At 73.5% G+C, this 56775-nt stretch carries 49 protein-coding genes and 1 pseudogene (2 of these 50 only partly in view); 18 read left to right on the top strand and 32 right to left on the bottom strand.

Going from position 1 to position 56775, the window contains the following annotated elements:
* The 4 genes from ACIQVT_RS15130 to ACIQVT_RS15115 form a co-directional block, all read right to left on the bottom strand.
* Positions 1 to 164: the 5' portion of a hypothetical protein gene (locus ACIQVT_RS15130; RefSeq protein ID WP_403752333.1), read on the bottom strand. It extends 22 nt beyond the left edge of the window; only the first 164 of its 186 coding nucleotides appear in the window; the start codon lies at positions 162 to 164; its stop codon lies off the left edge, out of view.
* Positions 161 to 784: a class I SAM-dependent methyltransferase gene (locus ACIQVT_RS15125; protein WP_403752330.1), complete on the bottom strand. Its 624-nt coding sequence runs from the start codon at positions 782 to 784 to the stop codon at positions 161 to 163. The genes ACIQVT_RS15130 and ACIQVT_RS15125 overlap by 4 nt, the downstream gene beginning before the upstream one ends.
* Positions 785 to 841: 57 nt before the next feature.
* Positions 842 to 1735, bottom strand: coding sequence for an alpha/beta fold hydrolase (locus ACIQVT_RS15120; protein ID WP_403752327.1), 894 nt, complete (start codon positions 1733 to 1735; stop codon positions 842 to 844).
* A 276-nt stretch (positions 1736 to 2011) separates the two neighbouring features.
* Entirely contained in the window at positions 2012 to 2704 is a 693-nt protein-coding gene (locus ACIQVT_RS15115) for a metal-dependent transcriptional regulator (protein WP_392198919.1), read from the bottom strand.
* 214 nt (positions 2705 to 2918) lie between these two features.
* On the opposite strand from ACIQVT_RS15115, the gene ACIQVT_RS15110 reads away from it, so the two are divergent.
* Positions 2919 to 3674 (top strand): SIS domain-containing protein, encoded by a 756-nt coding sequence (locus ACIQVT_RS15110; protein ID WP_403752323.1) that lies wholly within the window; start codon positions 2919 to 2921, stop codon positions 3672 to 3674.
* On the opposite strand, the gene ACIQVT_RS15105 is transcribed toward ACIQVT_RS15110, so the two are convergent.
* From ACIQVT_RS15105 to pdxH, 3 genes are all read right to left on the bottom strand, one after another.
* Positions 3662 to 5101, bottom strand: coding sequence for a PAS domain-containing protein (locus tag ACIQVT_RS15105; RefSeq protein ID WP_403752320.1), 1440 nt, complete (start codon positions 5099 to 5101; stop codon positions 3662 to 3664). The two genes, ACIQVT_RS15110 and ACIQVT_RS15105, sit on opposite strands and share 13 nt — an antisense overlap.
* Before the next feature lie 113 nt (positions 5102 to 5214).
* Positions 5215 to 5673: a GNAT family N-acetyltransferase gene (locus tag ACIQVT_RS15100; protein ID WP_403752317.1), complete on the bottom strand. Its 459-nt coding sequence runs from the start codon at positions 5671 to 5673 to the stop codon at positions 5215 to 5217.
* A gap of 380 nt (positions 5674 to 6053) precedes the next feature.
* Positions 6054 to 6740 (bottom strand): pyridoxamine 5'-phosphate oxidase, encoded by a 687-nt coding sequence (pdxH, locus tag ACIQVT_RS15095; protein WP_403752314.1) that lies wholly within the window; start codon positions 6738 to 6740, stop codon positions 6054 to 6056.
* Between the two features lie 176 nt (positions 6741 to 6916).
* Between pdxH and ACIQVT_RS15090 the strand changes: the two genes are divergently transcribed.
* Positions 6917 to 8053, top strand: coding sequence for a citrate synthase 2 (locus tag ACIQVT_RS15090; RefSeq protein WP_403752311.1), 1137 nt, complete (start codon positions 6917 to 6919; stop codon positions 8051 to 8053).
* Positions 8054 to 8104: 51 nt separating this feature from the next.
* Here the strand turns inward: ACIQVT_RS15090 and ACIQVT_RS15085 are convergent, their stop codons facing one another.
* The 8 genes from ACIQVT_RS15085 to ACIQVT_RS15050 form a co-directional block, all read right to left on the bottom strand.
* A complete protein-coding gene (locus ACIQVT_RS15085; RefSeq protein ID WP_403752308.1) occupies positions 8105 to 9151 on the bottom strand; it encodes an isopenicillin N synthase family dioxygenase in 1047 nt (348 codons plus the stop codon).
* Positions 9152 to 9370: 219 nt separating this feature from the next.
* Positions 9371 to 9988: a TetR/AcrR family transcriptional regulator gene (locus tag ACIQVT_RS15080; protein WP_403752305.1), complete on the bottom strand. Its 618-nt coding sequence runs from the start codon at positions 9986 to 9988 to the stop codon at positions 9371 to 9373.
* Positions 9976 to 10713, bottom strand: coding sequence for an enoyl-CoA hydratase family protein (locus ACIQVT_RS15075; protein WP_403752303.1), 738 nt, complete (start codon positions 10711 to 10713; stop codon positions 9976 to 9978). Before ACIQVT_RS15075 ends, ACIQVT_RS15080 begins: the two co-directional genes overlap by 13 nt.
* A 93-nt stretch (positions 10714 to 10806) precedes the next feature.
* A complete protein-coding gene (locus ACIQVT_RS15070; RefSeq protein WP_403752300.1) occupies positions 10807 to 11967 on the bottom strand; it encodes an acyl-CoA dehydrogenase family protein in 1161 nt (386 codons plus the stop codon).
* A 7-nt stretch (positions 11968 to 11974) separates the two neighbouring features.
* Positions 11975 to 13837, bottom strand: a complete 1863-nt coding sequence (locus tag ACIQVT_RS15065; RefSeq protein WP_403752297.1) for an acetyl/propionyl/methylcrotonyl-CoA carboxylase subunit alpha — start codon at positions 13835 to 13837, stop codon at positions 11975 to 11977.
* Between the two features lie 12 nt (positions 13838 to 13849).
* Positions 13850 to 15448, bottom strand: coding sequence for an acyl-CoA carboxylase subunit beta (locus tag ACIQVT_RS15060; protein WP_403752294.1), 1599 nt, complete (start codon positions 15446 to 15448; stop codon positions 13850 to 13852).
* On the bottom strand, positions 15445 to 17214 hold the full coding sequence (locus ACIQVT_RS15055) for an acyclic terpene utilization AtuA family protein (RefSeq protein WP_403752291.1): 1770 nt from the start codon (positions 17212 to 17214) through the stop codon (positions 15445 to 15447). Before ACIQVT_RS15055 ends, ACIQVT_RS15060 begins: the two co-directional genes overlap by 4 nt.
* Positions 17211 to 18035, bottom strand: a complete 825-nt coding sequence (locus tag ACIQVT_RS15050; protein ID WP_403752288.1) for a TIGR03084 family metal-binding protein — start codon at positions 18033 to 18035, stop codon at positions 17211 to 17213. Before ACIQVT_RS15050 ends, ACIQVT_RS15055 begins: the two co-directional genes overlap by 4 nt.
* A 175-nt stretch (positions 18036 to 18210) precedes the next feature.
* On the opposite strand from ACIQVT_RS15050, the gene ACIQVT_RS15045 reads away from it, so the two are divergent.
* The 5 genes and pseudogenes from ACIQVT_RS15045 to cpt all read left to right on the top strand — a co-directional run bounded on the left by ACIQVT_RS15045 (position 18211) and on the right by cpt (position 21857).
* Positions 18211 to 19332: a lipid II:glycine glycyltransferase FemX gene (locus ACIQVT_RS15045; RefSeq protein WP_403752285.1), complete on the top strand. Its 1122-nt coding sequence runs from the start codon at positions 18211 to 18213 to the stop codon at positions 19330 to 19332.
* Between the two features lie 5 nt (positions 19333 to 19337).
* Positions 19338 to 19817, top strand: a pseudogene (locus tag ACIQVT_RS15040) (hypothetical protein); the annotation flags it as partial.
* Between the two features lie 54 nt (positions 19818 to 19871).
* On the top strand, positions 19872 to 20804 hold the full coding sequence (locus ACIQVT_RS15035) for an EamA family transporter (protein WP_403752283.1): 933 nt from the start codon (positions 19872 to 19874) through the stop codon (positions 20802 to 20804).
* A 170-nt stretch (positions 20805 to 20974) separates the two neighbouring features.
* Complete coding sequence (locus ACIQVT_RS15030) at positions 20975 to 21262, top strand: malic enzyme-like NAD(P)-binding protein (RefSeq protein ID WP_403752983.1); 288 nt, start codon at positions 20975 to 20977, stop codon at positions 21260 to 21262.
* Positions 21263 to 21323: 61 nt separating this feature from the next.
* Positions 21324 to 21857 (top strand): chloramphenicol phosphotransferase CPT, encoded by a 534-nt coding sequence (gene cpt / locus ACIQVT_RS15025; RefSeq protein ID WP_403752280.1) that lies wholly within the window; start codon positions 21324 to 21326, stop codon positions 21855 to 21857.
* Between the two features lie 677 nt (positions 21858 to 22534).
* Here cpt and ACIQVT_RS15020 read toward each other — a convergent pair.
* Positions 22535 to 25405, bottom strand: coding sequence for an FAD-binding and (Fe-S)-binding domain-containing protein (locus ACIQVT_RS15020; RefSeq protein WP_403752276.1), 2871 nt, complete (start codon positions 25403 to 25405; stop codon positions 22535 to 22537).
* A gap of 156 nt (positions 25406 to 25561) precedes the next feature.
* On the opposite strand from ACIQVT_RS15020, the gene serC reads away from it, so the two are divergent.
* A complete protein-coding gene (gene serC, locus ACIQVT_RS15015; protein ID WP_403752272.1) occupies positions 25562 to 26680 on the top strand; it encodes a phosphoserine transaminase in 1119 nt (372 codons plus the stop codon).
* A 91-nt stretch (positions 26681 to 26771) separates the two neighbouring features.
* Here serC and ACIQVT_RS15010 read toward each other — a convergent pair whose 3' ends face one another.
* Entirely contained in the window at positions 26772 to 27185 is a 414-nt protein-coding gene (locus tag ACIQVT_RS15010) for a MarR family winged helix-turn-helix transcriptional regulator (RefSeq protein WP_403752269.1), read from the bottom strand.
* Between the two features lie 49 nt (positions 27186 to 27234).
* On the opposite strand from ACIQVT_RS15010, the gene ACIQVT_RS15005 reads away from it, so the two are divergent.
* On the top strand, positions 27235 to 28011 hold the full coding sequence (locus tag ACIQVT_RS15005) for an alpha/beta fold hydrolase (protein WP_403752266.1): 777 nt from the start codon (positions 27235 to 27237) through the stop codon (positions 28009 to 28011).
* Positions 28012 to 28096: 85 nt separating this feature from the next.
* On the opposite strand, the gene ACIQVT_RS15000 is transcribed toward ACIQVT_RS15005, so the two are convergent.
* The 3 genes from ACIQVT_RS15000 to ACIQVT_RS14990 form a co-directional block, all read right to left on the bottom strand.
* Positions 28097 to 28225, bottom strand: coding sequence for a hypothetical protein (locus tag ACIQVT_RS15000; protein WP_403752263.1), 129 nt, complete (start codon positions 28223 to 28225; stop codon positions 28097 to 28099).
* 356 nt (positions 28226 to 28581) lie between these two features.
* Positions 28582 to 29430 carry a helix-turn-helix domain-containing protein gene (locus ACIQVT_RS14995; protein ID WP_403752261.1) on the bottom strand — a complete coding sequence of 283 codons (849 nt, stop codon included), beginning with the start codon at positions 29428 to 29430 and terminating at the stop codon, positions 28582 to 28584.
* Between the two features lie 18 nt (positions 29431 to 29448).
* Positions 29449 to 30216, bottom strand: coding sequence for a DUF6879 family protein (locus ACIQVT_RS14990; protein WP_403752258.1), 768 nt, complete (start codon positions 30214 to 30216; stop codon positions 29449 to 29451).
* Positions 30217 to 30399: 183 nt separating this feature from the next.
* Here ACIQVT_RS14990 and ACIQVT_RS14985 point away from each other — a divergent pair, with 183 nt between their 5' ends.
* Complete coding sequence (locus ACIQVT_RS14985) at positions 30400 to 30633, top strand: DUF397 domain-containing protein (protein ID WP_403752255.1); 234 nt, start codon at positions 30400 to 30402, stop codon at positions 30631 to 30633.
* A 75-nt stretch (positions 30634 to 30708) separates the two neighbouring features.
* Positions 30709 to 31179, top strand: a complete 471-nt coding sequence (locus ACIQVT_RS14980; protein WP_403752252.1) for a hypothetical protein — start codon at positions 30709 to 30711, stop codon at positions 31177 to 31179.
* Positions 31180 to 31228: 49 nt separating this feature from the next.
* Here the strand turns inward: ACIQVT_RS14980 and ACIQVT_RS14975 are convergent, their stop codons facing one another.
* Both ACIQVT_RS14975 and ACIQVT_RS14970 read right to left on the bottom strand, forming a co-directional pair.
* Positions 31229 to 32833, bottom strand: coding sequence for an alpha/beta hydrolase (locus tag ACIQVT_RS14975; protein ID WP_403752249.1), 1605 nt, complete (start codon positions 32831 to 32833; stop codon positions 31229 to 31231).
* A gap of 188 nt (positions 32834 to 33021) precedes the next feature.
* Positions 33022 to 33990, bottom strand: coding sequence for a WD40 repeat domain-containing protein (locus ACIQVT_RS14970; RefSeq protein WP_403752247.1), 969 nt, complete (start codon positions 33988 to 33990; stop codon positions 33022 to 33024).
* Between the two features lie 99 nt (positions 33991 to 34089).
* Here ACIQVT_RS14970 and ACIQVT_RS14965 point away from each other — a divergent pair, with 99 nt between their 5' ends.
* Together ACIQVT_RS14965 and ACIQVT_RS14960 are read left to right on the top strand one after the other, a co-directional pair.
* Positions 34090 to 34773: a GDSL-type esterase/lipase family protein gene (locus tag ACIQVT_RS14965; RefSeq protein WP_403752244.1), complete on the top strand. Its 684-nt coding sequence runs from the start codon at positions 34090 to 34092 to the stop codon at positions 34771 to 34773.
* An 87-nt stretch (positions 34774 to 34860) separates the two neighbouring features.
* A complete protein-coding gene (locus tag ACIQVT_RS14960; RefSeq protein WP_403752241.1) occupies positions 34861 to 35856 on the top strand; it encodes an aldo/keto reductase in 996 nt (331 codons plus the stop codon).
* A gap of 1358 nt (positions 35857 to 37214) precedes the next feature.
* On the opposite strand, the gene thpR is transcribed toward ACIQVT_RS14960, so the two are convergent.
* The 3 genes from thpR to ACIQVT_RS14945 form a co-directional block, all read right to left on the bottom strand.
* On the bottom strand, positions 37215 to 37787 hold the full coding sequence (gene thpR, locus ACIQVT_RS14955) for an RNA 2',3'-cyclic phosphodiesterase (protein WP_403752238.1): 573 nt from the start codon (positions 37785 to 37787) through the stop codon (positions 37215 to 37217).
* A 246-nt stretch (positions 37788 to 38033) separates the two neighbouring features.
* Positions 38034 to 39380, bottom strand: coding sequence for an MFS transporter (locus tag ACIQVT_RS14950; RefSeq protein ID WP_403752235.1), 1347 nt, complete (start codon positions 39378 to 39380; stop codon positions 38034 to 38036).
* A gap of 27 nt (positions 39381 to 39407) precedes the next feature.
* Positions 39408 to 39845 (bottom strand): MarR family winged helix-turn-helix transcriptional regulator, encoded by a 438-nt coding sequence (locus tag ACIQVT_RS14945; protein WP_403752232.1) that lies wholly within the window; start codon positions 39843 to 39845, stop codon positions 39408 to 39410.
* A 152-nt stretch (positions 39846 to 39997) separates the two neighbouring features.
* Here ACIQVT_RS14945 and ACIQVT_RS14940 point away from each other — a divergent pair, with 152 nt between their 5' ends.
* Positions 39998 to 40180, top strand: a complete 183-nt coding sequence (locus tag ACIQVT_RS14940) for a ribbon-helix-helix protein, CopG family (protein ID WP_403752230.1) — start codon at positions 39998 to 40000, stop codon at positions 40178 to 40180.
* Positions 40181 to 40216: 36 nt separating this feature from the next.
* Here ACIQVT_RS14940 and ACIQVT_RS14935 read toward each other — a convergent pair whose 3' ends face one another.
* Positions 40217 to 41668 (bottom strand): NCS2 family permease, encoded by a 1452-nt coding sequence (locus ACIQVT_RS14935; protein ID WP_403752227.1) that lies wholly within the window; start codon positions 41666 to 41668, stop codon positions 40217 to 40219.
* Between the two features lie 162 nt (positions 41669 to 41830).
* Here ACIQVT_RS14935 and ACIQVT_RS14930 point away from each other — a divergent pair, with 162 nt between their 5' ends.
* Both ACIQVT_RS14930 and ACIQVT_RS14925 read left to right on the top strand, forming a co-directional pair.
* Positions 41831 to 42097 carry a DUF2530 domain-containing protein gene (locus ACIQVT_RS14930; protein ID WP_403752224.1) on the top strand — a complete coding sequence of 89 codons (267 nt, stop codon included), beginning with the start codon at positions 41831 to 41833 and terminating at the stop codon, positions 42095 to 42097.
* 84 nt (positions 42098 to 42181) lie between these two features.
* Entirely contained in the window at positions 42182 to 44611 is a 2430-nt protein-coding gene (locus ACIQVT_RS14925) for an HAD-IC family P-type ATPase (RefSeq protein WP_403752222.1), read from the top strand.
* On the opposite strand, the gene ACIQVT_RS14920 is transcribed toward ACIQVT_RS14925, so the two are convergent.
* From ACIQVT_RS14920 to ppk2, 5 genes are all read right to left on the bottom strand, one after another.
* Positions 44593 to 45423 (bottom strand): hypothetical protein, encoded by an 831-nt coding sequence (locus ACIQVT_RS14920; RefSeq protein WP_403752219.1) that lies wholly within the window; start codon positions 45421 to 45423, stop codon positions 44593 to 44595. The two genes, ACIQVT_RS14925 and ACIQVT_RS14920, sit on opposite strands and share 19 nt — an antisense overlap.
* Before the next feature lie 196 nt (positions 45424 to 45619).
* Complete coding sequence (locus tag ACIQVT_RS14915) at positions 45620 to 46378, bottom strand: calcium-binding protein (RefSeq protein ID WP_403752216.1); 759 nt, start codon at positions 46376 to 46378, stop codon at positions 45620 to 45622.
* Between the two features lie 127 nt (positions 46379 to 46505).
* On the bottom strand, positions 46506 to 49634 hold the full coding sequence (locus tag ACIQVT_RS14910) for a sacsin N-terminal ATP-binding-like domain-containing protein (RefSeq protein WP_403752213.1): 3129 nt from the start codon (positions 49632 to 49634) through the stop codon (positions 46506 to 46508).
* Positions 49635 to 49771: 137 nt separating this feature from the next.
* Positions 49772 to 50734 carry a YihY/virulence factor BrkB family protein gene (locus ACIQVT_RS14905; RefSeq protein ID WP_403752210.1) on the bottom strand — a complete coding sequence of 321 codons (963 nt, stop codon included), beginning with the start codon at positions 50732 to 50734 and terminating at the stop codon, positions 49772 to 49774.
* A 36-nt stretch (positions 50735 to 50770) separates the two neighbouring features.
* Positions 50771 to 51766, bottom strand: a complete 996-nt coding sequence (ppk2, locus tag ACIQVT_RS14900) for a polyphosphate kinase 2 (RefSeq protein WP_403752207.1) — start codon at positions 51764 to 51766, stop codon at positions 50771 to 50773.
* Positions 51767 to 51961: 195 nt separating this feature from the next.
* Between ppk2 and ACIQVT_RS14895 the strand changes: the two genes are divergently transcribed.
* Positions 51962 to 53590, top strand: coding sequence for an alkaline phosphatase D family protein (locus ACIQVT_RS14895; RefSeq protein WP_403752204.1), 1629 nt, complete (start codon positions 51962 to 51964; stop codon positions 53588 to 53590).
* Positions 53591 to 54236: 646 nt separating this feature from the next.
* Here the strand turns inward: ACIQVT_RS14895 and ACIQVT_RS14890 are convergent.
* Positions 54237 to 55160 (bottom strand): DUF3027 domain-containing protein, encoded by a 924-nt coding sequence (locus ACIQVT_RS14890; protein WP_403752201.1) that lies wholly within the window; start codon positions 55158 to 55160, stop codon positions 54237 to 54239.
* Between the two features lie 313 nt (positions 55161 to 55473).
* Here ACIQVT_RS14890 and ACIQVT_RS14885 point away from each other — a divergent pair, with 313 nt between their 5' ends.
* Positions 55474 to 56775: the 5' portion of an MFS transporter gene (locus ACIQVT_RS14885; protein WP_403752198.1), read on the top strand. It continues 99 nt past the right edge of the window; 1302 of the gene's 1401 nt are visible here — the first part of the coding sequence; the start codon lies at positions 55474 to 55476; its stop codon lies beyond the right edge, outside the window.

The raw sequence follows: 56775 nt of genomic DNA, 5'->3' as shown, positions 1-56775 counted from the left end.
ACGCGTAGCCGGAAGTGGCAGTCCAGGTGTGCGCCAGTGGGGGCGCGGGTGAGGAAGGACCGCTCCAGCGCGGCCAGCGCCTCCGCGTCCAGCGCGGCGAGGTCGTACATGCCGGACAGTGCCCGCCAGACCCGCTCGGGCGGCCCGCCCAGGTCGACCGTCACCGTCTCCCACTGGGGCTCGCCGGTGAAGCCGGCCGTGGTGAGCAGCGCTCCCAGCGACTCGGGTCGCGGGCCCGGCGGTCGCCCAGCGCCGGCATCCTGCGGTCGGCGGGCGCCCCGTCGACCGCAGGATGCAGCAGCTCGGTGAACAGCTCGTACGCCGTCCCACCACCGCCGGCGCCGATGGCGCAGGTCAGCAGGGCGCCCGGGGCCAGCACCCGGGACAGTTCGGCGAGGACCTGGTCCAGGTCGGCCATCAGCATCAGCGCCATGTGCGAGACGCAGGCGTCGAACGCGCCGGTACGGAACGGGAGCCGCTGCGCCCGGGCCTCCACCAGCGCCGTCCCGGACAGCGCCGGCCGGCGGCGGGCCAGGGACAGCGACCGGTGCGAGAGGTCGGCCCCGGCGAGCTCGCGGCCCGGGGCGCCGGCCAGCAGCTCCAGCAGCAGGCCGTCACCGCAGCCGAGGTCCAGGACCCGCCGGCGGCCGGTGACACGGTCCCGCAGGGCCTCGTAGCCGGTGCGGGCGCCGGCGGCGCGGGCCGCGGCGAACACCTCGGTGGTCACCGCCGGCCGTTCGGCGTGGAACGCCCTGAGGAAGTCCTCCTGGGTCCGGGTGCTCATGCGGGATCCTCACTGTGGGGACGGGCGGGCGGCCGCCCGGGGACGAGAGGTGACCGGTCAGCCGGTGAGGACGCGGCCGAGGAAGGGTTCGACCGCGGCGCGCCAGGATTCCGGGTGGTCGTAGTGGGCGAGGTGGCCGGCGTCGGGCACCTCGGCGTAGACACCGCGGGGCAGGACCCGGACCATCTCCTGGGCCTCGGCGCGGCCGAGTTCGCCGTCGAGGCCGCGGACGACGAGCGCGGGGCACCGGACCTGGGCCAGTTCCTCCCAGTGGGCGTCGTACACCCAGGCCTCGCGGGAGCTGAGCATCTGCTCCGGCTCGAAGACCGGCCGCCAGCCGTCCTCGCACTCACGCATCACCTCGGCGTAGAACGCCCCGCGCGCGGGGTTCGGCCGCTCCACCCAGGGGTCGTGCTCGCCGAACCAGGCCCGGACGTCGGCGAGGCTGGCGAAAGGCAGGGGCCAGGACCGGAACCATTCGGTCCATTCGCGTTGGGAGGCGGCGCCGAGCGCGGAGGCCCGCATGTCGCAGATGATCAGCCCGCGCACCAGGTCGGGGCGTTTGGCGGCGAGCTGCCAGGCGGTGAGGGCGCCCATGGCGTGGCCGACGAGGAGGACCGGGCCGAGACCGAGCTGTTCGACGGCGGCCTCGGCGTCCTCGACGTAGGCCTCGCGGGTGTAGGCGGCCGGGGCGGGCTTCTCGCTCCGGCCGTGGCCGCGTTGGTCGAGGGCCACGGCGCGGTGGCGCCCGGCGAGCCAGCGGGCGGTGGCCGCCCAGTGGGAGGCGCGGCCCATCAGGCCGTGGAGTAACAGCACGCCCGGAGTGTCCGGTTGCGCCTCCGCGCCCGGCTCCCCCGCCGGCTCCCGCGGGCCCGGCTTCGGAGGGTCCGCGAACTCCCAGGCGGCCAGGCGCACTCCGCCCGCTCCCGTCACGTCGATACGCCCTGCCATCGGCCTGGTACCCCCCAGCTCCGCCTGCCTCGTCGTCCAGTTGTTCCAAGCTATCGAATACTTATTCGAAAACTCCGTCTCTGCGGACAACACCCCTCATTCGAGTGACGCCCCCCAAGGAATGATCGCCACGGCCGAGGGGATCTCTTCTGTCAGGAGGCGGACCGCTCGGGGAAAAACGGTCCGAGGGGAAATGACCCTGGGAGCTCGGGGCTCCGGGTCAGCACAGGGGAGGACGGACCCCGGCGCCGCACGGCGCCGGGGTCCTCTCCCGTCTCAGCGCTTGGCCACGAACACATGGGAGGCGACGTCCGCCTCCAGCTCGGCCGCCTCGCCACCACTGCCCACCAGCACGCCGCCCGGCGACTCGGTGACGCTCACCACCGAACCGGGCTGCACGCCCGCCCGCCGCAGCGTGTACATCAGCTGCGCGTCCGTCTGGATGGGCTCACCGATGCGGCGCACGACGACCGTCTTGCCGTCCGTGCCCGGGTCCAGGTCGGCCAGCGACACCATGCTCTCGTCGAGGAACGCCTCCGCCCCGTCCTTCTCGCCCAGCTCCTCCAGGCCCGGGATGGGGTTGCCGTACGGCGACTCGGTCGGGTGCCGCAGCAGCTCCAGCACGCGGCGCTCCACCGCCTCGCTCATCACGTGCTCCCAGCGGCACGCCTCCGCGTGCACCTGCTCCCACTCCAGGCCGATCACGTCCACGAGGAGGCATTCGGCCAACCGGTGCTTGCGCATCACGCGCGTCGCCAGCCGGCGCCCCTCGTCCGTCAGCTCCAGGTGCCGGTCGCTGGCCACGGAGACCAGGCCGTCGCGCTCCATCCGCGCCACCGTCTGGCTCACCGTCGGCCCGCTCTGGTCCAGCCGCTCCGCGATGCGGGCGCGCATGGGGACTACGCCTTCCTCTTCGAGTTCGAGGATGGTGCGGAGATACATCTCCGTGGTGTCGATCAGTCCGGACATACGTGCCCCTCGATTACCTCAGCCGGCAGCCCGACGCGTGCGCTGGCCCTGGACCCAATTCTGCCGGATCCCACTGACAAGCGTGCGGCGCCGCCGAAACGGGAGCCCGCCCGGTCCCGGACGGGACCGGCACCGGCGCCGTCGGCCGTATTGACACCGCACTGGTCCAGACCGCACGGTGATCCGCGACACAGACGCTGCGAAGGGGCACCGCATGAGCGACGGCACGCCTGCCGACCTGTTCTTCGACGCCGCCGCCGGCCTGCTGCGCCGGGTCCGGGACGAGGAGGCCGGCGCGATCACCGCCGCCGGCGCCCTGCTCGCCGACACCGTCGCGGCCGGTGGCCGCCTGTTCGCGTTCGGCGCCGGACACTCCTCCCTCGCCGCCCAGGACGTCGTCTACCGCGCGGGCGGCCTGGCCCTGATGAACCTGCTCGCCGTCCCCGGTGTCGTCGGCGTGGACGTCATCCCCGCCACCCTCGGCTCCGCCCTGGAGCGCGTCGACGGCCTCGCGGGCGCCGTCCTCGCCACCTCACCGGTCCGCGCCGGCGACGCCCTGCTGATCATCTCCCTGTCCGGCCGCAACGCGCTGCCCGTGGAGATGGCCCTGGGCGCCCGGGCCCGCGGTGTGAAGGTCATCGGCGTGACCTCCGTCGCCTACGCCACGGACACCACCTCCCGGCACGCCTCCGGCACCTTCCTGAAGGACCACTGCGACATCGTCCTCGACTCCAAGATCGCCGTCGGGGACGCGGAACTCACCCTCGACACCATCCCGGCGGCCTTCGCCCCCGCCTCCACGGTCGTCACCACCGCCCTCGTGCAGGCCGTGATGGCGACCGCCGCCGCGGCCCTCGCCGAACGCGGCCTCGAACCGCCGCTGCTGCGCTCGGGCAACGTTGACGGCGGACACGACTGGAACACCCGGGTGATGGACGAGTACGGCGACCGGATCTTCTACCGTCGCTGAGCCGGTCCCCGCTCCTCCGGCCGCCCCCGCAGCGCCTCCGCCAGGTCCAGGGCCGCCGCGATCCGTACGGCCACGTCCTCCGCGTAGGCCGTGTCGGACCGCTCGAAGCGGTGGCGGCCGGCCCCGCGCAGGAACGTCACCACGCCCAGCGTCCGCCCCCGGCTGCGCAGCACCGCGCAGAGCGCGTGCACCGCGTCGCCGGGCCACCGGCGCTCCAGCGCCCACTCCCGCGCCTTCTCCGCCGGCACCGACCCGGCGTCCGCGCGCACGATCCCGGCCCGATCCACGCACTGGAGCGCCGGATGCCCCTCCGCGTACCGCACGGGCAGTCCGGCCGCGCCCGTCGGCACGCTCGGGCCCGGCGCGCCGGCGGGCGTGGCGGCGACCCGTACCAGCCGGACCGGACCCTGCGTCCCCTCGCCCTCCGCGTCCGGGCCGCCCGTGTCGGGGCCGCCCGCCACCCGGTCGACGAGCGCGTGGTCGGCGAAGCCGGCGAGGGCGAAGTCCAGGTGGACGGTGGCCGCCTCCGCCGGGTCGTCGCACTCGGCCGCGGCCCGGGCCGCCCGGTGCAACTGGTTGGCCCGGAACCGCAGCAGGGCGGTCTCCTGCTCGCCCTGCCGGGCCTCGGTGACGTCCTGGAACAGCCAGGCCACGCCGAGCGGCACCGGCTCCTCCGCGAGGGGGGAGGCCAGCCGCAGGAACCCGCTGCGCCAGCAGCGCCGTTTCTCGCCCTCCGGGGTGCGCACGCCGACCCACAGGTCGGCGGGGGCGGGCGGTGCCCCCTCGGCCAGGACGTGGGTGAGGGCGGCCTCCAGTTCCTCCACACCCCGCCCGAGCAGCTCGCCCAGCGGACGCCCCAGCACCGAGGTCCGCCCCACGCCCAGGGCCCGCGCCGCGTGCGCGTTGACCACGGCGGGCCGCAGGTCGGCGTCGACCAGGACGACCCCCCAGGACGCGTTCTCGAAGAGCGCCTCGCTCAGCGCGATGGACCGCTCCAGGTCGATCTGCGCGTGCACCTCGCTGAACGCGCAGTACACGCCCGCCGGTTCACCGTCGGGTCCCCGTACGGCGGCGGACTGGGTCCGCACCAGCACCCGGCCGCCGTCCTTGGTCACCAGCGCGAACTCGTGCACCTGGCGGCCGGGCGCCCGCATCACCGACATCAGCCGGGCGTGCACGTCCTCGGCGTCGGCGCTGCGCACCGCCCAGCCGGCGAAACCGTGCCGGCCGACCGCCTCGCCGGCTGTCCAGCCGAGGATGCGCTCGGCCTCCCGGTTCCAGTGGGTGACCACGCCGTCGGCGTCGAAGGCGCACAGGGCCGCGTCCATGCCGTCCAGCAGCGCGGCGAGCAGGTCGGAGCCCTGGGGCTCACCGGGCTCGTCCGGCCCCAGCTCGTCCGTGGTCCCACTCCGCCGCGAAGCACTCACCTGGACCCCCTGGAGGCTGCGTCCGCGCACGTACGGCGCTCGGTCCGCTCACTGGCCTTCATTCAACTGGAACGTGACACAGCCCACATCCTGTTCCCGCAAGATTGCGGCAATCAATCCCCGGGGCCGCCCGGCGGGAGCCGCAGATCCACCCACTCGTCCGGCGCCCCCTCCAGCACGTACCGCTCGACCTCCACGAACCCCTGGCGCAGCGCGAACCGCAGCCCGTCCTCGTTAGCCGCGAGCACGCACGTCTCGATCACCTCGGCGCCCAGCGCGCGCGCCCGCGCGTGCCCGTCCTGCCACATCGCCGTGCCGAACCCGCGCCCCCGGAAGGCGGGCAGCACGCGCGCGATGACGGTCGCCACGCCGTCCGGGCCGGACGGGGGGCGGACGGTGGAACACCCGACGATCACGTCGCCGAGATAGGCGTTGGTCAGCCGGTACCACTCCCGTCGCCTGCGGGCGTCGTCCGGGGACAGCGCGGCGGGGGGTACGACCGCGTTGTGGACGTACAGCCAGTGTTCGAGCATGTCGTCGCCGTCGACAGGGACGATCCGAAGTCCGGTCACGCAAGCACGTCTACCATCCGTGCCTCCCGCCTGTCAGGGGAAACTCCCGTCCCGGGAAGGTTCCGCGGTCCCGGCGCGCGGACCCGTGGAAAAAACAGTTGAGTCCGCCGGCCTCGCCTTCTTAAGGTGGGGGGCACGTAGGAAAGGAGGTGATCGGGTACATGAGTGAAACCCGGACGCGCGAGGTGGCTGCGGGCTAGCGGCCCGCCACCACACCCAGTGCGGTGCCGGACCGGCGTGTACTCCACGCGGCCGGCCAATCCAACGCAGTCACCCGACCCGCGGGCTGCCGGTACGTCCGGCCGGCTCCTCCCTGAGGAACCCAGCCCGCGGGTCGTCCGCGTTCCCGGCGCCCCGGTCCCCCCACGCCCCGCGGCCGGTCAGGGACTGAGCCGCTCCACGTACCAGGTGCCGTCCGGCCGGGCGGCGTAACGCAGCCGGTCGTGCAGGCGGTTCTCCCGGCCCTGCCAGAACTCGACGGCCTCCGGTGCGACGCGGAAGCCGCCCCAGTGGGGCGGGACCGGCACCTGCTCGCCCTCGGGGTAGCGGGCCTCCAGCGCGGTGTAGGCGGTGTCCAGGTCGGCGCGGGAGGCGATCACCGTGGACTGGGCGCTGGCCCAGGCACCCAGCTGGGAGCCGTGCGGGCGGGTGCGGAAGTAGGCGGCGGTCTCGTCGCGGCCGGTGCGGCGGGCGGTGCCGGTGACGATGACCTGGCGGGCCAGCGGGTGCCAGGGGAAGAGCAGGCCGACGCGCGGGTTGTGCGCCAGGTCGCGGGCCTTGGGCGAGTCGTAGTTGGTGTAGAAGACGAAGCCGCCGGTGTCGTACTGCTTCATCAGGACCGTGCGTGAGCTGGGCCGGCCCGTCGGGTCGACGGTGGAGACGACCATCGCGTTGGGCTCGTACAGCGTGCCGTGGACGGCCGCCCGGGCGGCCTCCTCGAACCAGCGGGCGAACTGGTCCATGGGGTGGCTGGCGAGGTCCTCCTCGGCGAGGCCGTCGGCCCGGTACTGCTTGCGCATGGCGGCGGGATCGAGGACGGGGTCCGGGAACGGGTCGCGGTCGGTCACCCGGTCATCTTGCCGTATCGGACGGGCGTGGCACCGGGTGTCGTACGGTCTCCCCAAGTCCGGCACCGGCGGCTATCGTGCTGATCCCCTTGCGGTGGGGTTCACCACGGGTGACCACCCGCCGATCGGGGCATCACCGGGGTGACCGCCGGCCGCACATCACGAGGAGCCGCCAGATGTCCGACTTCGTACCCGGGCTCGAGGGAGTCGTCGCGTTCGAGACGGAGATCGCCGAACCCGACAAGGAGGGCGGCGCCCTGCGCTACCGGGGCGTCGACATCGAGGACCTGGTCGGGCACGTGTCGTTCGGGAACGTGTGGGGGCTGCTGGTCGACGGCGCGTTCAACCCCGGCCTGCCGCCCGCCGAGCCGTTCCCGATCCCGGTGCACTCCGGTGACATCCGGGTGGACGTGCAGTCGGCGCTGGCGATGCTCGCCCCGGTGTGGGGCCTGCGGCCGCTGCTGGACATCGACGAGCGGCAGGCGCGGGCGGACCTGGCGCGGGCCGCGGTGATGGCCCTGTCCTACGTGGCCCAGTCCGCGCGCGGGCAGGGACTGCCGATGGTGCCGCAGCGGGAGATCGACAAGGCGCACTCGGTGGTGGAGCGGTTCATGATCCGCTGGCGGGGCGAGCCGGACCCGAAGCACGTCGCCGCCGTGGACGCGTACTGGACGTCCGCCGCCGAGCACGGCATGAACGCGTCCACCTTCACCGCGCGGGTCATCGCCTCCACCGGCGCGGACGTCGCCGCCGCACTGTCGGGCGCGGTGGGCGCGATGTCCGGGCCGCTGCACGGCGGTGCTCCGTCCCGGGTGCTCGGGATGATCGAGGAGATCGAGCGGACGGGGGACGCGGAGGGGTACGTCCGGCGGACGCTGGACCGCGGGGAGCGGCTGATGGGCTTCGGGCATCGGGTGTACCGGGCCGAGGACCCGCGGGCGCGCGTGCTGCGGCGTACGGCGCGGGAGCTGGGGGCGCCGCGGTTCGAGGTGGCGGAGGCGCTGGAGAAGGCCGCGCTGGAGGAGTTGCACAACCGCCGCCCGGACCGGGTGCTCGCCACGAACGTGGAGTTCTGGGCGGCGATCATGCTGGATTTCGCCGAGGTGCCGGCGCACATGTTCACGTCGATGTTCACGTGCGCGCGGACCGCGGGGTGGTCGGCGCACATCCTGGAGCAGAAGCGGACGGGCAGGCTGGTGCGGCCCTCCGCGCGGTACGTGGGTCCGGGGCCGCGCCGCCCGCAGGAGGTCGGGGGGTACGCCGACATCGCGGACCTCGCCGACGGCGGGGCCGGCGGGGGCACCGCCCGCTAGGGGGCGGGCGGAGCCGGCCGGCGGTGCGGTCCCGCCCCCGCGGGGCGCGGGTCACGCCGGGGTCAGCAGGTCCGCGTGGTGCCGGGCGGCGACCAGCGGATGGGCCCGTAGCTTGCCCTTCAGTTCGTTGTAGCCGTACTCCGCGTGCAGCGGGTTGGCCGGGTCGTCGGTGACGCCGGGTGCCTCGGCCGCGTGCGGGAAGGGCAGCGGTTCGACCTTCGCGTCCAGACGCGGGTTGTAGAAGAACGGGACGGAGAACCGCTCGGTGGCACCGGGCGGGCTGACCACCCGGTGGTTGGTGGCCAGCAGGTAGCCGTCGGTCGCCACCTCCAGGAGTTCGCCGAGGTTGACGACGAAGGCGCCCTCGATGGGCGGCACGTCGTGGAAGAGGCCGTCCTCGCGCTGCACCTGAAGACCGCCGACGGCGTCCTGAAGGAGCAGGGTGAGGAAGCCGTAGTCCTTGTGGGCGCCGACGCCCTGGCCGCTGCCGTCGTCCGCGCTGCCGGGGTAGCGGACGAGCTTGAGGTGCGGATGGGCGTGGGCGCCGAGCAGCGGGTCGTAGAAGCCGGCGGGGGCGCCGATGGCCGTCAGCAGTTCGCGCAGCAGCCGCTGGGCGACCGCGCTGAGCCGGTCGATCCAGGTCAGGGCGGCCGTGCGCAGGGCGGGCAGGGCGGCCGGCCACTGGTTGGGGCCCTGGAGCCACCAGTACGGGGGTTCGCCGGGGCCGGGGACGCGGACGGGGCGTTCGGCGCCGATGTCGAGCTGGTCGCGCCAGTCACGGGAGCCGCCGGTGCGTTCGTCGCCGGTGCGGGTGTAGCCGCGGAAGTGCGGGGAGTTGACGTTGTCCAGGGCGAGCCGGTCGGCCTCGGGGAAGGCGAAGAAGGCCCGCATGGCGGTGAGCAGGGCGTCGGTCTCGGCGCGGGTCACGCCGTGCCCGATGAGCTGGAAGAAGCCGACGTCGTGGGCGGCGCTGTGCAGCTGGGCGTGGAGCAGGGCGCGGGCCTGGGGGCCGCGCTCGGCCGCCGAGAGGTCGATGATCGGGAGCTGGTCGTACGACGGGGGCGCCGGGGTGTGCGTCGTCGCCGGGGGGATCGTCATGGTGCGTCCGCGGGGTGTACGGGGCACGGGTGGCCGCCGGGGGGGTGATGAGCGGCCCCCGGGTGCCGGAAGAGGAAGGGAGGAGGGGGCTGTGTCAGGCGGAGGAGCGCCGACAGCCCATGCTCGTGACGCGCACGTAGTCCACGTGGCGGCGGCGGACGAGCATCGGAGGCATGGGCCCAAGGGTAACCCCCCGGGCCGGCGGTGCGTCCGGGCCGGTCAGCCGGGGTCGCGGCCCAGGTTCTCGGCCAGCAGGTCGGCCCACTGGGCGACGACCCGCTGCCGGCGGGCGGTGTCGTCGGTGAGGAGGTTGGCGAGGCCGAGGCCGCGGGCCATGTCGAGGAGGCCCTGCACGCTCTCGCGGACGCCGGGGCGGGTCTCGTCGGCGCCGAGGAGTTCGACGGCGATGCGGTGGGTCTCGCGGCCGACGCGGGCCTCCAGCTCGGTCACCCGGGGGCGCAGCTGCTCCTCGTCGCAGGCGGCGACCCACAGGTGCAGGGCGGCGCGGAAGAGGGGGCCGGTGTAGAGGTCGACGAGGGCGGCGACGACGGCGCGGCGGTCGGCGGGGCCGTCGGGGAAGAGGGCCCTGAGGGCGGTGGAGCGTTCCTCGGCGACGTACTCGACGGCGGCGGTGAAGAGGTCCTCGCGGGTGGGGAAGTGGTGCTGGGCGGCGCCCCGGGAGACGCCGGCCCGTTCGGCCACGGCGGCGACCGTGGAGCCCGCCCAGCCGTGTTCGGCGAGGCAGGCCACGGCGGCCTCCAGGAGTCGCTGCCGGGTGGCCCGGCTGCGGTCCTGCTTGGGCACGCGCTCGCGTTCCGTCGTACTCACACCACCCATGCCGCGTCCCGTCTCTCCAGGAAGGCCGTCATCCCCTCCCGGGCGTGGGCGGAGGAGAACAGCCGGGCCGAGAGGGCGGTCAGTTCCGCCGCGTCCCGGTCGAACGTCTCCAGCACCCTAGCCGTGAGCAGCCGTTTGGTCGCGGTCAGGGCTTGGGGCGAGGAGCGGCGCAGGCCGTCCAGGACGGGGGCGAGGGCCTCGTCCACGTCGTCGGCGTACGCCGTGAGCAGGCCCGTGCGGACGGCTTCCGCGGGGTCGAAGCGCTCGCCGGTGAGGTAGTGGCGGGCGAGGGCGCGGGGGTCGGCGCGCGGAAGGACCGGCAGGGAGATCAGCGCGGGGGCGACGCCGATGCGTACCTCGGTGAAGGCGAAGGTGGCCGTGGTGGCGGCGACGGCGATGTCGCAGGCGGCGAGCAGGCCGAGGCCGCCGGCACGGACGTGGCCCGTGACGCGGGCGACGACCGGTGCGGGCAGTTCGACGATCTGCCGCAGCAGCGCCACCAGGACGTCGGGGTCCGGCGGGTCGCGCAGGTCGGCGCCGGCGCAGAAGGTCGTACCGGTGTGGGTGAGGACCACGGCCCGGACGCCGGGGTCCTCGCCGAGGCCGGCGAGGGCCTCGGCGAGGGCGGACACCAGGGGGGCCGAGAGGGCGTTGCGGGTGGCGGTGGCGTCCAGGCTGAGGGTCTCGACGCCACGCGCGCGCGTGCGTCCGATCGGTGCGCTCATGTGTGCTCCCTGGGCTGCCGGCGTCGCGTGCGCGGCGCCGTGGGGCGGGGCGGGCGGGGGTCCGACGGCCGGGCCGCTTCCGGGCGGGAGGGCCTAGTACGACTTGGGCAGGCCCAGGGTCTGGTGGGAGACGTAGTTGAGGATCATCTCCCGGCTGACCGGGGCGATCCGGGCCACGCGCGCGGCGGTGACCAGCGAGGCGAGCCCGAACTCGCGGGTGAGCCCGTTGCCGCCGAGGGTGTGCACGGCCTGGTCGACGGCCTGGACACAGGCCTCGGCGGCCGCGTACTTGGCCATGTTGGCGGCCTCGCCGGCGCCGGCGTCGTCGCCCGCGTCGTACAACCGGGCCGCCTTCTGCATCATCAGCCGGGCCAGTTCCAGGCTGATGTGCGCCTGCGCCAAGGGGTGCGCGACGGCCTGGTGGGCGCCGATGGGCGACTTCCACACGGTGCGCTCGCGGGCGTAGGCGACGGCCCTGGCGAGCGCGTAGCGGCCCATGCCGATCGCGAACGCGGCCGTCATGATCCGTTCCGGGTTCAGGCCGGCGAAGAGCTGGAGCAGGCCGGCGTCCTCGTCGCCGACGAGCGCCTGGGCGGGCAGCCGTACGTCGTCCAGGACCAGTTCGAACTGCTTCTCCGCGGCGGTCAGTTCCATGTCGATCGGGTGCCGCGCGAACCCCTCGGCGTCGCGCTCCACGATGAACAGGCAGGGTTTGAGGGTGCCGGTGCGGGCGTCCTCGGTGCGGCCGACGACGAGTGTGGCGTCCGCCTGGTCCACGCCGGAGACGAAGACCTTGCGGCCGGTCAGCAGCCAGTCGGCGCCGTCCCGGCGGGCGGTGGTGGTGATGCGGTGCGAGTTGGAGCCGGCGTCGGGCTCGGTGATGCCGAAGGCCATGGTGCGGGTGCCGGCGGCTAGGCCGGGGAGCCAGGCGCGCTTCTGCTCCTCGGTGCCGAAGCGGGAGATCACCGTCCCGCAGATCGCGGGTGAGACGACGAGCATCAGCAGGGGCGAGCCGGCCGCCCCCAGCTCCTCCAGCACGATGGACAGTTCGGCGATGCCCCCGCCCCCGCCGCCGTACTCCTCGGGCAGGTTGACGCCGAGGTAGCCGAGTGCGCCGGCCTCGGACCACAGTTCGGTCGGGTGGCGGCCCTCGGCGATGGTCCGGGTGAGGTAGTCGCGGCCGTAACGCCGGCCGAGGGCGGCCACCGCGGACCGCAGGTCCCGGTGTTCTTCGGTTTCGACGACGGCGGTCATGGCGCTCCTAGGATTCGCGGACGACGGATTCGCGGACGACGGCGAGCAGCAGGCCCGGTTCGACCTGTTGCCCCGGCCTGGCGTGCAGGGCGGTGAGCGTTCCGGCGGCCGGGGCGCAGATGCGGTGCTGCATCTTCATCGCCTCCAGCCAGATCAGCGGCTGGCCCGCCTCGACGGTGACGCCCTCCGCGAGGCCCTCGGCGACGCGTACGACCGTGCCGGGCATCGGGGCCAGCAGGGAGCCGGGAGCGAGCCGGGCGGCGGGGTCGGGGAAGCGGGGCAGGGCGGTGAGGGCGGTGGCGCCGACGTGGACCCGGTCGCCGTAGCGGGCCACCTCGAACCGGCGCCGGACGCCGTCCACGTCGAGGACGACCAGCCGGGCGTCGGCGTGCACCACCAGCACCCCGTCGGCGGCGAGGCCCTGCCTGGTGTGCCGGTAGCGCACCTCGACCTCCTCCCCGTCCCGCTCGTACCGCTTCACCTGGGGCTGCGACGGCACGTTGCGCCAGCCGCCGAAGCGGGAGCGGCCGTGGGCGTCGGCGAGAGCGGCGGCCAGGGGGGCGTGCGGGTCGGGGGCGGGCGTGGTGAGTGCGGCGAGGTGGCGGTCGTAGAAGCCGGTGTCCATGCGGCCGGAGGTGAACTCCTCGTGCCTGAGGGAGCGCACCAGCAGGTCGCGGTTGGTGACCGGGCCGTGCACCGTGGCCCGGTCCAGCGCGCCGGCCAGCCGGCGGACCGCCTCGGCCCGGGTGGGGGCGTGGGCGACGACCTTGGCGAGCATCGGGTCGTAGTGGACGCCGACGGGGTCGCCGTCGGTGTAGCCGGTGTCCAGGCGGACGCCGGCCGGTACGGCGAGGCGGTGCAGGGTGCCGGTCTGGGGCGTCCAGTCACGGGCGGGGTCCTCGGCGTACAGGCGGGCCTCGACGGCGTGGCCGCGCGCGGGGGGCGGCTCGGTGTCCAGGGCGTGCCCCTCGGCGATCCGGATCTGCTCGGCGACCAGGTCGAGCCCGAACACCTCCTCGGTGACGGGGTGTTCGACCTGGAGCCGGGTGTTCATCTCCAGGAAGTGGGCGCGGCCGTCGGCGACCAGGAACTCGACCGTGCCGGCGCCGACGTAGGAGACGGACCGGGCGGCGCGCACCGCCAGCGCGTAGAGCTCCTCGGTGAGCGCGGCCGGCAGACCCGGCGCCGGGGCCTCCTCGATCACCTTCTGGTGGCGGCGCTGGAGGGAGCAGTCGCGGGTGCCGAGCGGCCACACGGTGCCGTGGGTGTCGGCGAGGATCTGCACCTCCACGTGGCGACCGTGTTCCAGGTACGGCTCCACGAACACCTCGCCGTCGCCGAAGGCGCTGCCGGCCTCCGCGCGGGCGCTCTCCAGCGCGGCCGGCAGCTCAGCCAGGCGGCGCACGATCCGCATGCCGCGCCCGCCGCCGCCGGCCGCCGCCTTCACCAGGACGGGCAGGTCGGCGTCGGTGACCCGGTCCGCGTCGAGCGGGGCGAGGCCCATCAGCTCCTTGGCGCGGGTCTTGGACGCCATGGCCTCGACGGCCCGCGGGGGCGGCCCGATCCAGGTCAGGCCGGCGGCCCGCACGGCGCGCGCGAAGCCGGCGTTCTCCGACAGGAAGCCGTACCCGGGGTGCACGGCGTCGGCGCCGGCGCTCAGGGCCGCCGCCACGATCAGGTCGCCGCGCAGGTAGGTGTCGGCGGGCGCCGCGCCCGGCAGCCGTACCGCCGTGTCGGCGAGGCGCGTGTGCAGCGCGCCGGCGTCGGCGTCGGAGTGCACGGCGACCGTGCGGATGCCTAGGGCGGCGCAGGTGCGGAAGACGCGGCAGGCTATCTCGCCCCGGTTGGCGACGAGCACACTGGAAATCACGGGATCGATCCCTCACATCCGGAAGACGCCGAAGCCGCCGCGCACGCCCTCATAGGGGGCGGTGTGCAGGGCGGAGAGGCACAGGCCGAGGACGGTGCGGGTGTCGCGGGGGTCGATGACGCCGTCGTCGTACAGCCGCCCGGACAGGAACATGGGCAGCGACTCGGCCTCGATCTGCCGCTCCACCAGGGCGCGCAGCGCCGCGTCCGCGTCCTCGTCGTACGGCTGTCCCTTCGCCGCCGCCGACTGCCGGGCGACGATCGACAGCACCCCGGCGAGCTGCTGCGGGCCCATGACGGCGGACTTGGCGCTCGGCCAGGCGAACAGGAACCGGGGGTCGTAGGCCCGGCCGCACATGCCGTAGTGCCCGGCGCCGTACGACGCCCCCATGAGGACCGACAGGTGGGGGACGCGGCTGTTGGCGACCGCGTTGATCATCATGGCGCCGTGCTTGATGATGCCGCCCTGCTCGTACTCCTTGCCGACCATGTAGCCGGTGGTGTTGTGCAGGAAGAGCAGTGGGATGTCGCGCTGGTTGGCGAGCTGGACGAACTGGGCGGCCTTCTGGGACTCGGCGCTGAACAGGACGCCCTGGGCGTTGGCCAGGATGCCGACGGGGTAGCCGTGCAGGGCCGCCCACCCGGTGACCAGACTGGTGCCGTACAGCGGCTTGAACTCGTCGAAGTCGGAGGCGTCCACGATCCGGGCGATGACCTCGCGCGGGTCGAAGGGGACCTTGAGGTCGCCGGGGACGATGCCCAGCAGTTCCTCGGGGTCGTGGCGGGGCGGTTCGGCCGGGCCGGGGTCGGGGTGGGCCTTGCGGTGGTTGAGGCGGGCGACGACCCGCCGGGCCTGGCGCAGGGCGTCGCGTTCGTCCACGGCGAAGTGGTCGGCGAGGCCGGACACGCGCGCGTGCATCTCGGCGCCGCCCAGGGACTCGTCGTCGCTCTCCTCGCCGGTGGCCATCTTGACCAGCGGCGGCCCGCCGAGGAACACCTTCGACCGTTCCCTGACCATGATCACGTGGTCGGACATGCCGGGGACGTAGGCGCCGCCGGCGGTGGAGTTGCCGAAGACGACGGCGATCGTCGGGATGCCGGCGGCGGACAGCCGGGTGAGGTCCCGGAAGACGGCGCCGCCGGGGATGAAGATCTCCTTCTGGGAGGGCAGGTCGGCGCCGCCGGACTCGACCAGGCTGACGCAGGGCAGCCGGTTGGCGAGCGCGATGTCGTTGGCGCGCAGGGCCTTCCGCAGGCTCCAGGGGTTGCTGGCGCCGCCGCGTACGGTCGGGTCGTTGGCGGTGATCAGGCACTCCACGCCCTCGATCACGCCGATGCCGGTGACCAGGGAGGCGCCGACGGGATGGTCGCTGCCCCAGGCCGCCAGCGGGGACAGCTCCAGGAACGGGGTGTCGGGGTCCAGCAGCAGCTCGACGCGCTCGCGGGCGAGGAGCTTGCCGCGCTCCCGGTGCCGCCGGACGTACTTCTCCCCGCCGCCGGCGAGCGCCTTGGCGTGTTCGGCGTCCAGGTCGGCGAGTTTGGCGAGCATCGCCTCGCGGTGGGCCCGGTAGTCGGGGCCGGTGGGGTCGAGGGCCGTTCGCAGAACCGTCACAGCAGGGTCTCCGGGATGTCCAGGTGGCGGGAGCGCAGCCATTCGCCGAGGGCCTTGGCCTGCGGGTCGAAGCGGTGCTGGGCGGCGACGCCGGCGCCGAGGACGCCCTCGACGACGAAGTTCACGGCGCGCAGCCTCGGCAGCACGTGCCGGGTGACGGGCAGGTCCCGGACCTCGGGGAGCAGCCGGCGCAGGCACGCGGTGGTCAGCGTGTGCGCGAGCCACCGCCAGGCCTCGTCGGTGCGCGCCCACACGCCGACGTTGGCGTTGCCGCCCTTGTCGCCGCTGCGGGCCCCGGCGACGAGGCCGAGGGGCGCGCGGCGGACCGGGCCGGGCGGGAGCGGTTCCGGGAGCGGCGGTGGCGGCACGGCGTCCAGGGGACGCGTCTCATGGGGTGGCTCCACGGTTATCCGGCGTCCGTCATGGAGGACGGCCACATGGTCCACGGCCCCATGGGGGACGTACACCTCCTCGAACACCCCGTACGGGGCGCCCTTCCCGGGCGGGGACAGCAGGTGGAACCCGGGGTAGCTGGCGAGTGCCAGCTCCACGGCGGCCCCGGTCAGCGCCCGTCCGGCCACCCGCTGGTCCGGGTCCCGTACGACCAGCCGCAGCAGCGCGCTGGCCGTCTCCTCGGTGCCGGCGTCGGCCCGGTCGGTGCGCACCAGGTCCCATCGGACCTCGCTGGGCGGTGACGCGGCGAGCGCGTCGGCGAGCTGCTCGCGCACCAGGGCCGCCTTGGCCTCGACGTCCAGTCCGGTCAGCACGAAGACGACCTCGTTGCGGAAGCCGCCGAGCCGGTTGAGCCCCACCTTGAGGGTGGGCGGGGGCGCCTCCCCGCGCACCCCCTCGATCCGCACCCGGTCCGGTCCTTCCCCGGCGAGCCGTACGGTGTCCAGCCGGGCGGTGACGTCGGGCCCGGCGTACCGGGCGCCGCCGGTCTCGTAGAGCAGCTGGGCGGTGACGGTGCCCACGTCCACGAAGCCGCCGGTGCCGGGGTGCTTGGTGATGACGCTGCTGCCGTCGGCGTGGATCTCGGCGACCGGGAACCCCGGCCGGCGCACGTCGCCCTCGGTGAAGAAGGCGTAGTTGCCTCCGGTCGCCTGGGTGCCGCACTCCAGCACGTGTCCGGCGACGACGGCACCGGCGAGACGGTCGTACTCACCGGGGTGCCAGCCGAAGTGGGCGGCGGCGGGCCCGGTGACGAGCGCCGCGTCGGTCACCCGGCCGGTGACCACGATGTCGGCGCCGGCCCGCAGGCACGCGGCGATGCCGAAGCCGCCGAGGTAGGCGTGGGCGGTGAGGGTCCCGGGGTGGGCCGCGCCCAGGTCGTCGCCCTCGACATGGGCGACCCGCGCCGGGACGCCGAGCCGGCCGGCCAGCTCGCGTATCCTGCCGGCGAGCCCGGCAGGGTGCAGGCCGCCCGCGTTGGTGACGATCCGCACCCCGCGTTCGTGGGCGAGCCCGAGGCACTCCTCCAGCCGGGCCAGGAAGGTGCGGGCATACCCGGCGGCCGGGTCCTTCAGGCGGTCGCGGGCGAGGATGAGCATGGTGAGTTCGGCGAGGTAGTCACCGGTGAGGACATCCAGGTCGCCGCCGGTGAGCATCTCGCGCAGGGCGTCGGAGCGGTCCCCGTAGAAGCCGGAGAAGTTCCCGACACGCAGCGGGGCGACCGGTTCCGCCGCACGCGGCCCGGCCGCGCCCGCCGGCTCGGGCGTGTGCGCCCCGGCCGCGGCCGCCGGTTCGGGCCCGCCCGGCCCGGTCATGGGGTGACCCCCTCGTCCGGGTGGCGTCCGGGGGCGGTGTGCCGCGGTGGGCGGCCCGGGCCGGGTGGGCCCGCGAAGGCCTGGGCGACGTCGAGCCAGCGGTCGGCGTCCGGGCCCTCGGCGCACAGGGCGAGGTCGGCGCGGTGGGCGCGCTGGGTGACCAGGAGGCAGAGGTCGAGGGCGGGGCCGGTGACCCGCTGGGCCGCGTCCGGCGGCCCGTAGGCCCACGTCCGCCCGGACGGTGCGGTCACCTCGACGCGGAACTCCTCCGCCGGTACGGGCAGACCCCGCGCGGCGAAGGCGAAGTCCCGGGCCCGTACCCCGATGTGGACCACATGCCGGAGCCGGTCGGTGGGTGTGCGGACCACACCCAGGGCATCCGCCACGTCCTGTCCGTGGGCCCAGGTCTCCATGAGACGACCGGTGGCCATGGAGGCGGCCGACATGGGTGGCCCGAACCAGGGGAAGCGGCTGCCGTCGGGAGCGCCCCGCAACGCCCGGTCGAGCGCGGCCCGCCCCTCGCGCCACCGTGCCAGCAGTGCGGCGGGCCGGAGCCGGGCGCCTTCGTCGGCGGCCTCGTCCACGAAGGAACCGGGTGACGCCAGGGCCGTGCGGAGGATCTCCCCGAACCCGTCCTCGTCGGTCACGGCGAGCAGCGCGGCCCGGTCCGTCCAGTGCAGGTGGGCGATCTGATGGGCGAGGGTCCAGCGTGGGGCGGGCGTGGCGAGGGTCCACCGCTCCTCGGGCAACTCGGCCACCAGCAGGTCGAGTTGCTCGCTCTCCTCACGCAGGTCGTCGAAGACGGGCGTCGGATCGGACATGGGGGGAGCATGGCAGCGGCCCAGGAAACAATCAAGCATGCTTGCATTAATTGGCGTCATGGCGGCCCGCCGCCCAGGGCGGTGCAGGGCGGTGCTCCAGGTGGGCGAGCGGAACCGGGGCGGACGGCGGCGCGCTCTTACAGTGGCCGCACGACCGATCCGAAGGAGCCCGCGCATGAGCCTCACCGTCCGCCCCGTCTCCCGCGCCGAACACCTCTCCTTCGTGGCGGAGCGCCCGTCGGTCAGCCACATGCAGGTGCCGTCCTGGGGTGACGTGAAGCCCGACTGGCAGGCCGAGAGCCTCGGGTGGTTCGAGGCGGACGGGCGGATGGTGGGGGCGGGACTGGTGCTGTTGCGCCCGCTGCCCCGGACGAAGCGCTACCTGGCCTACCTGCCCGAGGGCCCGGTCATCGACTGGCACGCGCCCGGACTGGAACACCGGCTGGAGCCGATGCTGGCCCACCTCAGGAACCGCGGCGCCTTCTCGGTGAAGATGGGGCCGCCCGTGGTGACCCGGCGGTGGAGCCCCGAGGCGGTGAAGGCCGCGATCGCCGACCCGGACGCGCACCGGCTGCGCGACGTACCGGCCACGTCGGACGAACCGGACGGCGTCGAACTCGCCGACCGGCTGCACCGCATGGGCTGGCGGCGGACCGAACCGGGCCGGGAGGGCGGCTTCGCCGCGGGGCAGCCCCGGTACGTGTGCCAGATCCCGTTCGCCGGGCGGTCGCTGGAGGACATCCACGGCGGCCTGAACCAGCAGTGGCGGCGCAACGTCAAGAAGGCCGAGAAGGCGGGCGTGAAGGTCGTCCGGGGCGGCGCGGAGGACCTGCCGGTCTTCTACGAGCTGTACGCCGAGACCGCCGAGCGGGACCGGTTCCTGCCGCGCCCGCCGGCGTACTTCCGGCGCATGTGGGACGCGCTCACCGCCGAGCACCCCGACCGGATGCGGCTGTACCTCGCCCACCACGACGGGGAGGTGCTCGCCGCGGCCACGATGCTGGTCGTCGGCAGCCACGTCTGGTACTCCTACGGCGCCTCCACCAGCCGCAGACGCGAGGTCCAGCCGAGCAACGCCGTGCAGTGGCGCATGATGTGCGACGCCCATGAACTCGGCGCCCACGTCTACGACTTCCGGGGCATCACCGACACCTTGGAGGAGTCCGACCACCTGCTCGGCCTGCTGCGCTTCAAGGTGGGCGCGGGCGGTGAGGCCGTGGAGTACGTGGGCGAGTGGGACTTCCCGCTGAACCGGGTGCTGCACAAGGCGCTGAACCTCTACATGGCCCGGCGCTGACACTCCTGGTGCTGCACGACACGGTGCGCGCCAACACGGCCTGCGGCCGACCCGGTGCCAGCGAGCAGGCGATCACGGCCGCCGCGCGGGCCGCCGACGCGCACGAGTCGACGGTCATGATCACGCACGATCTGGAGCTCGCCCCCGACGCCGACCGCATCCTCGTCGTGGACCACGGCCGCGTGGTCGAGACCGGCCGCCACGACGACCTCCTCGCCCGGGGCGGCGCCTACGCGCGGCTGCACCGCTCGCGCGACGGCGTCATGCTGGACAGGGGCGAGCCGCACACGCCGCCACGGCCGCGTGCGGCCCGCCGCCGCACACACATGACCACGACGACGCGTACGGCCTCGGCCCTGTCCCAAGCCACGGGTGATTGCCGGGACCGGATGCTGGGACCGGTCCCAGCATCCGGGACAGCTTCAAAAGGGCTTCACGCACCTGTCCGAGTCCATTACCCTGGACGAGAAAGTACATCGGGATGAACTACTTCCGCCGCTGACGCACCCCGAGCCCCGAGCCGAGCCACAGGACCGCCCGTGACCGCCAGATCCAGCACCGCCACGCCGACCCCGGTCGCCCCCGCCCCGGGACAGGGCCGCCTCGGCGCACTCGGCCCCGTCGGGCTGGTCCTGGCGGGCGGCATCTCGGTGCAGTTCGGCGGGGCGCTGGCGGTGACGCTCATGCCCCGGGCGGGCGCCCTGGGCGTGGTGACCCTGCGCCTCCTCGCGGCGGCGATCGTGCTCCTGGTGGTCTGCCGTCCCCGGCTGCGCGGGCACTCACGCGCCGACTGGGGGACGGTGGTCGTCTTCGGCGTGACGATGGGCGCGATGAACGGCCTGTTCTACTCGGCGGTCGCCCGCATCCCGCTGGGCCCCGCGGTCACCCTGGAGGTCCTCGGCCCGCTGACCCTGTCCGTCCTGGCCTCCCGCCGCGCCGTCAACGCGCTCTGGGCGGGGCTGGCCCTGGCGGGCGTCTTCCTGCTGGGCGGCGGAGGCTTCGGCGACCTGGACCCCACAGGTGTCGCCCTCGCCCTGGGCGCCGGCGCCATGTGGGCGGCCTACATAGTCTTCAGCGCCCGTACGGGGCGCCGCTTCCCCCAGGCGGACGGTCTCGCGCTGGCCATGGCGGTCGCGGCCCTGCTCTTCCTCCCCCTCGGCATCGTCGAGGCGGGCACCCGCCTGCTGGACCCCACCACCATGGCCCTCGGCTCGGCGGTCGCGCTGCTGTCCTCGGTCCTGCCCTACACCCTCGAACTGCTGGCCCTGCGCCGGCTGCCCGCCTCCACCTTCGCGATCCTGATGAGCCTGGAACCGGCCATCGCGGCCACGGCCGGCTTCCTGATCCTCGACCAGGCCCTGTCCGCCACGGAGGCCGCCGCGATCGCCCTCGTCATCGCGGCGAGCATCGGCGCCGTGCGCACCCAGGTGGCCCGGGGCAAACTCCCGCCCCTGCCGGCCGAAGGTCAGTGACGCCCCGCCCGGTCCCCCAGGCACCGGCGACCGCCGTCCTGTGTGTCGCGCCCGGCTCCGGCAGACTCCTGGAAGGGACCTGATCGGGACGGAGCCGGACGGGAAGGCGCATTCCATGACCGACGCTCGCGACAGCACTGCCCGCCCCCTGACGATCTCGGTTCCCCGGCCTGGGACTCGGCGTGATCGTCGCCCGAGCCTCCCGCGTCACCGACCGCATGCTGCGCGCGGCGGCCGACGCGGTGGCCCACCGGACCGGCGACTCCGACGTGGCCCGCGCCGACGCGCCGGTCCTCCCGCCCATCCGGGACCTGCGCGGCACGTCGCGGGCGGTGGCGGTGGCCGTGGCGACGGCCGCCGTGGAGGAGGGCGTGGCCCGCGCCGTCCTGGACGACGTCGAGGCCGCGGTCCGGGCGGCCCAGTGGGAGCCGGTCTACCCGCCCGTCGAGGCCGTCTGACGGCTCGGGGTACGACGTAATCCCGTTTCCGGATCTCCCGCGTCGCCTCTACGGTGGCGCGGTGACGACTCAGGTGATCGTGCTCAACGGTGGTTCCAGCGCGGGCAAGTCCGCGATCGTCCGGTGCCTCCAGGCCGTCCTGCCGGACCCGTGGCTGGCCCTCGGCACGGACACCCTGGTGGACGTGATGCCGGCGTCCATGCTGACCTCGGACGGCGGCATCGGGTTCGCGCCGGACGGAGAGGTGAGCGTCGGGCCGCAGTTCCGGGCGCTGGAGGCCGCCTGGATCGAGGGGGTCGCCGCGATGGCCCGCGCGGGCGCCCGGATCATCGTCGACGAGGTGTTCCTCGGCGGGGCGGACTCGCAGCGGCGCTGGCGGGACGCCCTCGGTGACCTGCCGGTCCTGTGGGTCGGGGTCCGGTGTGACGCCGTGGTCGCGGCGGCGCGGGAGATCGCCCGCGGCGACCGGACCGTCGGCATGGCCGCGTCCCAGGCCGACCTGGTCCACCGGGGCGTCACCTACGACCTGGAGGTGGACACCGCGAAGACCGAGTCCCTGGACTGCGCCCGGACCATCGCCGCGCACACCACCTGACCACCGGCCCGACCGTCCCCCTCCCTCCCCACCGGACAACCCCGGCCCCGCCGCCCCACGTCCTGCCCACCTCGACCCACGGAATGGCCTCCGGCCCACTCGGCCCACGGAACCGCCTCCGGCCTGCCCAGTCCGCCAGACCACCGCCCGGCCCACCCGTCCCACGAGGTCACCTCCGGCCTACTCGGTCCACCGGATCACCGGCCGGCGTGCCCCTTCCGCCAGGACGCCTCTGGAGCGCCCGACTCGCCCAGCGCACCGGAGACCCGGCCATCTCCGCCGGACGACCGGCGACCACCTCCCGCACCGAGCCAGAACGGCCCGGCAGGCCCACGGGTCACCTCCGGCCCGCTGCACCACCTCCGGCCTGCTCGGTCCGCCAATTCACCTTCGGTCCGCCCCTCCCGCCGAGATCGCCTCTGGCTCGCCTCCTCCCGCACAGACACCGGAGACTGCGCCGTCCCCGCCGGGCGACCGGCGACCGCCCTCCCGCGCCCCGAGCCACGCGGCCCCGCCGGTCCACGGGGCACCCCCGGCCACCTCATCACCTCCTGCCTGCTCGATCCGCCGGATCACCTACTGCCCGCCCCTCCCGTCAGGCCAGGCCCCAAGGCACCGGAGACCCGGCCGTCCTCGCCGGGCGATCGGTGACCGCGCTCCCGTGTCGCCGCCCCCCGCTACGACGGCTCGGGTCTGCTGTCCAGGGCCTCCGCCAGTACCTCTGCCAGGTGGCGGCCCCGGACGCCGGCGAGTTGCTGGAGCTGGGTGCGGCAGGAGAAGCCGTCCGTGAGGACGACCGTGTCCTCGGGCGCGTGCCGGACGGCCGGGAGGAGCTGGTCCTCCGCGCAGGCCTGGGACACCTCGTAGTGGCCTTTCTCGAAGCCGAAGTTGCCCGCGAGTCCGCAGCAGCCACCGCTGAGGTCGCCGGTGAGGCCAGCGGCGGCGCGCAGTCGGCGGTCGGGGCTGTCGCCGAGCACCGCGTGCTGGTGGCAGTGGGTCTGGCCGGCCACCGGGCGGTCGACGGCGGGCGGGGTCCACTCGGGGGCGTGCCGTTCCAGCGCTTCGGCGAAGGTGAGGACCGCCGCGGACAGTCGGGCGGCACGCGGGTCGTCGTGCAGCAGTTCCGGCAAATCCGAGCGCAGGGCCGCGGCGCAGCTGGGTTCGAGGACGACGACCGGCAGCCCGGCGCGGAGCACCGGTTCCATCAGGTCCAGGGTGCGGCGCAGCACCGCGCGCGCACGGTCGAGCTGGCCGGTGGAGACGTAGGTCAGGCCGCAGCACACCCGGGCCCGGCGGGCGGTGAGCAGCGCGGTCGCCGCCCTGGTCCGGCCGTCGCCGACCACCGCCCGCCGGGGTGACAGCGTCGGCGGGAGGGCCACCCGCAGCCCGGCGTCCTCCAGGACGCGGACGGCGGCCCGGCCGACGGACGGGGTCAGGTGCTCGGTGAAGGTGTCCGGCCAGAGGACGACCAGGTCCCCGGTGCCCCGGGCGGGTTTCCGGCGGCGCCACCACGCGGTGAACGTCCGCCCCGCCAGTCGGGGGATGTCCCGTTCCGCCGCGATGCCGCCCAGCCGTTTGCCGAGGGCGGCCAACGGCCGTATCGAGGCGAGCGCGTTGAGGAGGGGGGCCGTGCGGGTGCGGGCGGCCCAGCGCAGCCACTCGGGGAGGCGGCCCATGCTGTGGTGGGCGGCGGGCCGTCGGCGGCCGGCGTAATGGTGGTGGAGGAACTCCGCCTTGTAGGTGGCCATGTCGACGCCGACCGGGCAGTCCGAGCGGCAGCCCTTGCACGACAGGCAGAGGTCGAGGGCGTCACGGACCTCGGTGGACCGCCAGCCGTCGGTGACCACCTCGCCCGCGAGCATCTCGTGCAGCAGGCGGGCCCGGCCGCGGGTGGAGTGCTGCTCCTCGCCGGTGGCCCGGAAGGAGGGGCACATCACGTCGGGTCCGGTCGCGGAGGCCGTTCGGCACTTGGCGACGCCGACGCATCGGCGGACGGCCGCGCGGAAGTCACCGCCGTCGGCCGGGTAGCCGAAGGCCACGTCGACGGGGCGGCGGGGCAGGACGGAGAAGCGGAGGTTGCTGTCGAGCGGGGCGGGGCGGACCAGCATGCCGGGGTTGAGCAGGTCGTCCGGGTCCCAGAGGGCCTTGGCGCGTTCGAAGAGCCGGACCGTCTCCGCGCCGTACACGCGGGGCAGGAGTTCCGCGCGGGCCTGTCCGTCCCCGTGCTCCCCGGACAGCGAGCCGCCGTGCCGGGTCACCAGGTCGGCCAGTTCCTCGGAGAAGTGGCGGAAGCGTCCGACGCCCGCCTCGGTGAGCAGGTCGAAGTCGATGCGGACGTGGATGCAGCCGTCGCCGAAGTGGCCGTACGGCGTGCCGCGCAGCCCGTGGGCGGACAGCAGCGCGCGGAAGTCACGCAGGTAGGCGCCGAGCCGGGCGGGCGGCACCGCGCAGTCCTCCCAGCCGGGCCACGCCTCCGTGCCGTCCGGCATCCGGGTGGCCGTGCCGGCGGCGTCCTCACGGATGCGCCACAGGGTGCGCCGGGCCGCCGCGTCGGTGACGACCAGGGAGTCCACGACGTCGGCGGCGCGGACGATCTCGCGGGCCCGCGCGTCTGCCTGTGCCGCCGTCCCCCCGCCGGTCTCCACGAACAGCCAGGCGCCGCCCGGGGGCAGCCCGGCCCCGGGCGGGACGAGGTCGGCGGCCATGCCCTCCACGGTCAGCGGGCCGAACGGCAGCAGGCCCGCGGCGGCTTCGGCGGCGGCGCTCTCGTCGGCGTACGCAAGGACCGCCAGGGCACGCGCCGGCGGGTCCTCGACCAGGCGGACCACCGCCTCGGTGAGGATGCCGAGGGTGCCCTCGGAGCCGCAGAAGGAGCGGGCGACGTCCGCGCCGCGCTCGGGCAGCAACGCGTCCAGCGCGTAGCCGGAGATGCGGCGGGGCAGGTCGGGGAAGCTTGTGCGCAGCCGGGCCAGTTCACCGTCCACCAGTTCGCGCAGCCCGTCGGGGGCGCCGGCCCAGTCCCGGCCGGGGCGCAGCCGCTGACCGCGCGCGGTGAGCACGGACAGCTCCCGTACGTTGTCCGCGGTCGTGCCCCAGGCGACCGAGTGGGAGCCGCAGGAGTTGTTGGCGATCATCCCGCCGAGCGTGCACCGGCTGTGCGTGGACGGATCGGGTCCGAACCGCAGTCCGTGCGGGGCGGCGGCCTCCTGGAGGCGGTCCAGGACCAGCCCCGGCTGCACGACGGCCGTCCGGCAGCCCGGATCCAGCTCCAGCAGCGCGTTCATGTGGCGGGTGAAGTCCAGCACCACGCCCGTGCCGGTCGCCTGCCCGGCGATCGACGTGCCCCCGCCACGCGCCACCACCGGCACCCCGTGCGCCCGGCAGACCTCCAGCACGGCGCGCACGTCGTCGGCGTCCCGGGGGGCCACCACGCCCAGGGGAACGCGCCGGTAGTTGGAGGCGTCCATGGTCATCAGCGCCCGTGCCCCGGCGTCGAAGCGGACCTCGCCCCGGACGGCCCCGCGCAGCTCACCCGCAAGATCTGTCATGCGTCCAGGATGCATCCGATCACGCACAGTCACCGCCTCTTTTCCACAACCCCACCCGTATCGTCGTACAACCCCACAAGCCCGTGTCCGGTGCGTCTCGTCTCATCCGACGGACACGGCCCTCCCCCGGCCCCGACCACGGGCTAACCTCGTTCCGTGGCCGACATCCAGATTCCCGCTGACATCAAGCCCGCCGACGGACGCTTCGGCGCGGGCCCCTCCAAGGTGCGCACCGAGGCGCTGGACGCCCTCGCCGCCACCGGTACCTCCCTGCTGGGCACCTCTCACCGGCAGGCGCCGGTGAAGAACCTGGTCGGCAAGGTCCGCGAGGGCATCTCCGAGCTGTTCTCCCTCCCCGAGGGCTACGAGGTCGTCCTCGGCAACGGCGGCTCCACCGCCTTCTGGGACATCGCCACCCACGGTCTGATCGAGAACAAGTCGCAGCACCTGACCTTCGGCGAGTTCTCCTCCAAGTTCGCCAAGGCCGCCAAGCTCGCCCCCTGGCTGGCCGAACCCACCGTCGTGTCCGCCGACCCCGGTACCCACCCCGAGGCGCGGGCCGAGGAGGGCGTGGACGTCTACGGCCTCACCCACAACGAGACCTCCACCGGTGTCGCCATGCCGATCCGGCGCGTGGCCGGCGCCGACGAGGGCGCCCTCGTCCTGGTCGACGCCACTTCCGGCGCGGGCGGTCTGCCGGTCGACATCGCCGAGACGGACGTCTACTACTTCGCCCCGCAGAAGTCCTTCGCCTCCGACGGCGGCCTGTGGATCGGTGTCTTCTCCCCGGCCGCGATCGAGCGCGCCGAGCGGGTCCACGCCTCCGGCCGCCACATCCCGGAGTTCTTCAGCCTCCCGACGGCGATCGACAACTCCCGCAAGAACCAGACGTACAACACCCCTGCCCTCGCCACGCTGTTCCTGCTCAACGAGCAGCTGGAGTGGCTCAACGGCCAGGGCGGCCTCGCCTGGTCCACGGCCCGCACCAAGGACTCCTCGACCCGGCTGTACGGCTGGGCGGAGGAGTCCAAGTACGCGAGCCCGTTCGTCACGAACCCGGCCGAGCGCTCGCAGGTCATCGGCACGATCGACTTCTCCGACGACATCGACGCCGCCGCCGTCGCCAAGGTGCTGCGCGCCAACGGCGTCGTGGACACCGAGCCGTACCGCAAGCTGGGCCGCAACCAGCTGCGCGTCGCGATGTTCCCCGCCATCGACCCGGCGGACGTCGAGGCGCTCACGAAGTGCGTCGACTACGTGATCGAGAAGCTGTAACCGTCACCCTGACGACGACGAGGGGCGCCCGGCGTTGGCCGGGCGCCCCTCGTCGTGTCATCCGCCCCGGCGCCCACCGGAGGCGGAGGTGTCACGCGTCCTCGGTGAGGACCTGGAGCGCCTGGAGCAGTGCCAGACGTTGCGCCTCGTCGAGTCGCGCGAAGAGCTCCTGAAGCACGCCGCCCATCACTTGCCGGCCCGCGTCCAGTGTGGCGCGCCCCGTTTCGGTGAGGGTGTGCTCCAGGCGACGCCCGCGGCCCGCGGACCGAGCGATGAGCCCACGAGCGACGAGCCGGCTCGCCAGCGTGCCGAACGCCTGGTCGCTCTGGAACGTCGCCACGGCGAGTTCATGCCCGGAGGCGCCAGGCATCCGGTCGATAGCGCGTAGCGCGTCCCACTGCACAAGGCTGACCCCGATGTCACGCAGGGCCGTGTCGGCGGCGCGGTGATTCCTGTACTGCGCGCGCTTGATCGCCTGCCCGAGGGTTTCCAGGTCCGTCGTCATGGTGCTACGTTATCAACACCGTTATATAAACATATTGAGAAGGAGCCCCGTGAACACCGCCCTCCCCGACGACCTCCCTGCGATTCAAGCCGGCGACCCCGCGTCGCGCACGGCGCTCGTGCTGCACGGCGGCGGCGGTCCGCAGACCGTCGCGCCCGTCGTGGGACATCTCGCAGCCTCCATGCACGCGTTCGCCCCGACCCATCCCGGCTGGGACGGCACGACGCGCCCCGACTCCATCACCTCCGTCGCGGACCTCGCGGCCGGCTACCTCGCACGGCTGCTCGACAAGGGGCAGCATGACGTCGTGCTGGTCGGCTCCTCGATCGGTGGTTGGATCGCCCTGGAGATGGCGGTGCAGGCAGCGCACGACGAGCGGTACGCAGGACTGATCGGGGCCTTGGTCGACATCGACGGCGTCGGCGTGGTCGTCGCCGGTGAGCCGGTCGCGGACTTCTTCGCCCTCGACGCCCGTGGGCTCGCGGAGGCCGCCTGGCACGACCCCGAGCGCGGATACGTGGACCCGGCCCGGTTCACCGATGAGCAGCGCGCGATCCAGCAGGCGAACCGTCACACCATGGCGGTCGTCGCCGGTACGAGCATGAGCGACCCGACGCTGCTCGGACGGCTCGGCGCGGTGAACGTCCCGACGCTCGTGGTGTGGGGCGAAAGCGACCGGATCGTCACACCCGCGTACGGGCGAGCCGTCGCCGACGCGGTCCCCGGTGCCCGGTTCAGCGAGATCCCGGCGGCCGGACACCTCCCGCACCTCGAAGCACCGGACGCGACCTGGGCGGCGATCGACCCGTTCCTGCGCCAGTCGTAGCCCACTCGCTCCGGGGCACGGGGCGTTGCGACCGCGTTCGAGAGCTGCCGACCAGCTCGCCCGGACGGGCCTCGGGCCACAGCAGTCAGGTCGTGGCCAGCCATGCCGGGTACCAGTCTCGGAAGTCCGGTCCCGGTGTCAGGCCGCCCCAGTCAGGATCGTCGAGCCAGACCTGGCCGGCGTTCCTCCCCGTGACGACCAGCCGGTGGAACATGCCGCAACCGCACTCCCCGATGACCAGACCCCCTCCGACCGCGCGATCGAGTGAAACCGCTGCATGTATTTCCCGGTCTCCATTGCGGCGAGTCTGCATGCATTCCTAGTTTCAGCCCCATGCTCGCAACCGAGGCGTTCCGCATCCCCACGCCTTGTCGGCGAACGAACTCGTCACCAATGCCGTGAGCCACTGCCGGTGATCCGAACCGTTCGTGACGCACCCGCCCGCTTCCTGCCCGGCGCCGCGCCAGGTGACGGGGACTCCCCGCCCGGGAACTACGCATCCCCGATCCCTACGTGTGGCGCCGGCGCCGCTGTGGGAGACCACCGACGACGTCGTACGGCCGTACGTCCTCAGACCTTGATACCCCGGCGGACGCGGGCGATCACCTGCTGGGCGTCGGCGCCGAAAACGGCCGACTCGGCGAGGGTGTCCCAGACGCGACGGTAGTGAGTGATCGTTTCGGCATCGTCCAGCCACAATTCGGCGTGCCAGTCCTCCACCACGACCAGACGCTCGTCGAGTACGGAGAACGGGTTGCCCGGCGGGATGCGCAGGGCCGCGTCCATAGGCAGGATGCCGAGGCGCACCGTGTCCATGCCCACCACGCCGGTCAAGCGGTCCAGTTGCGCGACGAGAACCTCCGCCGGACAAACCCGGGCCCACAGAGCGCCCTCCCACATGAGCAAGTTGAGTCGTTTACCGGGTCGGTACAGCCAGTCCTGCCGCTTCATGCGAGCCCTCACGGCCTCTTCCGTGTCCCTCGGGGAGGAACGGAGATCCGTGTAACTGTCGAAGATGCAGCGGGTGTACTCGGCGGTCTGGAGCATGCCGCTGACCGCGTTGTTCTCCCACATGTGCAGAACGCGGGACTCCGCGACGAGCGCGTTCCAGGTTTCCTGCACCGGCCGGTGGCCTGCGGCCAACTGACGCCGCCAAGAGCGGACATGGCTTTCGAAGCCCTTGAGCCGGGCACGGAGTTCACCGAGAGCGGCCGGTTGTCCCACGGCGTCGGTCCATGCTCGTAGGTCGTCGTCCGTGGGGGTCTGCCTGCCGTTCTCCAGCTTGCTGACCTTCGACTGCGGCCATCCCAGCCGCTGACCCAGTTCCGTACCGGTGAGCCGGCCATCAGGGCTTTCGACACGCAGTTCCCTGAGCTTGCGCCCTAGTTCCTCGCGCGCCCTCTGATAGTCCGTGCTCACCGGTACCCGCTCTTGCCCCTATGCGTCGCCGTGCATCTCAGTCATGAACTGCTCCCACCGTACGGCGTGGTGCCAAGCAGCATCCCGCACCATGCAGCAGCGCACCACCTCCGCGGGCTCGGTGATCAGGTCCACGTGCGTGAGCTGATCGTCGTCGTCGAAGCGCAGGAGGGCGATGAGGCGGCTGTCGAACAGCCAGAAGTCCTCGGCGGGCAGCCGGAGCCGGTCCGCGTCGGCGCGCCACATGTTGCGGATGTCTTCACCGAGGCCGACGTTCCACCTCGCACTGTCGAGGAGGTACCGCTGACCGGTGGTGGCGGGTTGGTCCACGATGCGTACCCGCTCGACCCGCTTGCCCTGCGCGGTGTGGGCGCGGATCGTCTCGGTCCACCATCTGTAGAGCGATTCCGGGTCCTCGCTCTCGCCGATCGTGCCGTTCTCGATGAACCGCTTCCACCGGTCACCTGCTTCGTCACTCGCGTACCGGCGACGCGTCTCCAGTCGCCACGCCGTGTGTTCGAACTTCTCGAACAGGGTGTGGAACTCGTCGAGATCGATCGTCCGCACCTGCCGTGTCCGCTCCTTCGGCGCCCAGTCCACCAGGAGATCCCGCGGCACCACCACGGCGACCTCGCCCTCTGAGAGGTGCTGAAGCTGTGCGACGTCCTCCGGGTCGGTGAGTGGAGGACCATGCACGATCACCTCCCCGCTGTCCAGATCCTCGTGAACGGACGGACATCCGGTGACACCGCTCCCCGTCCCGTTGAACCGCAACCTGCGTGCCACGCGCAACCACCCCTCGGTGTCGACGATGTTCGTAGGTCAGCATTCCGGTGCCTCTGTGTGAATGTCCATGCATCCAGAGTGACGGTACGAGAATAATCGCGAATATTCGCCGCGCTGCTCTCCGTCCACCTCCTACGGTCGTCGCCGAAGGCAAGACCCACTGCGGAGCAGGAAGGTGCAGCGATGGTGAACGGAAGTGACCTGTACGCGCTCGACCTCGGCGGAGCCTCGTTCGTGAGGGCGTGCGGGGGAAGCACTCACCCGGACGGTGAGGCCTGCGTGACCCTGGCCCGTATCGGCGAGGACGCCTGGGCCCTCGGTGACAGCAAGCGGCCCGACGCGCAGCCGTTGCGCTTCACCTCGGCCGAGCTGGAGGCCGCCGGCCTCGACCCCGCTCGGTTCGGACTGTCGGTCTGAGCGACCGGCCGGTCCCGCACGGCCGAGCCGCGCCGGGACCGGCCGCCCTCCCCCTACGCACCGAGTGGGATCCCCGTGCACCACCACGCCTACCTCTGGACCGGTCCCAAAACCCGTTTCGACCAGGAGGCCCTGCGACGCCCTCCCCACCCCGAGCCGCCGTCGCCCGGCAGCAGTCCCGAGCTGATCCAGCGGTACCGCACGGCCGCCGCGGAGTTCCCGGCTTCCGAGCTGCCCCCGCTGGAGACGGCGTACTGGCTCGCCAAGCCACATCGACTGGTGCGCGGGACGTGGCAGGACGCGAAGGCGGCGGCAGCCTGGCTGAGTGACCGTCTCACCGAGTACGCACCCCGGTTCGCGTCCGAGTCGCAGCGCGACGGCACGCGTCTGAGCACCCTCGTCATCTCCGCGGCCGAGCGGCTGGAAGCGGGAGGCGACGTCTCGCTCGGTTTCTACCTCGAACGTCCCGCGTACCTCTCGTTGGCGCTGGTGAGCTGCGCCCCGAACCGTCAGCTGCCCACCCTGCCGTGCCCGCTGGGCGTCTGACGGGGAAGGGCGCCCGGTGGCCACCGGGCGCCCTTTGTGCACCGAAGGGTCAGAAGCGGGGGCTTCCGGGGGTGTGGCGGGGTGCGGGGACGATCTGCGGTTTCGCACCGAGGCCCTGACTCCCGGACGCCACGCAGGTGACGTCCCGTGCCGGGAGCCTCCCGGTGCTCAGGTAGGCGTTGACGGTGCGGTCGGCGCAGGAGCGCGGGTCCACGGAGTAGACGCCGTGCCCCTCGCCGCCCTTGACGTACACCATGCGCGATCCCCTCAGGGCGCGGTGCATGCCCAGGCCGCTGGCCAGGGGCGTCTGGGGGTCCCACTGGTTCTGCACGGTGAGCAGGCCGACGTGGTTGCGGACGGCGGTGACGGGCTCGGCCGGCTTGTCCCAGAACGCGCAGGGCGTGATGTTGGAGCCGAAGTCGCCGTAGAGCGGGTACCTGGCCTTGTCCCGGATGGCGTCCCGCCGGTACTGCTCCGGGTCGCGCGGCCAGGCCGCGGTGTCGCCGCAGACCACGGTCCAGAAGGCAGCGTCGCCGTTGTCGGCCGGAGGCTGCGTGGCGGAAGCGGCCGAAGCGACCGAAGCGGTGGAGGCGGTGGAACCCGCGTGGGGCGCGGACCAGCGCGGTTCCTGCTGCCGGCCGGGGAGGAGGGCGTGGTGAAGGGGCGCGTGGCCGTCGGCGGCCTTCTTCAGCTCGACGACCGCCTCAGCCGCGTACTTGGGACTGAAGAACGCACCGCGCAGGCCTGCGCGGATGTCGTCACCGGTGATCTTGTCGCCGCCCTCGTCGATGGGGGTGCGGTCTGCCCGGGCGACCAGGTCCCAGAACGTCTTGCGCACCTGGGCCGGGGTGGTGCCGAGCTTGTAGGTGCGGTGGTGCTGGGCGGTCCACTTCGTCCAGCGCGTGAACGCCGGCTCGCTGCCCTCCGCCCAGATCTGGATCATGCCGCGCCAGACACGTGCCGGGTCGACCGCGCTGTCCAGCACGAAGCGGTCGGTGCGCTCGGGGAACAGCTGCGCGTAGACGGCGCCCAGGTAGGTGCCGTAGGAGTAACCCAGGTAGGAGATCTTCTTCTCGCCGAGGACGGCACGGACGACGTCCATGTCACGGGCGGTGTTGCGGGTGGTGATGTACCGAAGCCTGTCGCCGTTGCCGGCACGGCACTTGTCGGCGACGGTCCGGGCCCACTTGACGTCGTTGCTGAACGTCTCCCGCTTGTAGGGGTGTTGGATGTTCCGCTCCGCCTCCGTGAGACGGCAGGTGACCGGGCTGCTGCGCCCCACGCCCCGCGGATCGAACCCGATGAGGTCGTACTGCTCACGGACCTTCTTGGGCAGCGTGTCCTTCATCATGAGGGGCATGCTCAGGCCCTCGCCACCGGGACCACCGGGGTTGAAGAGGAGCGCGCCGTGCCGCTTGCCCGGGGCGCTGGTCTTCACGCGGGAGACGGCCAGCCCGATCGTCCTGCCGGTCGGGCGGCTGTAGTCGAGCGGAACCTTGATCGTCGCGCACTGGTACGCGGCGGGCTCGGACGCGTCGCATCTGTGCCACGCGGGCTTCTGGTTCTGGTACCTCCCCAACGGTTCCGCCGCGGAGGCCTGTTGCGCCGGCGCGAGAGCGGGAAGCAGTGTGGCCGTGACGCCCACGGCAAGCATGGGCGCCAAGCGTCCTTTCCGCACGATGGCCGTTCCTTTCCGTCAACTTCCGGGACGAGGACAGGATTTCGTGTCGCGGAAGCCATCGGATCCCTCTGCGGAACAGTCTTGCTACTCCTCACGGAGGAGGCGGAAATGGACGTGCGGAGGAGAACCCGAACGGGCTGTTCTCCCTCCGCCCACCGCGTTCAGCGGCGCCGCAGCCGCCGCAGGCCGAACAGGGCCGCCAATCCCGCCACGACGATCACGGCGCCGACCTTGAGGCTCCCACCGCTCCCCTTGTCCTCCGAGGCGCCGGAACCGCGTTGCGCCGACGGTGACTTCCCGTCCGGGCGGGCCGGGGCGTCCTCCGCCCGCACCGCGCTGCCGGCGCCCTCGCTGCCGTACATCAGCTTGGTGCCGTCGACGGAGTACGAGACCGACTCGCCCTGGCCCTGCAACGGCACGTCGAGGCTGCCCTCGCGCTTGATCCGGCCGCCGTCGAAGCCGTAGTACACCCCGCCGAAGTACCCCCGGACGGCGAGCTGCCGGCCGTCCGGGGAGAACGCGGCGTCGGTGGCCCAGAGGTCGACGGGGGCGACGGGCCGAAAGACGTTGGCGCCGGAGGTGGAGAGGGTGGCCGGGCCCTCGTACAGGTGCCCGCCGTCCTGCTTCTTGTCGATGATGTAGACGCGCCCGGTCTTCGGGTGGACGAGCAGCGACTCGGCGTCGCGGGGGCCGTTCGCGTACTTCACGACGTACTGCGTGGCCGTGACCGTCCGGTCCGTCAGCCGTTCCGGCTCGGCGAACTTGTAGATCCACACGTACGGCCACCTGCCGCCGAAGTTGTCGCCGATGTCACCGACGTAGATCTCGTTGTGCGGTCCGATGGAGACGGCCTCGACGTCGCGCGGGGAGCCGATGCCGCGCAGGGTGATCCGGGCGACGGTCCTGCCGGAGGCGCTGTCGACGGCGTAGAGGTACGGACCGTCGTCGCTGTCGTTGTGCGTCCAGTAGATACCGGGGTGCAGGCGGGAGGCGGCGAGCCCGCTGGACTCGGTGATGCGCGGGTCCTTGAGGGTGAACCCCCGGTCACCGGTTCCGTCGGCGGCGGAGGCGGGCAGCGCGCAGGCGCCGGTGAGCAGCACCCCGGCGAGGACGGTGAACGATCGACGCATGCCCCAAGCCTGCCATCACCGCCGGGTGTTCGAGGGACGTGGCCCGCTTCACACGGATCCCGGATCCCACGTGCTCCCGGGATCGTCCATCATGACCGGATGCTTAGGTTCATGCCCGTGGGCGACTCCATGACGATAGGGAGCGCGGGCGAACACACGTGGCGTCACCGGCTGTGGCAGCACCTGTGCAGGTCGTACGGCGGCCCGTTCACCTTCGTCGGTCCGCGCGAGACGCTGTACGACAAGGAGGCCGACGCCCCCACGTCCCTCGCGTACGCCGAGCCCGCCTTCCCGCGCGCCCACCTGGCGGGCTGGGGCGAGGGCTGGCTGCACATGGTCCCGCTGATCGGTGACGCCGTGCGCGCCCACCGCCCCGACGTCCTGCTCGTCTCCCTCGGCCTGATCGACCTCGGCTTCTACACCAACGCCGAGCAGACGGCCGTCAACGTACGGGCGTTCGTCGCCGCGGCCCGCGAGGCCGGTCCGCGCGTCCGCATGGTGCTGCTGCCGGTGATCCCGAACGTCCGGGCCGCGTCCGACCCGCCCTTCGCCGAGCAGGTGGAGCGCTTCAACGTGCTGCTCGCCAAGGCCGTGGCCGACCTGGACGAGCCCCGCTCGCCCCTGCTGCTGGCCTCGCCGCCGGAGGCTTACGACATCCACAGCGACACGTACGACGGCACGCACCCCAACGCGCGCGGCGAGCACCGGATCGCGGCGGCGTTCGCGGGGGCGATGTGGGAGGCGTGGGGCGTCGGGCAGCCGTACGCGGCCGCAACCGGCTGACCGACCCGCCGACCGGCCGACCGGCTTGCGGCGTCACCGGCTCGGGGCCTTGCCTGGAGTGCACTCCAGGTCGTTGGCTGGTGGACCATGAAGTACACACAGCTCGGACGCACGGGACTCAAGGTCAGCCGGCTCGTCCTCGGGACGATGAACTTCGGGCCGCAGACGGACGAAGCCGACAGTCACGCGATCATGGACGCGGCGCTGGACGCGGGCATCAACTTCTTCGACACCGCGAACGTCTACGGGTGGGGCGAGAACAAGGGCCGGACCGAGTCCATCATCGGGAACTGGTTCGCCAAGGGCGGTGACCGGCGCGACAAGGTCGTCATCGCCACCAAGGTGTACGGCAACATGGGGCAGGACGGCGGGTCCGTGTGGCCCAACCAGGACAAGCTCTCCGCGCTGAACATCCGGCGCGCGGTGGACGCCAGCCTGAAGCGGCTGCGGACGGACCACATCGACCTGTACCAGTTCCACCACATCGACCGGAACACCCCGTTCGAGGAGATCTGGCAGGCGATCGACGTCCTCGTCCAGCAGGGCAAGATCCTCTACGCCGGTTCCTCCAACTTCCCCGGCTACAAGATCGCGCAGGCCAACGAGACCGCCGCCCGCCGCGGCGGCACCATCGGCCTGGTCAGCGAACAGTGCCTGTACAACCTGTACGAGCGCCGGGCCGAGATGGAGGTCATCCCGGCCGCGCAGGACTACGGCCTCGGGGTCATCCCCTGGTCGCCGCTGCACGGCGGTCTGCTCGGCGGGGTCCTCAAGAAGGAGGTCCAGGGCGGCCGCCGGGGCTCCGGCCGGGCCTCGGACACCCTCGGCGACCCGGCCGCCCGCGCGCGGATCCAGGCGTACGAGGACCTGCTCGACAAGCACGGCCTGGAGCCGGGCGAGGTCGCCCTGGCCTGGCTGCTGACCCGTCCCGGCGTGACCGGGCCCATCGTCGGCCCGCGCACGGCCGAACAGCTGGCGTCGGCGCTCAGGGCGGTGGAGCTGGAGCTGAACGAGGACGTGCTCTCCGGCCTGGACGAGATCTTCCCGGGCCCGGGCCCGTCCCCGGAGGCCTTCGCCTGGTGACCCACCCCCGCCTCTCGCCTTCCGGCGGTCACGATCCCCACTGGCGGTCACGTCTCCTCGCCGGGAGGGGGCGGGGGCATCCCGGGAAGGTACGGGGTGCTCCTGACGAGGTCGAGTGGCCCGACAGGCGCGGCATGCCTCCTGCCACCCGGGGTGTCCGGTGAAGCGCGCGGCCTGGCAGTGCTGCTCAGGCGGGCGCAGGCCACCCGGCGGCAGGGGTCCCCCGGCACCCGTGCCGGGGCGCCCCGGCCGGGTATATCGGGTTGCCCCAAAGGGCACGCGGCGTCTCCGGCCGGCGCGGGTCCCCTCGACAGGCGTGCGGTGCCCCCGGTCAAGGGGGTGGGTCCACGCGGGCACGGTGCCCGGCTGGGGCGGCGCGTTCGCGTGGGACACACGACGCGCGATGCCCCGGCGGACGCACCCGCCCGGCGGTGCCAGATGCCCCGGCGGTCCGGGGGACCACCGACGGCGCGGGGTGCCCCGGCCGGTACGCGGTGCCCCGGTCAGGGGCGGGCTCACGTGGGCGCGAGGGGCTCAGGGTGCGTGATGACCCGGCGGTCGACGTTCGCAACCGCCCGGCGGTGCGTGATGCCCCGGCGATCCGGGGGACGACCGACGGCGCGGGGCGCCGGCCGGCCCGGTCAGGGGCGCGTTCGCGTGGGACACACGACGCGCGATGCCCCGGCGGACGCACCCGCCCGGCGGTGCCAGATGCCCCGGCGGCAGGGGCAAGCCCGACGGCGCGGGGCACCCCCGGGCGGGTGGGGGGACCCCCGGGAGGATGCGGGGTGCTCATGGCGGCACGCGGTGCCCCGGTCAGGGGCGGGCTCACGTGGGCGCGAGGGGCTCAGGGGTGCGTCTTGACCCGGCGGTCGACATTCGTAGCCACCCGGCGGGGTGCGATGCCCCGAGGGCGGGGGACGCCTGACGGCGGGGGTGCCCCACGCGGGCGGTGGTGCCCCGGGGGGTGCTGGGTGCTCCCGGCGGCACGGAGTGCCCAGGGGCGCGTGATGTCCCGGCGGTCGACGTTCGCAGCTGCCCTACGGTGCCCGATGCACCGGCGGCCCGGGGGACGACCGACGGCGCGGGGTGCTTCCGGCCGGTACGGGCTGCCTCGGTCAGGGGCGGGTTCACGTGGGCGCCGGGTGCGGGGGGGTGCCTGATGTCCCTGCGGTCACGCCCCCTGGCGGTCTCGGGCGCCGGGGACGTCGCGGGAAGGTACACGGGGTCGCGGACAGGCGGGGTGGCGGCGCGCGGGGTGTTACCTCACGGCTGCTGCCAAGGCCACCACCACGAACATCAGCACCAGTACACCGGCCATGATCCGGTTTCGTGTCTTCGGGTCCACGCCGTCGAGCCTAACCGCCCGCGCCGAGTGCCCAGCGGGCGACCGCCTCGTAGCGGGGCTGTTCGCCGGGCACGCCGGACCTCGGCAGGTGGCTGCGGACGAGGGCGAGGTCCGCGACCGTCCAGGCGGGTCCGGCGTACTGCGTCAGCGCGGTGACGAAGGGCCGTACGTCCACCGCCTCCCGGCTGCGGGCCAGGGTGAGATGGCCCTGGTAGCGCCGGTGTTCCCCCATCGACACCCCGGCCTTGCGGGCCGCCGCCTCCGCCCGTCCGGCCAGCAGCCGCAGCGCCTCCACGTCCCCCCGGACGCCCGCCCACAGCGCGCGCCCGTGCCCGAACTGGCCGCCGCCCGCGAGGCGCAGGGCGAACGGTGCCGTACGGCCGGCGGCGCGGGCCAGCCGCTCCGACAGGGCGGGTACGAGGTCGTCGGTGACCTCGCCGTAGAAGGCGAGGGTGAGGTGCCAGCCGGGGCGGGGGGTCCAGCGCAGCCCGTCGGCACCCGGAAGTTCATGCAACCGCGCGGCCTCGGCGGCGAGTTCGTCGATGACGTCCGCTGGGGGCAGTACGGCGGCGAAGAGTCTCATGCCTTCACGATCCCGCATTCCGGCAGGCGGGACGACGCGATGCCGAGCACGATCCGCGAAGCGCGGACCCGACGCCGTACCCCTGATCCTGGGCATGCCGGACAGCTCCGTGGAGTGGCCGGTCTCACAGGGCCGCACCCGGCAGTGGGGCACCGAGCCCCGGTCGGGAGACCCCGGGCCGTGGCCATGGGGCAGGCGGCGCCGGCCCGGAGGGTGCTGTGGACCCCCAGGCGGGCGCCCGCCCGCTCACGCCGCCGTGGCCAGCCGTTCCGGCTCGCGGGGCACGAAGCGGACCCGCGGGTGGCCGTGGTGCCAGCCCACCGACAGGCGCAGGCCGCCGACGCGGGCCAGGACCAGTCCGACGGCACCGGCCGCGACGGCCGACACCACACCGCCGGCCGCGAAGCCGATCCGCGCGCCGTAGGTGTCGGTGATCCAGCCGACGACCGGCGCGCCGAGCGGCGTACCGCCCATGAAGACCATCATGAACAGGGCCATCACCCGGCCGCGCATGGCCGGGTCGGTGGCCATCTGGACGGCCGTGTTGGCGGTGACGTTCACCGTCAGGCCGCAGACGCCGATGGGGATCATGAGCAGCGCGAACAGCCAGTACGTGGTGGCGACCGAGGCCACCGTCTCCAGCGTGCCGAAGGCCAGCGCGGCGGCGATGAGGACGCGCAGCCGGGCCGTGCCGCGCCGGGCGGCCAGCAGGGCGCCGACGAGGGAGCCGACGGCCATCAGGGTGTTGAAGAGGCTGTAGGCGCCGGCACCGGCGTGGAAGACGTCGTCCGCGTAGGCCGACAGCCACACGGGGAAGTTGAAGCCGAAGGTGCCGATGAAGCCGACCAGGACGATCGGCCAGACGAGCTCGGGCCGCTTGGCGACGTAGTCGAGGCCCTCCCGCAGCTGCCCCTTGCCGCGCGGCGCGCGCTGGACCACGTGCAGTTCGCGGGCCCGCATCAGCAGCAGGCCGGCGAGGGGCGCGGCGAAGGACAGGCCGTTGGCGAGGAACGCCCAGCCGGTGCCCACGCCGGTGATCATCAGGCCGGCGACGGCGGGGCCGACGAGCCGGGCGGACTGGAAGTTCGCGGAGTTCAGGCTGACCGCGTTCTGGAGCTGGTCCGGGCCGACCATCTCGGAGACGAAGGACTGGCGGGCCGGGTTGTCGAGCACGGTGGCGAGGCCGACGGCGAAGGCGGCGACGTAGACGTGCCAGACCTGGACGTGCCCGGAGAGGGTCAGCGCGGCCAGCGCGAGACCGGTGACAGCCATCGCGGACTGGGTGGACAGCAGGGTCGGCCGCTTGGGCAGGCGGTCCACGAGGACGCCGCCGTAGAGGCCGAACAGCAGCATCGGCAGGAACTGGAGGGCGGTGGTGATACCGACGGCCGCGGAGGAGCCGGTGAGCGAGAGGACCAGCCAGTCCTGCGCGATGCGCTGCATCCAGGTGCCCGTGTTGGAGACGACCTGACCCATGAAGAAGAGCCGGTAGTTCCGGATCCTCAGGGAGCTGAACATCGACGTCGCGCGGCGGGCTGGGGCAGTAGTGGCGGTCGGTGCGGGGGCGGAAGGTGTTCCGGATCCCGTACTCAAAGGTGTTCGCCTCCTCCGGTGGCTTGCTTACAGATGTGCGAGCTTCTCCAGTACGGGGGCGGCCACACGCAGGGCGGCCCACTCGTCCTCGTCGAGTCCCTCGACCAGGCCCGCCAGGAACGCGTTGCGCTTGCGGCGGCTCTCCTCGAGCATGGCCTCGGCCTGCTCGGTCTGGGTGACGACCTTCTGGCGCCGGTCCTCGGGGTGCGGCTCCAGCCGGACGAGCCCCTTGCCCTCCAGCAGCGCGACGATGCGGGTCATCGACGGCGGCTGGACGTGTTCCTTGCGGGCCAGCTCGCCCGGGGTGGCCGAGCCGCAGCGGGCGAGGGTGCCGAGCACCGACATCTCGGTGGGGCTCAGCGACTCGTCGACCCGCTGGTGCTTGAGGCGACGGGACAGGCGCATCACGGCTGAGCGGAGGGAGTTCACGGCGGCCGAGTCGTCGCCATGGGTGAGGTCCGGCATGTCTTTAGCGTAACTCATTACTCTTTCTAAAGACCACTTGAGGCGGCCGCGTCGCCCGTGACTCCCGCCACTACGCCCACAATCACCCGAACGGGTGAGTCGGTCGCGGAAAACCGCACGCCACCCGGCCGGATGTGGCGACCCTCGTCCGCATGGGGACCAGTGTGCTCAGCCTGCGGATGGACGGGGAGCTGCTCGAGCGGCTCCGGCAGCACGCGGCGAAAAGAGGAATGAGCGTCCAGGACTATGTCGTCCGGACGCTCATTCGCGGTGACTTCGACGAGCGGTTCCGGACCGCCGTCGAGGAGACGGAGAGGTTCTACGGGGTCACGTGAGGCGGGTGCGGATCACGTGGGCGTGCGGGCGCCGGCTCAGGTCAGGCCCAGGGCCGGCATCAGGTAGTAGAAGGTGAAGACGGCCGAGACGACGTACATCGCCACCGGGATCTCCCGGGCCCGCCCGGCGGCCAGCCGCAGCACCGTGAAGGTGATGAAACCCATGCCGATGCCGTTCGTGATCGAGTACGTGAACGGCATCATCAGCATGGTCACGAAGGCCGGGACGGCGATCGTGTAGTCGGCCCAGTCGATCTCCTTGATGGAGTTCGACAGGATCAGGAAGCCGACCGCGACCAGCGCCGGGGTGGCCGCCTGGGACGGCACCATCGTGGCGATCGGGGTGAGGAACAGCGCCACCGCGAACAGACCGCCCGTGACGACGTTCGCCAGGCCCGTGCGGGCGCCCTCGCCGACGCCGGCCGTGGACTCCACGAAGGCGGTGGTGGCCGAGGAGGAGCTGGCACCGCCGGCGGCGACCGCGAGGCCGTCCACGAAGAGCACCTTGTTGATGCCGGGCATGTAGCCCTGGGCGTCGGTCAGCTTGGCCTCGTCGCCGATGCCCATGATCGTGCCCATCGCGTCGAAGAAGCACGACAGCAGGACCGTGAAGACGAAGAGGATGCCGGTCAGCACGCCGACCTTGGAGAACCCGCCGAACAGGCTGACGTGCCCGACCAGACCGAAGTCGGGCGTGGAGACCGGGTTGCCGGGCCACTTCGGGACGGTCAGGCCCCAGGCCGGGACGGTGGCGACCGCGTTGATCACGACCGCCAGGACGGTCATGCCGACGATGGAGATGAGGATGGCGCCCGGCACCTTGCGGACGATCAGCGCGAAGGTGAGCAGCACGCCCAGGATGAAGATCAGCACCGGCCAGCCGGTGAGGTGGCCGCCGGTGCCCAGCTGGAGCGGGACGGTGGTCTGGGCGGCGTCCGGCATCCGGGTGACGAACCCGGAGTCCACCAGGCCGATCAGCATGATGAACAGGCCGATGCCGATCGCGATGGCCTTGCGCAGGCCGAACGGGACGGCGTTCATCACCCGCTCGCGCAGTCCGGTCGCGACCAGCAGCATGACCACGAAACCGGCCAGCACGACCATGCCCATGGCGTCCGGCCAGGACATCCGGGGCGCGAGCTGGAGCGCGACGACGGAGTTCACGCCGAGGCCGGCGGCGAGCGCGATCGGCACGTTGCCGATGACGCCCATCAGCAGCGTGGTGAAAGCGGCCGTCAGCGCGGTGGCGGTCACCAGCTGGCCGTTGTCCAGATGGTGTCCGTACATGTCCTTCGCGCTGCCGAGGATGATCGGGTTCAGCACGATGATGTACGCCATCGCGAAGAAGGTGGCGAGGCCACCGCGGATCTCCCGGGCGACGGAGCTGCCGCGCTCGGAGATGCGGAAGTAGCGGTCGAGGGGGCCGGAACCGGACCCACCGCCCGGCTTCTCGGGGGTGGGGACCTTGGCGGGGGCCGAGGTGGACATGCGCATCCTCATCACCAGCGGGGTTCCCCCGAGCCCAGTTGGAGTTTCATACGAGCGGAAGTGGTCAGAGACAAACGGTTTCAGTATGAAGGTATGAGAGAGAAGATCGCTATCTCCGCGCGTAGAACAGATCGCGTCCGCGCCGCCTCGTAAGCTGTCCCCATGGCCAAGTGGACCCCCCAGCACGACGCGCCGGAGCCCCTGGAGGGGCCCGTGGTCGCCACCATCACCGGCGGCACGATCGTGTGGTTCGTGCTCTTCCTCGTCCAGCTGCCCTTCTACGGCTGGTTCGAGGACCACGGGCACCTGTGGTGGCTGTGGACGTGCCTGGCGGGCGGCGGCCTGGGTCTGATCGGTGTCTGGTACGTGCGCGGGCGGGACGCGGCGCTCAGGCGCGCCGCCGGAGCGCGCGCGGCACCCGCCGAGTGACCACCGCCCCGACGCGGCAGTGGCCGCGCCGTCGCGGCCGGTCCCGGCGGGCGACCGGACCCGACCGCACGTACCGTCGGGAACATGCCCCCCATGGACGCGGGTGCGGGTACCGAACCCGCCCGTTCCGCCCACCCCGTGGCCCCGCCCGCGCTCCGGCCCGGCGGGCTGACCGGGGCCGAGGTCGCGGAACGCGTCGCCCGGGGACAGGTCAACGACGTGCCGGTGCGGGGCAGCCGGTCGCTCGGGGAGATCGTCCGGGCGAACGTCCTCACCCGGTTCAACGCGATCATCGGCGTCCTGTGGCTGGTCATGCTGTGTGTCGCGCCCGTCCAGGACAGTCTCTTCGGCTTCGTGATCGTCGCCAACACCGGAATCGGCATCGTCCAGGAGTGGCGGGCGAAGCAGACCCTGGACTCGCTGGCGGTGATCGGCGAGGCCCGGCCGACGGTACGGCGGGACGGGGCCGCCACCGAGGTGGCCACCGACGCGATCGTCCTGGACGACCTCGTGGAGATCGGCGCCGGCGACCGGGTCGTGGTCGACGGGGTGTGCGCGGAGGCCGACGGGCTGGAGATCGACGAGTCGCTGCTCACCGGCGAGGCCGACCCGGTCGCCAAGCGACCCGGTGACCGGATCATGTCCGGCAGTTTCGCCGTCGCCGGCGGCGGCGCCTTCACCGCGACGCGGGTCGGCCGCGAGGCCTACGCCGCCCAGCTCGCCGAGGAGGCCTCCCGGTTCACGCTCGTCCACTCCGAGCTGCGCACCGGCATCTCCACCATCCTCGGGTACGTCACCTGGATGATGGTCCCGGCGGCCGCCGGGCTCGTCGTCACCCAGCTCGTCGTCAAGAGCGACGACCTCGCCGACGCCGTCGCCCGCACGGTCGGCGGAATCGTGCCGATGGTCCCGGAGGGGCTGGTGCTCCTCACCTCCGTGGCGTTCGCGATCGGCGTCGTCCGGCTGGGCCGCAGACAATGCCTGGTGCAGGAACTGCCGGCCATCGAGGGGCTGGCCCGCGTCGACACCGTCTGCCTGGACAAGACCGGCACGCTCACCGAGGGCGGCATGAACGTCACCGGGGTACGGCCGCTGGACGGCGCCGACGAGACGTACGTACGCAAGGTGCTCGGCGCGTTCGGCGAGTCCGACCCCCGCCCCAACGCCTCCATGCGGGCGGTCATCGACGCCTGCCCCGAAAACGAGGACTGGCGGTGCGTGGAGTCGCTCCCCTTCTCCTCGGCCCGCAAGTACAGCGGGGCCGCGTTCAGCGAGGGCGACGGCGAGATCAGCACCTGGCTGCTGGGCGCCCCCGACGTCCTGCTCGACCCCGACGCCCCGGCCCTCGCCGAGACGGGGCGGCTGAACGAGCAGGGGCTGCGGGTGCTGCTGCTGGCCCGGGCGGGCCGCGACCTGGACGACGCCGAGCCGGCCCGGGACGCCCGACCCACCGCGCTCGTCGTACTGGAACAGCGGCTGCGCCCCGACGCGGCCGGCACCCTGCGCTACTTCGCCGAGCAGGGCGTGCGCGCCAAGGTCGTCTCCGGGGACAACGCCGTCTCCGTCGGCGCGGTCGCCGCGAAACTGGGTCTGGAGGGTACGGCGGTGGACGCGCGGGAACTCCCCGACGACCGGCCGGCGCTGGCCCGGGCCCTGGAGTCGGGCACCGTCTTCGGGCGGGTCGGCCCGCGGCGGAAACGGGACATGGTCGGCGCGCTCCAGTCGCGCGGGCACACGGTCGCGATGACCGGGGACGGCGTCAACGACGTCCTGGCGCTGAAGGACGCCGACATCGGGGTCGCCATGGGCTCCGGGTCGGAGGCCACCCGGGCGGTGGCGCAGATCGTGCTGCTGGACAACAGCTTCGCGAGCCTGCCCTCGGTGGTCGCCGAGGGCCGCCGGGTGATCGGCAACATCACCCGCGTGGCGACGCTGTTCCTGGTCAAGACCGTGTACTCGGTGCTGCTGGCGGTGCTGGTGGTGTGCGCGCGAGTGGAGTACCCCTTCCTGCCCCGGCACCTGACCCTGCTGTCCACGCTCACCATCGGTGTGCCGGCCTTCTTCCTGGCCCTGGCACCCAACACGGAACGGGCACGGCCGCACTTCGTGCGCCGGGTGATGCGGTACGCGGTCCCCGCGGGCGTGGTGGCCGGCGCGGCGACCTTCCTGACGTACCTGCTCGCCCGCCACCACTACAGCGGCCCGGGCGCCCTGGAGGCAGAGACCAGCGCGGCCACCCTGACCCTGTTCCTGACCTCGCTGTGGGTGCTGGCGCTCATCGCCCGCCCCTACACCTGGTGGCGGGTGGCCCTGGTGGCGGCGATGGTCGCGGCGTTCCTGCTGGTCCTCACGGTCCCCGCCCTTCAGGACTTCTTCGCGCTGAAGCTGGTCGGCGTCACGCTGCCGTGGACGGCGGTCGGGGTGGCGGTGGCGGCGGCGGCCGCCCTGGAGTACGTGTGGCGCTGGGTCGGCCGCCGCTTCCCGGACCGGAGCCGCTACCGCACGTCGACGTAGTCACCCGTGGCGCTGACGGCCGGAGTGGTCGAGGTGCCCGCGAAGCTGAAACGCCAGTAGCCGTCGTAGTTCGCGGTGGTGGTGGTCTTCAGGTTGCCGTACGAGTCGCTGTACACCGTCTTGAGGGTGGTGTAGGTCGTCGAACCCGCCTTGCGGAACTGGAGCTTGACCGGCTGGTTCGTGTAACCGTGGTACTGGTTGTCCTCCCAGTTGGCCCGGGAGAGCTTGCCCGTCACCGTGAGGGTCTTGCCCTTGCCGACCGGCTCGGGGCCGGCGTCGACCGTGAGCTTGGAGTAGCGCTGCACCAGGGTGGTGCCGAGGCCGCTCTGGTCCTTGTAGCCGACCTTGCTCAGGTCCGGGTCGTCCGGGTTCTGGCCGTTGAAGGCGATGGCCTCGGCGGCGATGTTCCAGGAACCGGCCGACGCGTTCGTCAGGTCGCCGTCGGCGGGGTGGATGTCGACGGTGCCCTTGCAGGTGGCCGTCGTCGACGAGGTGGCGGTGCAGGTGGCCGGGCCGTCCCCGTACAGCTCCGGGCTGGTGTCGGAGTAGGTCCCCTTGTAGAGGAAGGCGTCGGTCTCGAAGTCGTCCGCCGTGATGTCCACGTCGGAGCCGTGCGTCAGCGTGAACGAGTAGGAGGCGCTGACCTTGCTGGTGGTGCCGACCTTGATCGCCTTGGCGAGGGAGACGTTCGAGAAGCCGACGTTGAGGGTGTACGGCGTGCCCGAGTCCCCGGTGGCGTGGGCGGCCGGGACTGCGAGGGCGGAGAGGGCCAGGGCGCCGGAGACGGCGGCCACGGTGGCACGTATGCGCATGTGCGTTCCCCTGGAGGGAGAAGTGATCGTGGGTCGGTTGACCCACGCGATCAGATCCGCGGGACGGCCCGCGGGTTGTACGGCGACGGCGGTTTCCGGCCGGTTTTTACGCAGGCATTAGCTGCGCATGGCACAACTGAGAGGGAGCGTTCCGCCTCCGGGGTGGTGCGCGTCCCCGGAGGCGGACGCCCGCCGGCTACTGCACGTCGACGAAGTCGCCGGCGGCGCTGACCGCGGCGGTGGTCGAGCTGCCCGCGAAGGAGTAGCGGTAGTAGCCGTCGGCCGAGGCGGTGGTCGTCGTCCTCAGGTTGCCCTTGGAGTCGGCGGCGACCGTCTTCAGCGTGGTGTAGGTGCTGGAGCCGCTCTTGCGGTACTGGAGCTTGACGGCCTGCGAGCCGTAGCCGCCGTACTTGAGCGACTCCCAGTCGGCGCGGGTCAGGGCGCCCGTCACGGTGAGGGTCTTGCCCTTCTTCACCGGTTCCGGGGCCGCGTTGACGGTGAGCTTGGCGGCGCGCTGGAAGGAGAAGGAGCCGGCCTTCTCCTTCCAGATGTAGTCGTCGTCCTTGGCGTCGATCCAGGCGTCCACGTACCAGGTGCCGGCGCTCTTGTTCGTGAGGTAGTCCGTCTTCGGGTCGATCGTCACCGAGGCGGTGCAGGTGGCGGTGGTGCTGTTCACCTTGGCGCAGGTGGGCTTGGCCGTCGTCGCGTACCCGTTGTCGGGGCCGTAGAGGTCGAACTCGTCGGCGCCCTTGATGCCCGAGGCGTCCGTGGCGGTCACGCTGACCTTGACCGTGACGGCGTTGGAGGTGCCGACCGACACCTTGTTGTCGCCGTCCACGACCACCTTGGTGATCTTGGTGTCGCCCTGGCTGCTGTCGGCCTGGGCGGCCGGCACGGCGAGGGCGGACAGGGCCAGAGCACCGCTCACGACGGCGACAGAGGCTCGGATACGCATGTGTTGTCCCCACGATCAGATACGGAGAGTCAGGTGACTCCGCACATGTGACGTGGGGACATGGTGAAAGGTTGTACTACTGATCGGATTTTCGTAGGGATCCGCGCGCTGGGGAGCTGGCCCGCGGTCAGTCGAACCAGCGGTCCCGCGCCAGTTCCTCCGTCCGTGACGGGTCCTCCAGCAGCGCGGCCACCTCGAACCGCCGCGGCCACTGCCCCGCCGCCCACGCCAGGCCCGCGGCGACGCCCTCCAGGGTGGCCGCGTGCAGCACCCCGTCGTCGGTGAGCCGCCAGTCGATCCCGACGCCGTCGACCACGAGTTCGCCGTGCTCGACGTACGTGCCCGGCGTGCGCGGCCCGAGCAGCACCCGCACCGGGCGGGGCACCTCGTGCTCGGTGCCCTCCGAGTGCACCTCGCCGGTGACGGACTCGCTCAGGCGCCGCACCTGGAGCAGCTCGGCCAGCTCGGCGGCGCGCGCGGGCCGCACCGGCAGCAGCGGCACCCCGGAGGTGAACGGCAGCAGGTCCGGGGAGTCGACCACGACGGCCGCGCCGGCGTCCACGACCTCCACCCGACCGTCGACCACGGCCCGCAGCTCGTCCGGCAGCGTCACCCGCTCGGGGTCCAGCTCGGCCAGGGCGCCGTACAGGCCGTGCAGTTGGGCGGCCGTGACCGGGCGGTCCGGGTCGCCGAGCCGGTCCAGGAGTTCCGCGGCGCCGCCGGGCTCGTCCAGCAGCGCACCGACGGAGGTGCGCACGCCGAGCGCCCGCAGCACCTGCTCGTCCCCGAACCCGGTGGCGTCGGCCTCGTCGTACAGGCCGTGCAGCAGCGGGTCCCCGCCGGCGGCGAGGAGACCGGCCGGGCGCCGTCCGTCCAGGACCGGGTGTCCGCGCAGCCACCAGGCGGTGTACGGCCGCACGGCCTCGTGGGTGCCGTCGGGCAGCAGGACGCGGACCGGCTGGGTCAGGGCGTCCCGCAGCGGCGGCCGGGCCAGCAGGGCCAGCGCCTCGGGCCAGTGGGCGTCGTCCACCAGGTCCAGGTCGCGGACGGCGAGCAGTTCGGTGGCGACCGGCGGCACCGGGCTGTCCGGGAACCGGTCGAGGATGTCCTCGCACCACACGTCGACGGCGTCCAGCAGGCCGGCGTCGTCGGGTTCGGCGTAGTCGCCCTCGCGGGGCTCGAGTTCGTCGGGGTCGAGGACGACGTCGGTGGCGCGGACGAGCGCGAAGTCGGCGAGCACCCCGCAGGCGGCGAGCGGCCCCTCCCCCCACCGTTCGGCGAGGCCGGCGTCCACGGCGGCCAGTTCGCCCTCCCGGATCACCCGGGCGAACGGGCTGCCGGGCAGCACGAGTTCACCGGCGGGCGCGAGTTCGCCGTCCTCGTCGGGCAGCGCGAGGGCGCCCAGCCAGGGTTCGTCGCCCGGTTCGAGACCGGCGTCGCGGACCAGGGCGAGGACGGTCTCGGCCAGTTCCTCGGCGTCCGGCGCGTCCTCCTCCCAGCCGATGCCGCCGCCGTCGTCCAGGGAGCCGGCGACGGCGGCCCGTACCTGCGGGGTGGTCAGCACCGCGCGCGGCGACGCGGGCAGCGCGCCCAGCTTCTCCAGCAGCGGGTGCGTGGCGTCCTCGTGGGCGACCTTCAGCCCGAGCCGGCCGAGGACGTCCGGGTCGACGGGGGCGGCGTCGGGGGTGGGCAGGAGCACCTGCCGGGGTCCGACGGCGGTACGGCCGTCCGCGAGGGGCACGGGCAGGCCGGTCAGCCGGTCGGGGTCGACGCCGGCGAGGCTGTCGTAGAGCCGCCACCACCAGTCGGGGTCCTTCTCCAGCCCGGCGAGCCGGTCGACGGCGTCGGCGAGCGGCAGCCGGGCGACGCCGAGGGTGCGCAGCTCGGCGCGGCGCTCCAGCCCGGCGGGCAGCAGGGTGGGCAGCACCTCGGCGAGGACGCGTACGGTGCCGGCCCCGGCGCCCTCCACGACCTCCGCGTCCCGGGGCCGCAGCGCCTCGGGCAGTTCGTCGTCGCCGTCCGGTGCGACGGCGGGCGGCAGGAAGGCGGTGCGCGGCAGCCGTTCCAGGACCGCCTGGCGCAGCGCCCCGTCCAGTTCGCCCCGGCCCAGCGGCCCGGGCACCAGGCCGATGACCGCGTCCGTCACCGGCCGCCATCCGGCGAGGAGTTCGGCGTAGGTGTCGGCCGCGCGCTCCACCAGGAAGTCGGTGAGGGGGCCGGGGGCCGCGTGCCGGCGGGTGGTGTCGAGCGGGAAGGAGGCGATGAGCAGGGCGGGCACGCCGAGGGGCTCGTCGCTGGGGGTGGGCGCGTGCAGGACGGGGCTCGTGCGGGGCGGCACCGGCCGCCCCTGCTCGTCGGCGGGTACCGCCCAGGTCACCGACCAGTGGGGCCGCAGCCGCTCCTCCACGGGCCGGTCGGCGAGCAGGTCGGGGGTGAGCGGGCCGTGCGCGGTCGCGGTCCGCCACGTCGTGGTGCCCCGCCGGGAGTCCTCGACGACGGTGAGGTCGCCGTCGGTGCGCCGGCGCAGGGTGCGGGCCGGGGCGCCCTCGACCTCGACGACGACCTCGGCCAGCCCCGGCAGGGCGAGGAGCAGCGCGTCGTCGACGGCGTCGAGGAGCCGTTCGGCGAGACCGGCCGCGGCGGCGTCCCGCAGCGGCAGGATGACGGCGGTGTCGTACGGGTCCGGGGCCGTGCCCTCGGCGGCGAACGGCAGCCGCAGCAGGGGGACGTGCCCGTCGCGGCGCCGCACCTCGTCGCCGAGGCCGGGGCTGTGCCGGGCGGTGGCGGCGGCCAGTTCCCGCGCCTCGGCGAGGGACCAGCGCACCCCGCCGTGCCGTCCGACGAGCGCGGGTTCGTCCGTCACCGCGAGGACGGCGGCGAAACCGACGCCGAACCGGCCGACGGCGCCGTGCGTGCCGCCGGCGTCCCGTTTGGCGGAGGCCCGCAGCGTGGACAGCGACTCGACGCCGCCCGCGTCCAGGGCCGCGCCGGTGTTCGCGGCCACCAGCACGCCGTCGCGGAGGGTGAGACGCAGCCGCCCGGGCACGCCCGCGCGGGCGGCGGCGTCGGCGGCGTTCTGGGCCAGCTCCACCACGAGCCGGTCGCGGTAGCCGCCCAGGGCGAGATCCTCCTCGGCGTTGGCGTCCTCACGGAACCGGGCGGGGCTGGTGGCCCAGGCGTCGAGGACGCCGCGGCGCAGTCGGGCGGTGCCGAAGGGGTCGGCGCCCTCGGCCGCCGGCCGCACGAACTTGCTCACGTTCACTCTCCTCGTCGACGTGAGGACGAAGGTACAGCGCGGGCGGGCGGGGGAACGAAGGGGCGGGGTGGCCGCGGGGCCCCGCGGCACCGCCGGTGGCCAGGGGGAACGCCCCGCGGCGGTGTCCTCCCCGCGGGTCAGGGGCCCGGGCCCGGGTCCGGGTTGACGGCACGGCCCAGACCGGCGCGCGCGGCCTCCAGCTGGGCGGCGAACGCGATGCCCAGGAACAGCGCGACGGCCGTGAGGTTGGCCCACAGCAGCAGGGCGACGAACGCGGTGAGGGGCCCGTACACGGCGCCGAAGGAGCCGCTGCGGGAGACGTAGAGGGCCAGCAGCCAGGTCGCGACGACCCACAGCACCAGGTGGACGGCGGAGCCGAACGCCAGCCAGGTGTACCCGGGCTGGTCGCGCCGCGGTGACCAGCGCAGGATGACGGCGGACGCCACGCAGGCGAGGGCCGTGCCCACGGGTATCTCCAGGGCGCCCCACCACCCCGGGGGCGCGGGCCGGCCCAGTGCCTCGGCCGTCGCGGTGCCGACGGCCTCGCCCGCGACGAGGACGAGGAAGCCGAGGACCATCGGCACGCCGGCGGCGAAGGCGAGGAGGACGGCCCTGGCGTACTTCCGGGGGAGGGGCCGATCGCGTTCGATGCCGTAGATGCGGTTGGCACCCCGTTCGACCTGGCCCATGGCCGAGGCGAGGTTGAGGACGGAGAAGGCCAGACCGAGGCAGAGCGCGATCTTGCCCCGGGTGTCGGAACCGGCGGTGCGGCGGGTGCCGCGCAGCGCGTCCTGGACGACGTCCGAACCGCCGGCCGGGACGATCCTGCGCAGGGTCAGCTCGATGATCTGCCCCACGCTCTCCGTGTGCGCGGCCGTCGCGAGGCCGACGAGCGCGATCAGCAGCGGCACCATGCCCAGCACGATCTGGAAGCCCAGGGCCCGGGCGTTGGTGAACCCGTCGGCGTAGCGGAACCGGGAGAACGCGTCGAGCAGCAGCCGTACGCCCCCGTAGCGCCGCAGCGCGGTGAGGGCCTCGTCGCCGGAGAGTTCCTCCCCGATCATGTCCCGCGTCTGCGGGACGTGGACCACCGTCCCCATGGTCTGCGTCTCCTCACGTGTGGAAGGGGCCGGCCGTCACCGCGGGTCCGGATGGTTCCCGGGGCCGTCGCCGGGCCCGGCCAGCGGCGTCGGCGACAGTGCCGTGGGTTCCTCGCCCGGCTCCAGCAGGGTGTCCGCCGCACCGACGATCAGCGGATCGGGGGTGCCCACCGCCGTGTGGTCCTTGGCGGCGTAGTCGAAGCGGTGGAGGAGACTGCGCATCGCCTCCAGCCTGCCCCGCCGCTTGTCGTTGTTCTTCACGACCGTCCAGGGCGCGTGGGCCGTGTCGGTCGCCCGGAACATCTCGACCTTGGCCGCGGTGTAGTCGTCCCAGCGGTCGAGGGAGGCGAGATCGGTGGGGGAGAGCTTCCAGCGGCGCACCGGGTCGACCTGGCGGATCGCGAACCGGGTGCGCTGCTCGGCGCGGGACACCGAGAACCAGAGCTTCACCAGGAGGATGCCGTCGTCGGTGAGCAGCCGCTCGAACATCGGGGTCTGCGCGAGGAACTGCCGGTACTCGGCTTCCGTGCAGAAGCCCATGACCCGTTCCACTCCGGCCCGGTTGTACCAGGACCGGTCGAAGAAGACGATCTCGCCGCGGGCCGGGAGGTGCGTCACGTACCGCTGGAAGTACCACTGCCCCCTCTCGCGCTCGGTCGGCTTGTCCAGCGCCACCACGTGCGCCCCGCGCGGGTTGAGCCGCTCGGTCATCCGCTTGATGGTGCCGCCCTTGCCCGCCGCGTCCCGGCCCTCGCAGACCACGACGATCCGCCGGCCCGTCTCCTTCACCCAGCGCTGGAGCTTGAGCAGTTCTATCTGGAGTATCCGCTTGGTCCGCTCGTACTCGCGCCGGCCGAGCCTGCTGTCGTAGGGGTGGTTCTCCCGCCAGGTCTCGACCGGCCCGCCGTCCGGCCCGAGGAGCACGGGCCGTTCCGGCTGGCGGTCGTCCACCTCCAGCCCCCGCAGCAGGTCGTCCCCCCGCACCGTGTCGTGGGTGTCCCGCGCCTGCGTCACCTGCTCGTGCTCGGCCATGGACCGCCCTCTCCCGTCCGGCCGACCGCCGGGGCCACCCCGCCGGGCCCCACCGCGGTCTTCCTCCCACGTGCCCGCGAAGACCGCCCCCAGACGCACGAGCTGCTCCCGGGGGGACGACCACCGTCGGGCCGGGCCCTGTACGGTCGCTACGGTCGTTCCTATCCGTACCTGCGAGACAGGAGGGCCCCTCGCGTGCCGGAACTGCGTCTGGGACCAGTGCTGAGGTACACCGACGACTCGTGCGCGACCGTTTGGGTCGAGACGAGCCGGCCCTGCGCGGTGGAGGTGCGCTGCTCGGACGGCGCGGGCGGCACGGCCCCCACCTTCCAGGTCGCCGGGCACCACTACGCGCTCGTCACGGTCACCGGGCTGCGGCCGGACAGCTCGCCGTCGTACGAGGTGTTCCTGGACGACGCCGCGGTGTGGCCGCTGCCCGACTCGCCCTTCCCGCCCTCCGTGATCCGGCCGCCCGGCGCCGGCGACACCGTCCGGGTCACCTTCGGCTCCTGCCGCTGGGCCGCGCCCCCCGCCGACGGCACGGACCCGGTCGGCCCGGACGCCCTCGACACCCTCGCCACCCGGCTGGCGGCCGACCCCGACGCCCGGCGCCCCGACGTCCTGTTGCTCCTGGGCGACCAGGTGTACGCGGACGAGACCTCCGAGGACACCCGGCGCTGGCTGGCCGGCCGCCGCGACCTGGACGAGGCGCCCGGCAGCCAGGTCACGAACTACGATGAGTACTGCCGCCTCTACCACGAGTCCTGGCTCGACCCGGAGATCCGCTGGCTGCTGTCGACCGTGCCCAGCTTCATGATCTTCGACGACCACGACGTCGTGGACGACTGGAACACCTCCGCCGCCTGGCTCGCCGACATGCGCGCCACCGACTGGTGGCAGGAACGGCTCCTCAGCGGCCTGATGTCCTACTGGGTCCACCAGCACCTCGGCAACCTCTCCCCCGCCGAACTCGCCGAGGACCCCGCCTACGCCGCCGTGCACGCCACCCCGGACGGCACGAGCGCGCTGCGCGACCTCGCGGTACGGGCCGACGCCGACCCCGCCGCGGTCCGCTTCAGCTACCGACGCGACTTCGGCCGGGTCCGGGTGGTCATGGTGGACTCCCGGGCGGCACGCGTCCTCGAGGAGGACCGCCGCTCCATGCTCGCCCCCTCCGAGGCCGACTGGCTGCGCGAACAGGTGCTGGCCGACCCCGCGTCCTACGACCACCTGCTCATCGGCACCTCCCTGCCCTGGCTGCTGCCGCACCTCGTGCACGACACCGAGAACTGGGACGCCGCCCTGTGCGCCGGGGAACGAGGGGCGCGCTGGGCCCGCTTCGGCGAGTACCTGCGCCGCCGCGCCGACCTGGAGCATTGGGCGGCCTTCCCCCGCTCCTTCGCCTCCCTCGCCGCGCTGATCGCCGAGGCGGGGACCGCGCCGGACGCCCCCGCGAGCGTGTGCGTGCTCTCCGGGGACGTGCACCACGGCTACCTCGCGCGGGCCGCCTGGCCGGCCGGCGGGCCCCGCATACCCGTCTTCCAGCTCACCTGCTCGCCCGTCCACAACTCGGTGCCGCTGTCGATGCGGGTCGGCTTCCGCTTCGGCTGGAGCGCGCCGGCCCGCGTGCTGGGCCGCCTCCTCGCCCGGCACGGCCGCTGCGAGCGACCTCCGGTCGTCTGGCGGAAGCAGGGCGGGCCGTGGTTCGGCAACCAGCTCATGACCCTGACCCTGCGCGGCCGCACCGCCCACCTCCGCCTCGAACTGACCACCCCGGAGGCGAAGTTGCGCACCGCCCACGAAACCACTCTGGCCCGGGGCTAGTTCGGCGCCACCCGGACACCGGAGGACGGAACCCGTCCGGGGGCACCGGAGCAACCGCGTTCACGACGTCGGCTCCTGGGCGTCCGTAGCGGAGCCGACCGCGACCGGCCCACGGGACGAGCACCCGACGGCGACGGCACACTCCCCGTCCCGGGTGGCTGCCATGGACCCGGAGACCGGCCGCCCGAGCCGGGGCGGTACGCCGCGCCGGGTGCCGGCACGGGCGGGGGGCCGTACCGGTCGCGAACCCGCTCGCGCGGCGGTGCAGACCCGTACGCCCTCAAGGACACCCACCCGACCCAGGTGGCCGACACACACGGAGACCGGCGGCCCGATCCGGGGCCGCCCGCACCGGGGGGCGTGCCGCTCGTGAACGCGCTCGCGCGGCAGTGCCGACGCGGCACGCCTCAAGGACACCCACCCCACCCAGGTGGCCGACACACACGGAGACCGGCGGCCCGAGCCGGGGCGGCCCGCACCGGGGGGCGTGCCGCTCGTGAACGCGCTCGCGGCAGTGCCGACGCCGTACGCCCTCAAGGACGCCCTCCCCGCCCAGGTGGCTGACGGGTCGCGGAGACCCGGCGCCCGCCCGGCCGGGCCCCGTCCGCCGAGGGCGGCCGGGTGGGTGGGTGCCCGGGGTCGGGGGTCAGGAGTGTCCGAGTTCCGCGGTCTCGTCGTCGGTGTCCGGGACGGAGCCGGAGTCGCGGGCGGGGCGGAGCGGGAAGGGGTCGACCCGGGTCTCGTCGACGACCGGCGCGGCGGGCTGCGGGGGCTTGGGCATGACCGCCGCCTCGGAGTGGCCGCCGCAGCCGTAGGCGAGGGAGACCACGTGGCCGTCGGCCGGTGAGAACTCGTTGGCGCAGACGCCGAAGGCCTGGCCGAGGGAGCCGCCGATGGGGACGAGGAAGCCGCAGCTGACGCAGCCGGCCGGGGCGGCCTGGGCCATGGGGGTCTTGGGGCCGAAGGCCTCTTCCCAGCGGTCGGCGGCGCTGTGCAGGCCGTAGCGGGACAGGACGCGCGCCCGGCGCATGCCGAGTTCCTCGGCGACGGCGGCGATCGTGCCGCGGGCCGGGACGGCCTGCTGCACGGCGGGCGTGCCGGGGGTGACGTCGGCGTCCTCGGCCTCGGCCAGTTCCCGCATCTCCTCGGAGACCGCCGCACTGGGCAGCGGCTCCTCCTCGCCGGTGTAACCGGGTTCCAGGCGCAGGTCGTCCTGGTCGGTGGGGAGGAGGTCGCCGGGGCCGAGGTCGCCGGGGCGCAGGCGCTCGCTCCACGGGACCCACTCGGGGGCGAGGAGGGCGTCGGGGCCGGGCAGGAGGACGACCTCGTCGAGGGTGACGATCTTGGCGCGGGAGGCGCGGGCCACCGTCACCGCCCAGCGCCAGCCGCGGTAGCCCAGCTCCTCGCAGTCGAAGAAGTGCGTGACAACGCGGTCGCCCTCGGACACCAGGCCGCTGTGCTCACCGACCACGCCGGGCGCGGCGGCCTCCTCGGCGGCGGCGCGTGCGAGGTCGACGGCCTCGGCGCACAGGCGGTCGGGGGTGCGGCTTCGCGTGGTCGCTGCGCTCACAGGTATCGCTTCTCTCCTACGCCGTCTCATCGAGTGCGGCTGCCTCCGGCGGTTTCGCCTACGGAGCGGACCAGGGGACCGCATCGACGTCTGCATCCGCGCGCCCGGGCGCACCTCTGCCATCCATTCTGCGTTATGGCTGAGATAGGCACGCTACACCGGGCGGGATTCGTGGATTCCCCGACCCGGCCACCCGCCCCGGCCGAGTGGCGGGCGCGGGACCCCGTTCCGGGGCCCCGGCGGGGCCCGATCAGAGCCTTGCGGGCCGCCACACGCGTACGGAGGGCACTATCGAAGCCGATCTCGGGGCACTATGAACGGCGTGACAGCCGCGGACAAGGTAGAGGGTCGGGGCGGCGGTTCGGGCCGGGTGGGTGGTGCCGTCCGCTCGGTGGGGCGTGCCCTGCACCTCCCGGTCACCGGCACGGCGCGGGGCATCCGCAGGGTGACGCACGCGCACGGGGCCGGCGAGTCGGGCCTGGGAAAGCTGATCGAACTGCACGCGGTGAACGGCGCCGGCGATGTGATGATCACCGTGGCGCTGGCCTCCACCGTGTTCTTCTCGGTGCCCACGGACGAGGCCCGGGGCCGGGTCGCGCTGTACCTCGCCATCACCATGGCGCCGTTCACGGTGCTCGCGCCCGTCATCGGGCCCCTGCTGGACCGGCTGCCGCACGGGCGGCGGGCGGCGATGGCCGGGGCGATGCTCGCGCGGGCACTGCTGGCGCTGGTCATCTCAGGTGCGGTGGCGAGCGGCAGCCTGGAGCTGTATCCGGCGGCGCTGGGCGTGCTGGTGGCGTCGAAGGCGTACGGCGTGGTCCGCAGCGCCGTCGTGCCCAGACTGCTGCCGTCCGGGTTCTCGCTGGTGAAGGCGAACTCCAGGGTGACCCTGGCCGGGCTGCTGGCCACCGGTGCGGCCGCGCCGGTGGCGGCGGGGCTGCACACCATAGGGGACCCGTGGCCGCTGTACGGCGCCTTCGTGATCTTCGTCGGCGGCACGGTGCTGTCGTTCTCGCTGCCGCCCACGGTGGACTCGGCCAAGGGCGAGGGCAGGGCGCTGCTCGCCGCGGACGAGGAGAGCCTGCCCGGCGCGTGCCGCGCCCGGACCCGGCGGCCGGGGCTGCGGACCGTCGGGCCCGCCGTCACGCACGCGCTCGGCGCCAACGCCGGCCTGCGCTGCCTGTCCGGCTTCCTGATCTTCTTCCTCGCGTTCCTGCTGCGCGAGCACCCGCTGACCGGTGAGAGCGCGGCGGTGTCGCTGGGCGTGGTGGGTGTCGCGGCGGGGACCGGCAACGCGCTGGGCACGGCCGTGGGGGCGTGGCTGAAGTCCCGCGCCCCGGAGATCATCATCGTGACCGTGGTGGCGGTGGTCCTGGGCGCCGCGGTGATCGCCGCCGTGTTCTTCGGGGCGTTCCTGGTGGCCTGTCTCGCCGCGGTCGCCGGGTTCGCGCAGGCGCTGGCCAAGCTGGCGCTGGACGCGCTGATCCAGCGGGACGTGCCGGAGGCGGTGCGCACCTCGGCGTTCGCCCGCTCCGAGACGCTGCTCCAGATGGCGTGGGTGCTGGGCGGCGCGGTCGGCATCGTGATGCCGCTGAACGGCACGGTGGGGCTGCTG

The organism is Streptomyces sp. NPDC100445 (genome assembly GCF_044759735.1).
In the GTDB taxonomy this organism is placed as follows: domain Bacteria; phylum Actinomycetota; class Actinomycetes; order Streptomycetales; family Streptomycetaceae; genus Streptomyces.
This window is presented reverse-complemented; position numbering and strand designations above follow the sequence as displayed.

Coding starts and splice junctions, on each gene's coding strand:
- ACIQVT_RS15125 (WP_403752330.1), bottom strand. CDS start 784: ATGAGCACCCGGACCCAGGAGGACTTCCTCAGGGCGTTCCACGCCGAA.
- ACIQVT_RS15120 (WP_403752327.1), bottom strand. CDS start 1,735: ATGGCAGGGCGTATCGACGTGACGGGAGCGGGCGGAGTGCGCCTGGCC.
- ACIQVT_RS15115 (WP_392198919.1), bottom strand. CDS start 2,704: ATGTCCGGACTGATCGACACCACGGAGATGTATCTCCGCACCATCCTC.
- ACIQVT_RS15110 (WP_403752323.1), top strand. CDS start 2,919: ATGAGCGACGGCACGCCTGCCGACCTGTTCTTCGACGCCGCCGCCGGC.
- ACIQVT_RS15090 (WP_403752311.1), top strand. CDS start 6,917: ATGTCCGACTTCGTACCCGGGCTCGAGGGAGTCGTCGCGTTCGAGACG.
- ACIQVT_RS15085 (WP_403752308.1), bottom strand. CDS start 9,151: ATGACGATCCCCCCGGCGACGACGCACACCCCGGCGCCCCCGTCGTAC.
- ACIQVT_RS15080 (WP_403752305.1), bottom strand. CDS start 9,988: ATGGGTGGTGTGAGTACGACGGAACGCGAGCGCGTGCCCAAGCAGGAC.
- ACIQVT_RS15075 (WP_403752303.1), bottom strand. CDS start 10,713: ATGAGCGCACCGATCGGACGCACGCGCGCGCGTGGCGTCGAGACCCTC.
- ACIQVT_RS15070 (WP_403752300.1), bottom strand. CDS start 11,967: ATGACCGCCGTCGTCGAAACCGAAGAACACCGGGACCTGCGGTCCGCG.
- ACIQVT_RS15055 (WP_403752291.1), bottom strand. CDS start 17,214: ATGACCGGGCCGGGCGGGCCCGAACCGGCGGCCGCGGCCGGGGCGCAC.
- ACIQVT_RS15050 (WP_403752288.1), bottom strand. CDS start 18,035: ATGTCCGATCCGACGCCCGTCTTCGACGACCTGCGTGAGGAGAGCGAG.
- ACIQVT_RS15045 (WP_403752285.1), top strand. CDS start 18,211: ATGAGCCTCACCGTCCGCCCCGTCTCCCGCGCCGAACACCTCTCCTTC.
- ACIQVT_RS15020 (WP_403752276.1), bottom strand. CDS start 25,405: ATGACAGATCTTGCGGGTGAGCTGCGCGGGGCCGTCCGGGGCGAGGTC.
- ACIQVT_RS15010 (WP_403752269.1), bottom strand. CDS start 27,185: ATGACGACGGACCTGGAAACCCTCGGGCAGGCGATCAAGCGCGCGCAG.
- ACIQVT_RS15000 (WP_403752263.1), bottom strand. CDS start 28,225: ATGTTCCACCGGCTGGTCGTCACGGGGAGGAACGCCGGCCAGGTCTGG.
- ACIQVT_RS14985 (WP_403752255.1), top strand. CDS start 30,400: ATGGTGAACGGAAGTGACCTGTACGCGCTCGACCTCGGCGGAGCCTCG.
- ACIQVT_RS14975 (WP_403752249.1), bottom strand. CDS start 32,833: ATGCTTGCCGTGGGCGTCACGGCCACACTGCTTCCCGCTCTCGCGCCG.
- ACIQVT_RS14970 (WP_403752247.1), bottom strand. CDS start 33,990: ATGCGTCGATCGTTCACCGTCCTCGCCGGGGTGCTGCTCACCGGCGCC.
- ACIQVT_RS14965 (WP_403752244.1), top strand. CDS start 34,090: ATGCTTAGGTTCATGCCCGTGGGCGACTCCATGACGATAGGGAGCGCG.
- ACIQVT_RS14960 (WP_403752241.1), top strand. CDS start 34,861: ATGAAGTACACACAGCTCGGACGCACGGGACTCAAGGTCAGCCGGCTC.
- thpR (WP_403752238.1), bottom strand. CDS start 37,787: ATGAGACTCTTCGCCGCCGTACTGCCCCCAGCGGACGTCATCGACGAA.
- ACIQVT_RS14945 (WP_403752232.1), bottom strand. CDS start 39,845: ATGCCGGACCTCACCCATGGCGACGACTCGGCCGCCGTGAACTCCCTC.
- ACIQVT_RS14940 (WP_403752230.1), top strand. CDS start 39,998: ATGGGGACCAGTGTGCTCAGCCTGCGGATGGACGGGGAGCTGCTCGAG.
- ACIQVT_RS14935 (WP_403752227.1), bottom strand. CDS start 41,668: ATGTCCACCTCGGCCCCCGCCAAGGTCCCCACCCCCGAGAAGCCGGGC.
- ACIQVT_RS14930 (WP_403752224.1), top strand. CDS start 41,831: ATGGCCAAGTGGACCCCCCAGCACGACGCGCCGGAGCCCCTGGAGGGG.
- ACIQVT_RS14925 (WP_403752222.1), top strand. CDS start 42,182: ATGCCCCCCATGGACGCGGGTGCGGGTACCGAACCCGCCCGTTCCGCC.
- ACIQVT_RS14920 (WP_403752219.1), bottom strand. CDS start 45,423: ATGCGCATACGTGCCACCGTGGCCGCCGTCTCCGGCGCCCTGGCCCTC.
- ACIQVT_RS14915 (WP_403752216.1), bottom strand. CDS start 46,378: ATGCGTATCCGAGCCTCTGTCGCCGTCGTGAGCGGTGCTCTGGCCCTG.
- ACIQVT_RS14905 (WP_403752210.1), bottom strand. CDS start 50,734: ATGGGGACGGTGGTCCACGTCCCGCAGACGCGGGACATGATCGGGGAG.
- ppk2 (WP_403752207.1), bottom strand. CDS start 51,766: ATGGCCGAGCACGAGCAGGTGACGCAGGCGCGGGACACCCACGACACG.